This window comes from Pseudovibrio sp. Ad46 (genome assembly GCF_001623065.1).
Taxonomy (GTDB): domain Bacteria; phylum Pseudomonadota; class Alphaproteobacteria; order Rhizobiales; family Stappiaceae; genus Pseudovibrio.
The window spans coordinates 287,239-343,681 of the sequence record NZ_LMCG01000046.1 but is presented as its reverse complement, the minus strand read 5'-3'; the positions used below and the strand labels follow the sequence as shown (position 1 = coordinate 343,681).

Here is a 56,443-nt window from a genome sequence, read left to right as displayed (position 1 = left end):
CTCTCAAAGCTTTCAGGCAGTGGCAGTACACTTTGCCAAGGTAAATTGCCGTGGCTCATGTGAAAATAGCGATGTTTCAGGCCTGTCTATATTCAATCTTCTTTTCATCATTACTGAGCTGATCGTCAGCCCAAAAGGCTGTAATTGGAGCATCTTATTTTAGGTGCGGATGGTGTTTTTTCAGCAAAATAAAAGTTGAAACCTTTCTAATTAGAGCTGATTTAAGTTGCTAATATCATCAAGAATACGAGTCAGATTCTGCGGCTGATTAGTCGAAAAGTACATTTATCCAAAATTTATGTATGAGAAATTTTGATCATCACAAATGGCAATAACGCCTTATAAAAATTGCTAATTCGACGTAGCAAGCATTAACCTCTCATCAAAAATACGTAAATTTTTCTAGACAACTCTCATGAAATCTAACTAAGTTGACAACGTTTCATATTTGGGAGCTTGTTATGAAAATATTGAATTCGGCATCCGCCCTTGCGATTGCCGCCATGACATTTGCGGGGGGGACCGCATTTGCAGCTGAAAAAGAGCTAGTGATCTTCAACTGGTTGGGTGGTTCAGAGCGTGATCTGATCATCGCACTCGAAGAGGGTTTCACAGCTAAATATCCGGATTATGAGATCAAGGACATCAACCCGGCAGCAGGTGGGGATGATCCGCGGTCTGGCATTCGTTCAGCGATGTTGTCTGGAGAAGAGTTTGATCTGCTGCTCAACACATGGCCTTCCTTTGAGAAGGAACTGGTTGCCGCCGACCTGATCAGCCCAATTGATGCTGCATGGGAGCAGTATGGCTGGTCTCAAGCGCTGAATGACAGCTGGCGTAATCTGGCGAAGCATGACGGAAAAACCTATGGCGCTTACTTCATCGCGGGCAACCGTTCCGGCGTCTGGTACCGTCCAGATACGCTGGCAAAGGCGGGCATCGCTGGTGAGCCTACTCAGTGGAAAGACTTCCTGAGTTCCTTCAGTGCCCTGAAAGAAATCGGCATGTTGCCTGTTTCCATCGGTGCGAGAAGCTGGGCGCAGACTGAATGGTTTGAAAACGCACTTTTGCGCACGGCTGGCCCTGCATTTGCGAAAGAGCTGTCTGAACACAAGGTGGCCTGGACCGATGACCGGGTGAAGGAAACCTTCCGCAATCTGCGTGACATGCTGGAAGCTGACTGCTGTGCTGAGCCCGGCGCGATGCTTAGCTCTCATTGGACAGATGCTGCGGATGCCGTGTTGAAAAACAAAAAAGCAGGCTTCATGCTGATTGGCTCCTGGGCAAACCAGCGCGCCAAGAATGAGTATGGGCTGACGCCAATCAAAGACTACTCATACATGCAGTTTCCGGTGATCAAGCCGGAATACGGCAATGCGATGAGTGTTGATGGCAAGAACTTCCTTGTGATGAAGCAAGCGAAGAACCCGGAAGGGGCAGAACTGTTTATCGACTTCGTTCTGAGCAAGGAAGGCTCTGCAATTATCGCGGCGCAGAACCTTGCAACCCCGAGTGCAAATGTGGATCCCTCGTCCTATGATCCGATTGTGCGCAAATACGCTCAGATTTTGCCGCTCGTCGATGTTTTCTTTGTTCTTGATGACCTTTTGCCAGCTGAGTTGAGTGGTGAATTCCGTATTAGCTTGCAAAAGTTCCTTCGCGACCCAAGCGATGCGAGCATTGATAGTGTCACAGCAGCACTCGAAGCAAAAGCGAGTGAGCTTTATCAATGAGTGTTCAACATGGGTCTATCTTAACCTCCCAGACCCAGGCGGGGCCCTTTGCGGGCCTCGCCACCCGGCTCTTCGGAGGTAACCTGCGCCGCGCTGACTGGATTGCATTTGCTCTGTTAGCGCCAACATTGATCTTCTTCAGCATCGGCGTGCTCTATCCGCTTTTTGAGACGATCCGTGTGAGTTTTCTGGACTGGACCGGATTGAGCCAGCCCAAGCCTGCGGGTTTTTCTAACTATACCAAGCTGTTCAGTGATGCGAATTTTTGGAATGCCTTGCGTGTGACACTCACCTGGACGTTGGCGTGTACGGGCATCTCCGTTGCTATTGGCTGGAGTGTCGCGTTGATTTCCGGTCTGGCTCCCAAGCAGACCGCGCCGTTCCGTGTGGCAATCTTTGCAGCCTATGGCATTTCAGAGACGGCTAGTGGATTGATGTGGCTGGGTATTTTGCAACCGGACTTTGGTCTCCTCAACGGCATTCTGCGCCTTGTTGGGCTGGAAGGCTGGGCCTCGCCATGGTTGGGTGAACCATCTACCGCAATCTGGGGCGTTGTTGCTGCCTATGTCTGGACGCAAGCTGGTCTGCCATTGCTCACCTGCTACGCGGCTATTCAGGCGATCCCTAAAAGCCAGCTTGAAGCCGCTCATATGGATGGTGCCTCTCACTTCCAGATCCTGCGGTACATCATGGCGCCTCTTAGCCTTCCCGGTGTGCGTATTGCGATTTTCATCAACCTGCTCAACAGCCTCAAAGCATTTGATATGATCCATATTCTAACAGCTGGAGGTCCGATTAGAGCAACGGAAACAGTGGGTTACTTTATGTATCAGGAGTCCGTTATCTACTTTAAGCAGGGCTATGGCGCTGCAAGTACGGTGGTGCTTCTGCTCGCGGTTATCGTCTGTTCCATCCCACTCATTCTGGACAAGGCATCGGAGAGCAAATGATCACTCAAACTCCAAAATGGCCTGTATATGTGCTGGGGTCCGTGGCGCTTGTCTGGATTATTCCGCTGGTTGGCATCATCGCCATGTCCATTCGCCCAGAAGGGGAAATCACCAGCGGGTGGTGGACGATCGAGCCGTTTACGTTCACGCTGGATGCCTGGCGTGAAGTTTGGGTCAACTACCCGATTGGCCGTGCGTTTCTCAACTCTCTGGCTGTTGCCAGCTTTGCAACCGTCCTTCCAGTTCTGTTTGCACCAGCTGCGGCCTATGCGTTTCACTACCTCAAGTTCCCGTTTCGCCGGATCTTGCTGCTCATCCTTGTGAACGCATTTGTTGTTCCAAATCAGGTGGTTATCATCCCACTCTTCAAGCTGTGGCGAGAGACTGGGCTCATTGATACCTACTGGTCTGTGGTCATTCCGTTCGTTGGGCTGTCGTTTGCCTGGGCTGTTTTGCTGGTCAAAAACTTCCTCTCCAACTTCCCGCGGTCGCTGATTGATGCGGCGCAGGTGGATGGGTGCGGGCATTTGCGGACCTACTTTTTTATCGTGTTACCAAACACGATTACGGCGATGGCAGCAGTTGGCATTCTGCAGTTTATGTGGACGTGGAACTCGCTTCTGCTACCGATGTTGTTCCTGCGGGAAAATGCAACGCTGCCGGTGATGCTCTCCACGATCTCTGGCGCCTATGAACCCAACTGGGATCAGCGCGCTGTTGCGACCATTATTACCTCCATCCTTCCACTCGCTATCTTCTTGTTCTTCCAGAAGTATTTCTCCGCTGACGGCAAAAATAACAGTGGTTCCAAGGGCTAAATCATGTGCCATAAAAAAGAAGTAAAAGACTTCCGATACCGCCAGATTCATCTGGATTTTCATAGTTCCGAACATATTCCGGGGATTGGGTCCAAGTTTGATCCGGCGCAGTTTGTTGAAACACTGAAGCATGGCGAGGTGGACTCCGTCACGCTGTTCGCCCGCTGTCATCACGGCTGGAGTTATTACCCCACCAATGTGGGCAAGCCGCATCCGGAACTGCAAAACCCGGACCTGTTGGGGGATATGATCACAGCCTGTCATGCTGCCGACATTGCGACCCCGATTTACCTGACAGTTCAATGGGATGAGCTGACAGCGCGTGAGCACCCGGAATGGCGTGTGATGCAGTCGCAAAACACAGCTGCCAATTATCCGGGCACAGAGCCGTCCGCGATGAACCAACTTACGCCCACCTGGCACACCATCTGTCTGAACCATGAAGGTGCAATCCAGCGACAGATCGACATCGCTCTGGAAGTTTGCGCTCGTTATAATCCGCCTGCGTTGTTTATGGACATCCTCGCCTCCTGGGAATGTACCTGTAACGCCTGCCTTTCCTCAATGAAATCAGAGGGTTTGGACCCGCTGAAGGCGGATGATCGCAAGAGCAACGATAAACGCGTTCTTTTGCGGTTTTTTGAAAGGTTTTCGCAAGCGGTCAACGGCGAGTTCCCGGATACACGAATTTTCTTCAACTCTGGCCACATCTACAAAGGGCAGGATGAGCGCTACCAATATTACGGTCATCTGGAGCTGGAGAGCCTGCCGACCGGTGGCTGGGGTTATGACCATTTTCCCGTCTCAGCACGGTACGCTGATACATTGAACCTGCCGTTCCTTGGTATGACGGGACGGTTTCATACGCACTGGGGTGAGTTCGGCGGTTTCAAGCGCGCTGATGCATTGTCCTATGAGTGCTGTCTGATGGTGTCTCTGGGTGCGCGCTGTTCTATCGGCGACCAGTTACACCCGAACGGGCATATGGACTTTGCCACCTACGATCTGATCCGCCCGGCTTATTCCCGCGTCAAAGCGCTGGAACCGTATGCCAGCAACGCGACCTATCAGCGCGAAGTGGCGATCCTTTCTGTCGAGGCGCAGGTCTCCCAGCTTGGCAGCCATCTTGGGCACCGCAGCGAGCCGAGCGATTCCGCCTCTGCCCGTATGTTGCTGGAAATGCAGATCCCGTTTGATCTCATCTCCTCGTCCAGCAGCTTTGATGAGTACAAGCTGATTATTTTACCGGACAGCATTCGCCTGAGTGATGATCTTGCGGCTCGCCTGAAAGCGTTTGCGGACGCGGGTGGTGCCATTCTGGCGACTGGCGAGTCCGGCCTTGATGTTGAGGGCAAGCGATACCTCCTCGACATCGGAGCAGAACTGTCTGACACACCAATGGAGTACGACCCGAGCTATCTGTCCTGTCGGGGAAAGCTGGACGAGGATCTGGTCGATGCTTCTGTTGTTATGTACGAGAAGGGGGCACTCTTACGCGCAACAGATGGTGATGTGCTGGCTGATGTTCGTCCATCCTATTTCAACCGCACATGGGACAAGTTCTGCTCACACCTTCACACGCCGGAAGATCCGGACGCAGAGCCAATCGGTCCGGCGATCATGCAAAAGGGCAATGTGGCATATGTGGCATACCCGCTGTTCCGCCTTTATGGCGCAACGGGTCAGACGCTTTACAAGTATCTGGTGCGCGGGCTCATCAACCGTCTTATGCCAAGTCAACTGATTGGCACCGAGTTGCCATCGGCGACCCGCATGTCTTTGATGAAACAGGCAGATGAGCAACGGCAGGTGCTGCACGTGCTTTATGCGCCAACCCAACTGCGTGGCAGTGGTGTGCCGTATAATGATGGTCAGACCCGTGCGGTTGAGATCATCGAGGATGCGCCGGAGTTGAAAGAAGCCAAGGCGTGGGTGCGAATGGACGAGGAGCCTGCCGATGTAACCTGCGCTTATTCGGGTAAAACACTGCCATGGCAGTATGACAGCCTCGACAAAAAGCTGCACATCGTCTTTCCTAGCCTTCATATCCATGGGGCCGCCGTCATCTCACAGGCAGATGACGCAGTGGCTGCGGAATAAAGGGCAGTGCAGTGAAAAAACCAACCATCCTCGATGTAGCAGATTCCGCAGGCGTCGCTGTCGGCACAGTCTCGCGTTATCTGAACGATCAACGCATCAGGAAGGACAACCGGACCCGGATCGAACAAGCGATTGCCGATCTGGGATACCGGGCCAATACACTTGCCCGCGCCATGAAAACAGAGCGCACCAACACAGTCGGGTATCTGGTTCCCAAGTTTGACGAGTTCAACTCGGGGATTTTGACCCAACTGGTGCGTTCTCTGCGTGCTCGTGGGTATTCCATTGTAACCTTTCACCATTCCGATGAAGCGGATGCCATCAACGAGGCGCTGGAATCAGCGTCCTCGCGGCGCATCGATGCCATCATCTTGTCCGGCACCCACGAGGTGACGGAGAAGGTGCAGGAGCTGTTGAGCGGAGAACAACCGGTCATCATCTTCAACAACGATGTGCCGGGCGTGGAAACGGATAAGGTGCTGGTGAATGATGAGGCAGCTGCGCAAGACGCAGTGAGCCGCATGATTGACTTTGGCCACACCCGCATTGGTGTGGTGACAGGGGACCTGAATGGAAGCACAGGGCAAAACCGGTTGCAGGGCTACAGAAAAGCCCATGAGCAAGCTGGCCTGAGTGTTGATGAGGAGTTGGTTTACGTTGGCAATTGGGGCCAGCTGGATGGATACACTGCCATGGACAGGTTCCTTGGTATGGAAAATCCACCAAGTGCTGTGTTCTTCTCCAATTACCTGATGACCATTGGTGGTTTGGATTGCTTGTCCAGCAACGGCAAACAGGTGGGCAAAGATATTGATCTTGTCACCTTTGATGACCCGGACATGTTCCGATTGATCCCTCCGGGCATCACTGCCATTGAACAGCCCATTGAGCAGATTGCCCGTCATCTGACGGAAATCGTGTTGAGCCGGCTGGATGGAACAGCACCTGACCACCCCCGCAATATTCGCGTCAATTGCGCGCTCAAGCTGCGCGGCTCCTTAGGAGTTGCTCGGAAAGCCTCCGGAAAAACCCATGAAGATAGTTAGCTACAACATTCAATACGGTACCGGTATCGACGGTAAAGTCGATCTGGCAAGAATTGCAGGAGAACTTGAAGGGGCCGACATTATCGGCCTGCAGGAAGTTGACCGCTTCTGGAAACGAAATGGCAATGTGGATCAGGCTGCTGAACTGGCAGATCTGCTGGGTGGATATCGCTGGGTCTACGGTCCGGGGCTTGATATGGACGCCTCGTTTCACGATGAAAACGGCAAGCTGGTCAACCGTCGCCGTCAGCATGGGGAAATGATCCTTTCTAAATACCCGATCATTTCTACCCGCACCTATCCTCTGCCCAAGATGGGCTCCATCACCCGTCACGCCATTCAGGCCGCTCTTCTGGAGGCCGTCATCGACGCACCGGGTGGGCCACTGCGTGTTTACAACACCCACCTGTTTTACTGGTCGCCGGACTTTGCACTGGTACAGGCGAAGTTTGTGAGAGATCGCATCAGGATAGCTCCATCAGAGGGCGGGGCATGGTGTGGTGGGCCGGGTATCGACGCCCATTGGCTCAATGACGAACCTCAGCCAACCATGCCAACCGACTGCATTTTGCTGGGTGACATGAACAACGGGCCGGGCACGCCTGTCTATGAGGTGTTCACTGGTCCGCCATCAGAAGAAGGTGGCCGTGTGCAAACGCTCGATGGTTTTGTCGACCCGTGGGTATGGCTGGGCAATGAAGAGACAAGCGGCAAGACCGCTCACTTTGATACCCGCCGCATTGACCACCTGTTTGTGAGCGCCTCTCTGCGGCATCGCATTACGGGCATGCGGGTTGATGAAGAGGCGAAGGGCTCTGACCATCTGCCGGTCTGGCTGGAACTGAAAGACGCCTGAGGGGGAAAGTATGGCACAAGTTACTCTGAAGAATCTCGAGAAGTCTTATGGTCCAACCAAGGTCATTCATGGCATTGATCTGGAGATCAAAGACAAGGAATTTGTTGTTTTCGTTGGCCCGTCCGGCTGCGGAAAATCCACGACACTGCGGATGATCGCGGGCCTTGAAACGATTTCTGGCGGGGAGTTGGTGATTGGTGATCGTGTGGTAAATGACATGCCACCGCGCCAGCGCAACATCTCCATGGTGTTTCAGGACTATGCGCTTTACCCGCATATGACTGTTGCCAAAAACCTTGGGTTCTCGCTCAAGATTGCAGGCGTATCACCAAGTGAGATCGAAACGCGTGTGGCAGATGCGGCGGCTATTTTGGGGCTGGAACCCTACCTGAAGCGCAAACCGGGGCAGCTTTCTGGTGGTCAGCGCCAGCGTGTTGCCATGGGCCGTGCGATTGTTCGCCATCCGGATGTGTATCTCTTTGATGAGCCGCTCTCCAATCTGGATGCCAAGCTGCGCACCCAGATGCGCATTGAGATCAAGAAACTGCACCAGCGCGTGGGCAACACCATCATCTACGTCACCCACGATCAGGTGGAAGCCATGACATTGGCGGACCGCATCGTGATCATGCGTGATGGCATCATTGAACAAGTGGGCAGCCCGCGCGAGGTCTTTGAAAAGCCGAACAACACCTTTGTGGCGACCTTCATTGGTTCTCCGCCGATGAACCTGATCGACGCGCATGTCGCCAGCAGCAATGGTAACCCTGTGCTGAAACTGGGCGATGGCAGCGAGCTGAGCGCTCCGGCGCGCCTGCGTAACACATTGGAAGCAGGCAAAGCAGTGAAGCTGGGTGTGCGGCCAGAGGATATATCGCCAGAAGGCAATGCGTTGCCAACAGCGGGCGAAATCGCGCAATTGCAGCTGCCTGTGTTGCTTTCAGAAGATCTGGGCTCAGAGGCAACTTTGTTTACGGAGCTGGCAGGCTCTCCGGTTCAGTCCATCATGTATAATCCGCGCACAGTGCATGCTGGGGAAACGCTGAGCTTCAACATGGCGCTTGATAAATGCCATGTGTTTGATGGTGAAAGCCTGCGCAATCTGGCCGCTTAAGAACTTTTGGGGCGTCTCCCGAGGACTTGATACCTCCTCGAGAGACGCGCTTGATCGATCAGATTGACGTAAACAAAGAAAAGCCCTGAGCGGATGTGCTCAGGGCTTTTGCTGTTATCGCGTACTCCCGAAAAGTGGCTCCGGTTTTCAGGAGTACGTTTGCTTTTTTAGCCTATAGGGAGGCTGGCTTACGCCATTTCTTCCATTTCAAAACCCGGAACCAGCTCAAGCGGCATATCCTGATAACAAACTGGACGCAGGAAGCGGCGGATCGCCATGGTGCCGACTGACGTTGCGCCGAAGTTTGTGGAGGCTGGGTAAGGTCCGCCGTGAACCATGGCATCACACACTTCCACGCCAGTCGGGAACCCATTGGCCAGCACACGGCCTGCCTTGCGCTCCAGCAATGGCATCAGCTTGCGGGCTTCTGCATGATCTGCTGCATCAATGTGGATGGTGCAGGTCAGCTGACCTTCAATGGCGCGCGCCACATCCTGCATCTGCTCGATGTTCTTCAGCTTAACGATGATACCGAGCGGACCGAACACTTCTTCCTGCAACTCTTTGTTTGCAAGCCAGTTTTCAGCGTCTGTCACGAACATATACGGCTTGGCACCGCGCGTAGCACAGGCCGTGCCCACCAGCTCGTCAACACCCACTTCGCCAGCGATTTTCTCAGCGCCGGAACGGTAAGCCGCTGCAATGCCATCTGTCAGCATTGGTTGCTCTCCAGCAGCGGCCAAAGCTTCCTGAGCTTTGGCGATAAAAGCATCCGTCTCAGCGCCTTCCACCAACAAAACCACGCCCGGATTGGTGCAGAACTGGCCAGCGCCCATGCACAGGGAACCAGCCCAACCCGCCGCAATCGCGTCGCCGCGGTTGGCCAGCGCGTTCGGGTAGATGAAGTTTGGATTGATGGAGCCCAGCTCGCCGAAGAACGGGATCGGCTCAGGGCGGGAGGCGCACAGATCAAACAGTGCACGACCACCGCCAAGGGAACCAGTGAAGCCAACGGCTTTGATAAGTGGATGCTGCACCAGCGCCGTACCAACCTCACGACTGCCGCCCTGCACCAGTGAGAATACACCAGGATGCATGTCGCAGGATTTGATCGCCGCATCAATGGCTTGTGCCACGATCTCAGCAGTACCTGGGTGAGCTTCATGCCCCTTCACAACCACCGGACACCCAGCTGCCAGCGCAGAGGCGGTGTCGCCGCCTGCGGTGGAGAACGCCAGCGGGAAGTTGGAGGCGCCGAACACGGCAATCGGACCAACCGGACGCTGGCTCAAACGCAGGTCAGAACGCGGTAGAGGAGCACGGTCTGGCAGAGCTTCATCGTGGGTGAGGTCCAGATACTCGCCTTTCTCAATATGATCGGCAAACAGACGCAGCTGGCCAACAGTCCGGCCACGCTCACCGTTGAGGCGCATTTCCGGCAGGCCGGTTTCTGCGCAGCCGATTTCTGTGATTTCTGCACCGCGTGCATCGATCTCGTCGGCGACCGAGCGCAGGAATTTGGCGCGTTCTGCGCGGGTGGTCCAGCCGAAGGTCATGAAGGCGTCTTCGGCGGCCTTTACGGCGCGATCAACCAGTTCGCTAGTGCCGCATGCATAGCTTTTAGCAGGGCCCGAGAACGGGGATGACTGGAATTTCTGGGCGTTATCGACCCATTCTCCGGCAATGAGATGGCAACCTGTTAGCATCGTTTCCTCGGCACATGAAGTTATCTGGCAGGCTCTGCAATCCTGTTGTGTAGCCCACAGCTTAAATTTGACAGTGATATATCACTATCCACTATCAGGTTCAAGCCAATAACTTCATATTGTGCAAAGGTCTTTTCTATCGCAACTCCGTAAGGGCCTCATCTTCCACGCGAATTCGCAGGGCAAGAAGAGCGCCATTGAAACCTGAGAACAGGAAGGCGATTGGAAACAGGCCGAGGACCATAGGGGCGGTGAAAATCTCCAGAGCCACCAACAAGTAGTTGGGATGACGCACAAACGCAAACGGTCCCTTCGTCACCAGCGGGGTTTTGGCCACAATAATGCGGGTGGTCCAGCGGCGCCCCATGCTCAGCAATATCCAGAGGCGGAACACCTGCAGCACCACAAAGACGAGTAACCAAGGCATGGAGACTGGTTTGTCGTAGCCCAGCACAATGAGTGCGATGATCCATGCCACATGCACGCTGACGATCAGTGGATAATGCGAGGCGCCAACCTCATAGGCCCCATCAGCCAGCAATCGCCTTGTGTTGCTGCGGGCAATGACAAGCTCAGACAGGCGCTGAATGACAATGAACGTCAGAAAGAGTACGGCAGGAAGGGACGCCTCAGGCATTGATCACCCCCTCTGGTCTTTGGAAGCCGGTGGTCTCCCAGCGCCCACTTGCCTCATTGGCAACAACGGACACTGGCTGGAAAGAAGCTGTGAAGCCAGGGCCAAGCGCGCACAGGACCATGTTGCCTTGTGGGGAGCGCTCCAGAACCCGCTCCAGTACAAACAGGGCGGTTGGGGCGGACATGTTGCCGAATTCCTGCAGGATTTCACGCTCCACATCCAATGTATTGGCAGGCAGATCCAGCGCACCTTCCAGCGCCTGAACCACTTTCGCGCCGCCCGGATGGCAAACGAAACGATCAACACCATCCATGTCCATAGTGAGTGCATTCAAACTGCGCTCGGTGACATCACGAAAATGCTCGGTTGCGAAATCGGGAATAGAACGGTCAAACACCACGCCAAGGCCGTGCTCTTCCACGTTCCAACCCATAATGTTGAGTGTGTCCGGCCACATCTCCTGATGACCTGTACCCAGTACAAACAACTGTTTTGAACTCTCGGGCTTGCTGGTGGACAGGCAGGCTGCTGCTGCACCGTCGCCAAACAGAACCGTGGCGATGATATCCGCTTTCGTGAGCCGGTCACTGCGGAAGGAAAGCGTGCAGCCCTCCAACGCGACAACGAGCACGTTGCTGCCTGGTTTCGCCTGCGCCATCTGCTGCGCGATGGAAAGGCCGGAGACACCGCCTGCACAACCAAGACCAAACACGGGTACGCGCAGTATGTCAGTGCGAAAGCCCATCTGTTTCCAGGCCTGAGCTTCCAGCGTTGGTGTTGCAATGCCGGTTGAGGACACTGTCACCACGCAGTCGATTTCATCTGCGCGCAGACCTGCTTTAATCAGCGCTTTGCGGGCGGCAACAATAAACAGATCCGTTGCACCGCGCAGATAGGTTTCATTTCGGGATTTCCAGTCTTGCGGCTCTAAAAACCACTCCAACGGGGCGAAGGAATAACGTCTCTTCACGCCAGCAGACAGGAAGGTGCCAGCCATGCGCTCAAACTGTGAGAACTTTGGCCCGAGGATCCGGCGGGCGTAATCCAACACCAGCGTCTGAGGCAATTCATAGGGCGGCACCGCTGTCGCAAGGCCGGTCAGGTAAACGGGCATCGGCTCTCCAACCCTGCTTTCATTGTTGCCAGATAATGTATCATCAACTTTATAGGCCTTGACCAAGCCGCTGAAAATCCGGCGTTTTTTGGGGTTGTTTTGGTGGGGTGAGATTGAGTGCTATGGAATGTCAGAGTGAAGCGGTTTGGGCCTCCCGTTCATTTGCGGTTTTCATACGATAAATCGTGAAAGCAAGCAGGGTGGCGTTGGTGATATCGTTCAGAGATCCGCCCCAGGAGCCCACGATCAGGGCGTTGACCATCCATGTAAGAGCGCAAATGAGCATGGCGAAGCGCATCTGGATTCCACTCAGGCAAAACAGCGCAAAGCCGCTCATGAGAGAGGCGGACCATGGTAATAGGTCGATGAGCCCTTCATACACCATCACACTCATTATGGTTTGGATGACGGCAAAGAGGCTAAACCATGTGTAGCCCTTAAAACGCAGAGAAACGAAGGATCGCACACCATTGATGCCAAGGTTTGCCCCTGCAACATAAGCGCCCATCAGCACATAATGGATACAGAACAGGGAGCAGCTGACAAAAAGCAGGCTGCGAAACAGCTGATCATGTCTGGTGGAAAAGCCAACTATGTTGACAGCATAGGCCGCCAGCCCAAAACCCTGTATGACGAGTGGATCCATCTTCCGTTTTCTTTCTTATTGGAAGAGGAGTGTAGGCGTGATTGGCGCTCAGATCGTCTGTAATTGCGCGGGTCAGAGATACTACGGGCTGGATAAGTCCAATCTCAGAGCGTCAGAGCAAAGCGGTGCAACGTCAATGGGTTGCCGTTAAGTTGCACGGTTTTGGTGCCTGTTTTGTCCCAGCGGAAGCCACAGGCCAATAGTACGTTGGAGGAGGCTGGGTTGTTGTCTGCTGCAAAGGCCTCCAGATGCTTCATCGCGCCATCAGCTCGCATTTGCTCCACAACGGCAAGAACAGCGGCTTTGGCATAGCCTTTGCCCAGATGATTTTCGCCAACTCTGTAGCCCAGCTCAACAGTGTCCAGAGGCTCTTTGTCCAACTTGCGCAGGTTGATGCGGCCCACCAGCTCGCCATTGCCAGAGCGGACCAGATAAAACCGGTCAGGATCAGCCATCAGGTCTTTGATAACCTGTCGGAGCGATATCTCCTCAAAGTGCTCGGGCCCGCGGGCGGGTACCCACTTTTCAAAGAAAGTGCTGTTGCTGCTTTCAAACTCCAGGACTTCGAGCGCATCGGCCTCACTGATTTCGTGAAGGGAAACGGACGGTATGGCAAGTTGTGTGGGTGTATTCATAAAACATGCACTTTTGAAAATGACCCCTGAACATTAACGGGTAATCTCAAAAGAGAAAACCCCTCACGCGGGCAGGCGCAAGGGGTTCTCATTTGTAAGCTTCAGCAGAGTCTACAGATCTTCGCGAGAAAGTGCGTGGTCCGGAATGCTGGCGCAATCCATTTTCACCATGCCCTGACCATCCAGATACACCCAGTTGCGGTTGACGCTGGTTGCCAGATACTTCTCATCATCTGCATGCACCAGTTCATCCTGCTTGAACTTTGGCAGGATCCACGCCTTCATCAGCACCCAGTAGAGCGCAAAGGCGGAGAAGAAGCCGACGAAGTAGGAGAGGTCGATCACGTAGATCGCCAGCGCACCACCGACAGCCCAGGCAATCAGACCAGCGGGGTTGCAGCCTGCGATGTACTTGAACTGGCCGTCTTCCTCATAAAGCTCTGGGACATTGAGGCGGCGTTTGCGGATCACAAAGTAATCGCAGATCATGATGCCACCCAGCGCTGCCAGCATGGCGCCGTAAAGGCCAAGGTATGTGAAGAGGTGATCAAGGATCAGCCAAGGCATCGCCAGCGTACCCACAATGGCCGCCAGAACCAGACCCATGGCGTAAGTGATCCATGGAGCGCCTGCATTCACGAAGGTCAGTGCTGCCGGGATGAGGTTGGCGCTTGTGTTGGTGGACCATTGGGCCAGCACCACCATGACCAGCAGAACCACCAGCGTGATGCCAGTGCCCTGACCTTGAATAACGGTGATCGGGTTCCAGTCACCAGCTGCGATGAAGGACACTGCACCGATCAGTGCGATCCAGCTCTGTACGACTGGCAGGGCAACGAACTGCGCCAGAAACACATTCTTGTTGCGCTTGAAGAAACTCTTGGTGCCCGCTTCAACATGCAGGAAGCGGGTGATGTTTGGAATGTCCACCGCCAGTGAGGACCAAAAGGCCATGTTGGCAACGAAGAGGGCAACGATGGAGATTTCTGCATCGCCAGCAAAGGACCAGATGTCTTTTCCGCTTGCTGTGGCAAGGTTATCAAGCGTGAAGTACATCCAAACAGAGATTGCCATGATGGCTGGAGCGGCGATTTTCGCAAGACGCTCAACAGCGCGAATGCCCATGGCGGTGTTGGCCACCTGCAGCACGGCAAACCCGATGTACCAGACCACCCAGTTATCGAACCCGGTGAGGTAAGAGAAGATGCCGTTTAGCGCCAGCGCACCGAGGTAGGTTTGAATACCGAACCAGATGGCCGCGACTACACCACGTGTGATGGAGGGAATGTGCGTGCCCACAGTGCCAAACGGGGCGCGGAGGTAAACTGCAAAGGAAATGCCGTGCTCGGTGCCGATGTCGGCGGTCATCGCCATGACGATGCCAAGCAGCAGGTTGGCAAAGAAGATTGTTGCAATAACGATTGGGAGAGGGAGACCTGCTACACCGCCAGCACCCAGCTGGAAGGTTGCGATGATCACCGCCATCGAGATCCAAAGTCCAATGTAACCACGGTTGGAGATGGCACGTTGATTAAGCCAGACGGGAAGGATGGCTGGCTCCATGAGGCGGGATTGGCCGCGTGAAGTCTCATCCATAACTTGGGTTTGTGCCATGTTCTAGATCCTGATGTATATTAACTTTTTTGAGACAGTAAATCTTAGCAGGGCGCAAGTATGCGCGTGCAAAAGCAGCGCTCACAGCAAGAAGTAGAAATAACACTACCGTTTGCCGGTAGTTGCACTACATGCACTGCGAGGCTGAATACAGCCTGATGAGATTGTTCTGCTAAAGTCGGCTAACTAACCTGAAAATATGTATTGCGCAAGTAGGTCAGAGCAAATTTTACTAGATTTTCGCAAAAGTATTAGCGTGAAAATATTTATCAGGTGCGAATAAAACTTCAAAATTAAGTTTTTTGATCAATTGGTAAAAGTATTGATTGATGTAATTCTTGTGGGACGTGCCCCTAAACCTCAGCAGGAATAGAGACACGCTGTCAGATGGATAACTTACTTTGGTTTTACGCAACTGGCCTGATACGGACCATCCAGTTTAGTTTGAAAAGAGTAGGCATGGCAGGTTTTGACATACTCATTATTTTTGTAGACTTGGACCGTGACGTGCTCAAACGTACTGTCGAATGGCAAATTGCCGCCTTTGTGCCAGCCCTTGGTGATCTCCAGGTCTGTGTTGCCGATGGAGTTGTAGCCGTTCGTGATAGACTCTTGAACGGAATTGGAAAGCGTTTCTGCGATCGTGGTTTTATCGCTGTCGGAAGATTTAGAAGCCAGTTGCTCCGCTGTCGCTAGTTTGTCTCCAATGTAGACCGCCGCTTGCGCGCCAGAAACTACCATTGTTGAGGCGAGAAACGCGCTCAGAATCATTCGTGAAAGCTTCATTTGGTTCTCCTGTTCTTATTGGCCCAACCTTGGGCATTCAGGAGACGCAGACAGAATGGTTTTGTGAAGCGGACGAGATAGCGGGGTAAACCTTAACTCTCCCCTGAAGGGCAGGCTCCACAAGAACCGTCAATCATAGACTTCTGCTTCAGTACGTCGAAGATCTTTTCAAAATCTTCCTGCTCAAGACCGGATTGCTCTTCAATGACCTTGGAAATGTGTTTGATGGTCTGAGTGCGGAGCGTCTGACCTTTGCTCGTCAGTGCGACCTCAATGGCGCGGCGGTCTTCTGCGGAACGTTGACGCTGCAGCAAACCGAGTTTCTCGAACTTATCAACCAGCACAGTCACGTTGGATGGCAGGCAGAACAACAGGTCTGCGAGCTTGCCCATGCGCACGGGTTCGCCCAGATGCAGCAGCATATTGGTTTCTGTCGGTGTGAGCTTATCAGCGTATTCCGAGTAGGATTTATGGATACGTCCCAAAATTTCCTGAAACTGGAAAAGCACAAGCATGCTTGCCGGTAAGTCTTTCATTTCATTCACGTCCTCAAATCTGCAGGTGGCGTCATATCAGGTTTGCTTTAAAAAAGTAATATTTATAATATTGAATTATTAAATCATTGTAGTATATAAAGCGCAACAGAACGGAGTAAAGACATGTCCAAGTCAGTTGTGATTTATGGCGGTGGAATCGCCGGAGCGACCCTTGCAACCCAGCTTTCAAAGCATGCCAATGTGAAGCTTGTCAGCTCGCTTGATTATTTTGAGGTGCCAATGGCCATGCCCCGTGTGGCGGTGCAGCCAGACTATGCGCATCAGGCGGTTATGCCATTTCATTCGTTTTTGAAGGGCGTGGACTTCATTCACGGCAAGCTGGAGCGGTTTACCGGAGAAGTCGGGCACGTCATCGGTGTTGATGGCGCTGAGCATACGTTGGAGGCTGATATCTCCATTCTGGCAACTGGTAGCCGGTTTCCCTCAGAGCTGATCCGCCCGACCTCTGGCTCAACGAAGGAGCGACACGCCGCGTTCAAGTCGACCCATAGTGCGATTGAGGCTGCGCAGAAAATCTTGCTTGTTGGCGGTGGCCCGGTTGGCGTTGAGATGGCAGGTGAGATTACCGAGCGGTTCCCGCAAAAATCTGTTGTCTTGGTGGAATCCAGCGGTGAAGTCCTCAAAGGCACCTCCCGCAAGACGGCAAACCATGCCGTGAAAGTGCTGCAGCAGCGCGGGGTGACGTTTATGCTGGGCGAACGCGTGCTTTCACCTGCGCCATCCAGCTCACTGAAGGCTGAGGCCGGGCAAGCCAAGCTCTCTAGCGGCGAGGTGGTAGATTACGACCTGATTATATGGTGTGTAGGCGGCAAGCCGAACACGGATTACATGCAGCAGGATCTTGCTCATCTGCTTGATACACGCGGCTATATTGCGGTTGAAGACACGTTCCAGATGAAGGGCAAAAGCAGCGTCTTTGTGCTGGGTGACATCGCTGGGATTGATGAAGTGAAGAAGGCGCTGTATGTGCGCGGTCATGTGAAAACTGTGGCCCATAACGTGTTGCAAATTCTGAAGAACCCGCAGGCCAAGCTGAAGAGCTACAAGCCGAAAACCAACGATAACATGATGGTTGTGACCCTTGGCAGTCAAACCGGTGTTTCTGATGTGCCACCAATAGGTACAGTAAAAGCCAGCTGGTTCACACGCATGGCAAAGGCAAAAACCATGCTGGTGCCCATGTACCGCAAAGCGCTCGGTGCTGCTGCCAAGGCGTAGACGCTCAGCTTGTGGTGTGCTGCTTGAGCAGAGCTGCTTCCTGATCAGCTGTCAAACCGCATTTGAGAGCTGTATCGCGCCGGGTACGGTCCCAGGCCAGCAGCGGGCTGAGTGTTTCGTTCAGTGGGCGACAGGTTAAACCGGCTGCCTCTGCACGGGTGGTGTCCACGTTCATGAAGTGTGCATAGCCTGGAAGGGAGGGCATCATGACGGGCAGATCGGTCCACGGCTGAATGCCTGCATCAATGATATGCTCTTCCTCTACCCAATGCAGGCGAGCAGAGGAGTTCGCTTCTGATATAATTGCCTGTAGAAGATCACCGAGTTGAAACGGAGGGCTGGTGACATTCCAGATGCCTCCGCGTTTGGTCTGCGCACAGACCAGCGCGAAGTCAGCCACATCCCGCACATCAATCATCTGCACTTGTCTTGAGACCGGAGCAGGGGCTGGGACCGCAGGGGCTTGCGGTGTGGCCTGGTCAATACGGCGGACCCACCAGGTCAGCCGATCTGTATAGTCGCCAGCGCCAACCAGCAGACCCACGCGCAAGGAGGTTGTTCGCTCGCCAAGAACATCTTCCGCAGCAAGCTCACATGCTCGTTTGAGGGCACCATAAGACGCGCCGTAAGAAGCCGCTGAACTTCGCTCTGCAGGTGAAAGGCCTTGAGCAATAGCCAGATCATCCTCAGTCGCAGTGGGCACAGGGTCTTGTTCATTCAGGTGCGGTTTTGCAAATGTGCCATAGGCTGAAATTGAGGAGATGAACACATAGCGCTGCAGTTGGTCTCCAAGCGCACCAAGCAAGCTGCGCACGGCATCAGGTGAGAAGGCGCAGGTGTCAAAGACCCAGTCAAACGTGTGGTGTTTCAAAACGCTAAGATCACCGTACCGATCAGCTGTGATTGCTTCAACGCCCTCTGGTAACGATCGTTTGGTACTACCGCGCACCAGCACAGCAACCTGATGGCCTGCACTGACAAGCGCATCCGTTATCGCGCCGCCTAGAAAACCGGTGCCTCCAACGACCAAAACCCGCATGACTGTCCCCCTTGTTTGCAAAGTACCCTAGACGTCCTGATGTGGTTGTCCAGCCACGGTGCTCGGATTGACGAGGATAGCCACATTGACGTTGCGGCTTCCCTCTGCTATTTCCCCAGCCCTCAGCTGCAGCAATTGGTGCGCAGCACAGTTTGGAGCGAACCATGTCTTTCCGCGTTTCGCCCTTCAAAGGGCGCTGATCCTACTCAGAGCCAGCGCTAGCGGCCTTTAGGATCTTCTTTCGAGCCATTGCTCGGAAATACTTTCAAGAACTATAGGCCATTCTTATGGGCAATTTACGCTTGGATTGCGCGACCCGCGCTGACAGTGCGCCTGCGCCAATCCATAAATTCTATGGGACTTCCGCCTGGATCCTTGGGGATGCAGAAGTCCAACTTAACAAACTCGCTGAGCTTGAAGCCGTTAAACAGATCGCCGCGTTTCCTGACCTTCACCCCGGTCCGGTCGGTGTCGCTATCCTGTCTGACCGCGTGCATCCGCATATGATCGGCAATGACATTGGCTGCGGCATGACCGTGTTTCGCACCTCCCTCAGTGCTCACAAACTAAAACCGCAAAAACTGGCGGATCGTTTGCGTATGCTTCAGGATTATTCTGATCTGGAAGAGGGGCAAGCACATCTGCGGTCTGCTGGTTTGCCAGAGGATCTGGCTCCCCATGCCATCGGTACAATCGGTGGCGGCAATCATTTCTGCGAGGTGCAGGTTCTGGCTGAGACGCCGGATCCGGATCTTGCCTCGAGAGCAGGTATTGCAAAAGGCGACGTTCTGCTCTTCGTGCATTCCGGTTCCCGCTCCTTGGGAGCCAGTATCTTTGAAGAATATGCAGCGCTTGGCCCGGAAGGGATGCCAACTGGGGACGAGCGCACTCACGCTTATCTCCAGTGGCATGACCTTGCTGTGCGATGGGCAAGCCTGAACCGCAAAGTGATTGCGGAGAGGGCAGCGGCTGCTCTGCGCTGCGATGTGGAGCTGGTGGTGGACAGCAGCCATAACCTCATAGAGCGTTATGGTGATGCATTCCTTCACCGCAAAGGAGCAGCCAAAGCCGATGTGGATCTGGTCCCGCTGGCAGGCTCTCGCGATGCAAAGAGCTTTTTGCTGAAACCAACCGGCAACATTCCGGAGGCACTGTCCTCACTGGCACATGGAGCAGGGCGCAAATATGACCGCGCGTCCATGCATGGGCGTATCGCAAAGCAGAAGTCTGTTCGCAATGCTTTAGCGCGCACGTCTTATGGCGGGCGCGTTGTCTGTGAGGATAAACAGCTCCTCGTGGAAGAAGCTCCGCAGGCCTACAAAAACTCTGAGGATGTTCTGAGCCAACTGGTTGAAGCACAGCTTGCCACGTGTGTTGGAGTGATGACACCTGTCGTCACGTTCAAGACGGCACGTGGTACGGATGAGCGAAGGGGCAAACGATGACAAGGAATGCATCTTTGCGCTTGCTGGTAACATCCGGTGACGGACCTGCGGAATGCAGGCTCGCCATTCGGTACACACTTGATGCCATGGAAAAAGCGGCGAAAAAGCTTGGGCTTTCCATGGTGTGTGATCCTGAGATTTCCGGTTTGTCTGCTGATGTAGCGTCTGTTGAAGTCACGCTCTCAGGCAGCGGCAACGAGGCCTTCGCCAAGTCATGGCATGGCACAATCAAGTGGACATGCCAGAGCCCGTTTCGCCCCAACCACAAACGGCAGAACTGGTTCATCGGTGTGTTTGAATTGCCGCCCCTCTCAGAGGAACGCGGTGAGCTGAAACCAGATGAGCTTCGGTTTGAGACGTTGCGCGTTGGTGGGCCGGGTGGCCAACATCAAAACAAGACCGAAAGCGCGGTGCGTGCGACCCACGTGCCGACTGGTCTCACTGTCGTGGCTCGGGATGAACGCTCGCAACACCGCAACAAGCAACTCGCTGTGCAGCGCTTGCAGGAAAAACTTGCGGGTCTTTCTGTGACAGAGGAGGACCGCCTGCGGAAAACACAGCGACAACTCCATCACGAACTGGAACGCGGAAATCCTGTGCGTTGCTTTAAAGGGGCACGCTTTAAAGAAATCTGATTTGAACAACCACGGAGTGCCTCTTTAAACTGGCACTTCGTGGCTCAGATTCGCCTTGGGGGTAAGTCCGGTAATGACTGACATTGTGAATGGGCTGCTGCTGCAGAACAAATGTGTTCTTATGGGGTTCCGGTCGTCAACACGGCAGAATTTCCCGAATGTCTGGAGTTTCCCCGGCGGTCATGTTGAAGCCGGGGAGAAACTGGAGGCGGCTCTTTTACGTGAACTGAAAGAGGAAACTGGCATTCAGGCAGAAGCCTTTGCAAAAATCACCGAATTCAGAACACAAGCTGACGATCCGCAAGACACAATTGTCTTTCACCTGTTCACTGTGACCCAATGGTAGGGTGAGACAGAGAACCTTGGTGATGAGCATACCGAACTGCGGTGGGTGGGTTTTGAGGAAGCTGTCAGCCTGCCTGACCTTGCATTTCCTGAGTATCGGGAAGTCTTTGACGTGCTGAGAGAAAGAGGAGAGCTGTGAGGACAGCCCAGTGAAGTCAGTTCTGGGTATCCTGCTGTGCGTTTGTCTCGGTGATTTTGCGGCCCCACTGGATGTTGGACCAAACCATCTCATGCAGGAAGTAGAAGATGAAGCCGAGGATGGAGCTGACGATAGCAATGCCGCCGCCGAGCGTGACGGAGCCCGTAAAAACAAATCCGATCAACGTCATAGAGAAAAGCCCCATGACTTGCCAGGTAACTGATTTTGTAAAAATGCGTGATGCAGTGTCCATATAAGATGTCCAGGTAAGAATGTAATTCCTACTCTCGTTGCTACCGGAGAAAATGCAGATTGGACATTTGGTAAATTAGCTGCAATAAATTCATTTTGTTGATTATAATCTGCAATGGTGATTTTGATGGACAAACGCGACAGAGCGACTTTGTTTCGAAACAGGTTGTTTGAAGCGATGGCAGAGGCCGATGTGACGCGCAGCCAACTGGCTCGCAATGCAGGTGTTGACCGCTCTACCGTTGGTCAGTTACTGAACAATGAAAATCCGCGGTTGCCCAACAGCCAGTTGCTGGCCGATCTGGCAGCCTCGCTCAGGGTGAGTGCGGATTGGTTGTTGGGGCTCACCAACAGGCCAGAACGTCCGGGTGATATCATTGCAGCTGCAATGGCCTTGAGCCCGGCGGAGCGATCCTCCGTTGATGAGCAAATCCTCAACTGGCACAAGGAAGCAACCGGACTGAAAGTGCGCCATGTGCCAGCCACACTGCCTGACATTTTAAAGACAGACCGTATGCTGGCGTGGGAGTATGCCTCATTTCGCGGGTTGGACCCCGAAGAGGTGGTTGGGTCTATCAGCGGACAGCTGGACTGGCTGCGCTCGCGCCAGTCTGATTATGAAATCGCCATCCCGCTTCATGAGATACAAGCCTGCGCGCAAGGCATTGGCTATTATGCGCATCTGAATAAAGAAACGCGGGTTGAGCAGCTGAAATTTGTGGCAGATACCTGCCGCCAAATGTTCCCCCGCTTGCGCCTGTTTCTCTTTGATGCGCACAAAGTCTTCAGCGCGCCGATTACCATCTTCGGACCAAATTTGGCGGTGGTCTATGTGGGGCAGTGCTATCTGGCATTTCGTGAAGCGGAAAGGGTCAGCTCGCTCACTGATCATTTCGACTGGCTTGTCCGCGAGGCCTCTGTGGATGCCAGAGACGTCGCAGATTATGTGGAGACCCTGATCGCGTAGATCTGCGGTTCAAGTCACTTCGGTTCTCTCAATTTCGGTCTCCCATGCAGACTCGGGCAGGTTGTGCTCTTTCAAGCAAGAAAAGATCTTGACTATGAACAGCAGGCCGAGCCCCAGCTCGAATGTGCTTAGGGAGATCCAGATGAGTTGAAGCGCACCCTCCTCAATACTCCAGTTGTAAGCAATCAGATAGGAGGCCGGGACGCTGCCAAACCACATGGTGAGGATGCGGGTTTTGAAAACATATGTGTTTTGGTGAAAGCTCTGCAACATACCGCTGGCGATGAAGGAAACAGCAAAAGCCACCGCATAATACCAGATGTGTGAGGTGACGGAGACTGACAGCTCGAAAATGTCCTGCCCATAATTGCCAAGCGAGAACAGAGAGGTGATTTCCCGATCAAAGCTCTGCAACAGCACCGTCACGACTGCCACATAGGAAAACGCCACGAACAGGGAGGCGCTGGCAATTTTGGGAATTCGCTCAAACTGATTGTGGCCAATGGCTTGGGAGGACAGGATCGTCGCGCCATTGGCAATGCCGATCACCGGAATGATGCCGACATAATTGAGAATGACGTTGAAGTTGTTGGCCGCCAGTGCGGTGGCCCCCACCATGGACACAGCCCAGATAATGGCGGTGTTGCCAATCTCATCTGTACTGTCGTGTGCGCCCAAAGGGACTCCGCGTTTGAAGAGCGCAATCACCTCAAAAGCCCGCCGTGATTTACTGATCAACGCCTTCGCCTCATTCAACGCTGCAACCCGCAGGGCGCGAGGTGTTTGAGTGAGATAGACAACCAACACAGCGAGGGACCCAAGCACCGTGCCGATGGCGGAACCCGCCATGCCAAGCTCGGGAAAACCATAGAGCCCGAACACCAGAACATAGGTCATGGGCATGGACACCAACTGGCCTGCAATGCTGGCCTTAAAAATGAGGCGTGTGTTTCCAACAGCGCCAAAATAGCAACTCGCTGCGCCGTCAAGGATCATGATGGACCCGAACAACATGGCCCAACTGAGATAAATATTCTCCAGTGCAATGATTTCACCCGGTCGGGAGCTGAACTGCGACAGGTTCATCAGTAAAGGCAGTGTGAGGATGAGGCCCAATACGCACAGGATTGCGACGGCAAACAGCCTGCCACCCATCTTGTGTGCCGCTTCTATTCCGCTGCGGGCATAAGCTTCTGCAATGACTGATCGGCCAATCTGGGTGACGCCGGAGAAGAAGGAGATTGCAGACATGCCCATGAAGACCGCCGGGCCAGAGGCCGTGAGGGTCTGTTCGGAATAGGCGGCGAGACACAGTCGGTCTACGATCATCATCAGAGTTCTGCCGGACATGGCCAGCATCAAAGGACCTGAAATGCGCAGAACCCGCGTCAGTTCATGATGGAACAGCGGAAATCTAAGCAACTAAGAAATGTACCTTACGGAAATAAAACTAAAAATCGTAGCCAGTATATATAGCTCTTTCTAGTTGTAGATACACTTTTACGCAATGCACATGGCTATACACATGAATGAGAGTATGTGTTGCTGCTCCGCCACAAACGGTGTGTGCCGCTACGTTTTCAGGCCTCGCCGACTAATGAGGCGAGGCCTGTTTTTTATGGCTTTATAAGCACTTGCTCAGCATCAGAGTGCGTTTGAGGCCTTAAGCCTTTGCCGTCTGTTCTTTTTCATTTACTGGTTGGCCAAAGTAAGCGCGATACATGAACATGACGATTGAAAAGATACCCCAGCTAAAGACAATGTCTCCGGGCACGCGGGCCCAGACCAATGCAGTCATAACCGGGCCATGGATCGTTTCTGGTGCACGGGCGAGCCAGTAACTCTCAGTAAAGCTGATGTAGGCCTGGTAAATCCCTTGCGGGATCAGCGAGAGCCCAAGCATCATGGCAAGGCCGATATTGAGCCCCCAGAACGCTTGCTGCAGCCACTTGTCACTCCAGCGATTGTCTGGAATGAGGGAGCGCAGGCAGAACAACATGAGGCCAATACCCAGCAGGCCATACACGCCAAACATGGCGGCGTGGCCGTGGGCTGGAGTGGAATTGAGCCCTTGCATGTAATAAAGCGCCAGCGGTGGATTGATGAAGAAGCCGAGCAAACCGGCACCAACCAGATTCCAGAACAGAACCGAGGCGAAGAAGTTAAGCGGCCACTTGTAGTGGTTGATCCATTGAGTGTTCTGTTCCAGCTTGTGGGTCTGATAGGCCTCAAAGCCGATAACCAATAGCGGAACAACCTCCAGCGCCGAGAACACTGCCCCAAGAGCGAGCACGCCTATTGGAGTACCGCTCCAGTACAGGTGGTGGAATGTGCCCAGCACACCGCCGGCCATAAAGATGATGGTGGCGAAAATGACGGCGACAGCTGCGGTTGAGGCGCGAAGCAGTTTCAGATTCACAAAAATGAGTGCAATGATGGCTGTCGCGAACACCTCAAAGACGCCTTCAACCCACAAATGAACCACCCACCAGCGCCAGTATTCCATGACGCTGATATGAGTGTTCTGGCCCCAAAGCAGGCCTGCGCCGTAAAGCAAACCAATGGCAACAGCGGACAGTAGTGTGAGAGCAATGAGACTGCGATTATGACCGCCCTTCAACGCGGGATAGAGAGCACGCAGGACCAGACCGGTCCAGAGCAGCAGGCCGATGAAGAGGAAGATCTGCCAGAAGCGCCCCAGATCAACATATTCGTAGCCCTGATGACCGAACCAGAAGTTCATCGTGCGGGAGAAGAACTGATTGACCCCGAGCCATTCGCCAGCAAATGAACCTACGACAATAATGATGAGACAGAGCCAAAGGAAATTGACGCCAAGCGTCTGATAGGCTGGGTCTTTGCCGGAAAGCAACGGTGCCATGAAAAGGCCTGTGCCCAGCCAGGCCGTTGCGATCCAGAACACTGCCAGCTGAGTATGCCAGGTGCGTGAGATGGAATAAGGGATGAACTCCGCCAGCGGGATGCCATAGAGATCCTGCCCTTCAACGGCGTAGTGAGCGGTGAGAATTCCCAGAGCCACCTGAACAACCATCAAGGCTACAACCACCCAGAAGTATTTGGCTGTCGCGCGCATGGATGGTGTCAGTTTGGCATTCGCCAGCGGGTTCTTTGTTGCTGCACCGCCTTCCGGCACAATGCGCTCGCGCCATAAGTCATACTGGCGCACGTAATAGAAGCACAGCGCACCTGCACAGCCGAGCAGCAGAAGGATGCTGACAATGGTCCAGATGAAGGCAGCCCCGGTGGGCTGATTGCCGACCAGTGGTTCATGAGGCCAGTTGCTGGTGTAGGAGATTGTATCATCTGGCCGGTTGGTGACGGAGCTCCAGGAGGTCCAGAAGAAGAAGGCGGAGAGTTTTTGAGCTTGGTCGGGTGTGATCAGGATGTTGGGAGGGAAGGCGTAATCGTCTCGAAGGTTTTGCCCGTCGATGTTGTCATAGGACGAAAACAGCCTTGTGAAGTGATCTTCCACCTGTCTGACGGCAATTGCCCTGTCGTCTGAAATTGTGATGGTTTCGTTGGCAGGGTTGTAGCGGTTGCGCCGCATTTCGTCTTCTATGAGGACCTGAAGGAAGGCCCGTTGCTCATCGCTTGGTGGGGTGTAACCGGAACCAACCCGATCGCGGTGGTAAACATCCAGAAGAGCCAGTGCTTCACGGTGCAGCCAGTCGGTGGACCAATCCGGCGCTACATAGCTGCCATGCCCCCAGACGCTGCCCTGCTGCATGCCACCTAAAGACTGCCAAACATTCTGGCCTTCTTCGATGTCATCCTTTGTGTAGATGATATCGCCATTGTCCGAGACCACCATGTCCGGGATCGGCGGTTTCAAGCGGTAAATTTCAGCGCCAAAAAAAAGCAGAACACCAAATGAGAGGACCATGCCAACGGCGAGGAATATCCAAAGCCGTTTGAGTGAAAAGGTTACATCATAGTCCTCGTCAAACATGCTTGTAGCTCCTGACCTCGGGGGAAACACTGGCTTGCGTTTCAAATCAGAGTATCAATCTGACTTCGGCCGTGCCTCCCTCAAAGTTAGGAGAGGCGCTTATGTGCCCACTGGTACGGCGCTAACCGGGTTTTTCTGTGGCTCGTTGGTGAGCCTGCTACGCAGTAGTTCGCCTTCCCCCTCAACAATCGGGTAGGCGACAGTGGTCAAAAGCGCATTCAGATACTTCAGATCACTGATGGTTTCCAGATGAATGGAGCTTGTTGTCCGGCTGGATTGACGGTTCTGGCTCAGGCGGCGCAGGTGTGCATCGCGGCTCTTGTACTCCAGTTCACGCACAAGAACCTTGCGAGCAACCAGATCCCTCGCAAGCTCAGCATCGCGAGTGATGAGCACTCGCAGAGAGAGTTGCAGGTTTTGCAGCACTGCGGCGTGGAGGTCTTTGATTTCCTTCCAGCCTTCCTGTGAAAACTCCTTGTTGAGGCCGGATTTTTTCTCTGCAAGTACCAACAGGTTGCGCTGGACGACATCCCCCATCTGTTCCAGACAAACGCAATAATTCATCAGCTCTGTATACTTCTGATAGTCCTCGTCGCTCATGGATTTGGTCGTCACATCAGTCAGATACTCTTTGATGGAGCGGTGCAGATCGTCGATCTCGTCATCCATCTTCATCAACCGTCTGGCTGTGTTTGCATCATCGCCGCGGAACACCACCATCACACCACGCAGCATGGCTTCCACCTTTTCGCTCATATGCAGCATTTCACGGGTAGCAGCGTTAAAGGCGAGGTCGGGGGTTTCCAGCAACTTGCGGTCAAGCAGGCTGAGACGCTCCATAACAGCATCTTCGTCAGACTGGCCTGCGCTATCAGAGATAATGAGTTTGGTCAGGCGAGCGACAATGCCAATGGTTGGAATGCCCAGCAGAACAACAGCAAGGTTGAACCCACTGTGGAAGTTAGCGATTGCACGTGCCGGATCATCGCCCAGCATGTCGATGGTGAACACATCAAAGCGCATCAGCAGCAATGTGATCAACACACCGGCCACGCGGAAGATCATATTGCCAAGCGGTACACGGCGTACATCTGCACTATCGCTCATGGTAAGGACCAGAGGGATAATACTGGAACCGATGTTTGCGCCTAAAATGAAGAGCAGAGCACCTTCCATCGGCAGCACGCCGGTGCTTGCCAGTGTCATGATCATGAGCACCACTGCAACAGATGAATGCAGCAGCCAGCTCAAAGCAGCTGCTGTGATGATCGCAACGAATGGGTCACCGATCAGCAGGTTCAGGATGACTGGCAGAGCCCCACTTTCACGCAGAGGCTCGGAGGCCATGCCGATGAAAGACAATGCGATCAGCATCTGCCCCACGCCAATGATGATGCGGCCCGTCTGGCGCATGGTGCGTGTGCTGCCGCGCGAGAACAGGGCGCCACCAACAACAAGACAAACCGGTAGCAACCAGCTGAGGTCCAATGAGAGCACCTGAACGACCATGGTGGAACCAAGGTCTGCGCCAAGCATGATGGCAAGACCAGCTGCCAGCGTAATGGAGCCTTTGCTGATGAACCCGCGCGCAAGAATGGCTGTAGCCGTTGCACTCTGCAAGATGATGGAGACTAAAAAGCCGGTTGTGAAGCTGGTGTAGCGGTTTTTAGAAGCTTGCTGCATCCAACCTTGGAATTTTTGACCAACTGCCCGCTCAACGCCTGTCCGGATCATTCTGGTGGCCCAAAATAATAGGGAAATGCCGGCAGCAAGGTGTAGAAGTATTTCAAAACTGCCCATCACAGCCTCCGGATTCAGCTCTCGCGGTTATTAATAGGAGGCTCACTTAAACGCAGTTGTCGTGATGCACGGCAAAGGTCTTTAAGCAGGAGTTGTCGGACTATCAGAATATGCGAGATCTCTCGCTTCCCCGTTTGGACGAGAAGGGAAGCAAGGGATCGCTCGCGTGCCTTGGGAGCTTTAGCGGATTCTTGAAATCGATCCGGCAACCAAATTAGCCACCTCAATGATTTAATAAATAACTTAAGACACTTATGCCAATAACTCAATATGCTTAGCTCAATTATGACGAGAAATTTGCGCAATAATTGCGTTTTTTGAGATGTTGCGTGATCACAGCAAACTTATGAGGTTGAATTTTATGAACTCTCGCAAGGCTCTGAAATAATTGAATATTTATTAGTTGGCAAACCAATGGGAAGCAGTGCTCGCAAAATGCGCACAACGTGCGTTTTCCCCAGCCCCTCACAAAAACGTAATATGGCGCCTTTCGATCAGCACTTCCTGTAATTGGCTTGGTTTCGCCCAGATTTGAGGCCCGACTGCAAAGGTGCATCAAGTTGAATGACCCGCTTCGATCTTGTGTGATGTTTCAAACCAAACGCGTTTGTCATGTAACTATGATGGGAAATCTGCGAGGTATTGCGGAGAATGGCTAGGCTATTCTCAGAGAGTTGGTTTAGTAATTTCTCATAGTAGATCACCTATCACTTTTTATAGAGAAAATTACTTTGAGGTTTCTATGAGTTTTATGTGCACGTTTCTGTTCTCGCTCTCGTTGGTTCTTTCACTCTGTTCTCTCGCTCAGGCTGCTGATGAGCCAACGGAGGAACAGGCCGCGACTATCGCAAAGTGTGTAGAAGAGAAGGGCGGTGGCTATCCGGCTATGGCTTGCTTTGGAGAGGTGATGGAGCAGTGTATCGGCAGTCAGTACCAAAACAGCCACATGATTTTCTGCGCAGTGCAGGAATACATGGTTTGGGACCAGCGCCTCAACACTGCGTATGCTGAGATTATGAAGGTGGCCAGCACCAATGTGAAAGCCAGCCTGAAGAATGCGCAACGCAACTGGATCAAGTTTCGTGATGACACGTGTTCCGCGAATGCGCTGATTTATGAGGGTGGCAGCAACGCATCGCTCGCCATGTCTGTTTGCATGGGAGACCAGACTGCGGTGCGTAGCCTGCAGCTCCAGCAATTTCTCGTCGAAGCAGGTCCGCACTAATCAGGATTGAGAGGGCTCACTGATGAACATGGCCTCTCTCTTTAAAGGGGCCAATATTCGGGAATAGCAGTACAGGCCAATGTGGTTAGGCTGAACGGATGCTCGTTTCAAAATCTGTCGCGTAATCCATTTTGAAATCCGACCCCGCGTTTCATGGATACGCCTTAAGGTCTGTGCTGATGAAGAAGGTTCTGATCCATATCGGTGCGCATAAAACCGGTACAACTGCCCTGCAAAAGCAGCTCTACTCTAAACACCCTGATTTGTTTGATGATTGTACAAGCTTTAAAACAAGCTCATTTATGCGACTCTATGAAAACCGTATGATCAAGCCCAAAGCAGAGGAACTGGCAGACCTTTTTCAGGAAGCAATTATTAAGCCAGAGACAGACACCTATCGAATTTCTCACGAAAGGCTCATGGGAAAGGCGTTCGTCCATAAACAGTTCTATCCCAACGTCAAACGTTATTCTCAGCTCGTGAAAGAACTGCAGCGACGAGGTGTGCAAGTTAAAACGCTGGTCACCGTGCGAAACCGTACCGATTTCCTGGTCTCGTTCTTTCTCCATTGCCTGTCGTGGCATGGCACTCCCAAAACCTTTCATGAATTTGCAAATAAGGCAGTCACCCCCTCGTTTGCATGGCAAAGCGTTGCACAGCAACTAGAGCGGATTTCTGTCACGTATCTGCCTCAGGAGGCGATGGAGAAGCATCCGGTTGAGTATGTTGATCTCATAAACAAGTTTTACGAGAAGAAACTGCTGGAGCCGGATGATCTCAGTCACCGGGCCAACTCAGGTCTGAATGAACTTGGACTATCTGTTATTCCGCAGCTTTCCGTTATTGAGGACACTGGGCTGCGCAATGTACTGCTCAAAAGCGCGCTTGATTATTGCAAGCAGGGCAAACGAGCAGCGGTCCTTTCCAAAGATGTTGAGGGGATATATCGCAAGCATTTTCTGGAAGGAGACATTGCTTTTGCCAAAGCAAACTTTCCTGCGCCTTTCCGAAAAATCTATTCACAGACGAAACCGGTGGCAGAACAGTTCTGGTTTGCCTTCGCAAAGGCTGATGCCTGAGCAAGTTCTCTGTGTCGCTTGCAAACCGTCAGTCTTTCAAATTCCCTTGTCTCTATAAGGGGTTGAATAGGAGCATCGGTGGAGATCAGTGTGCTTGCTGACGGCATATCTGTGCGAACTGAGCGGCTTTGGGTGAGGGCAAGTCGCTGATATCCTGTATGGTAGCCCTCATAACGTTAAACTCACGCCGGTTTTACTGTACCGTTAGTAACGCACTGGCTTAGGGTGCAAATCACTCAACTGGCAGGAGAAACCTGACCTCCTCCGATTTATGGGGTAGGCTTGTGCTATTGCGCAGGTTTCGCTGCAGCTTGAAAGCAACAATAATAACAGATGGACGCAAACGTCCCGATCAAGATGAGTGAAGAGGCGCCGTGTGACGCAGGTTCAGCTGAAAAACCTCTCAAAAGTGTTCTCAGGAACGCCTGCGGTTGATGCCATTGATCTTGATGTGGCGTGCGGCGAGTTTCTGGTGCTGCTGGGCCCGTCTGGTTGCGGTAAAACCACGAGCCTGCGTATGGTCTGTGGTTTGGAGCAGCCGACCTCCGGTTCCATCTGGTTCAATGGGCGGGATGTGACCACTCTGCCTGTCCAGAAGCGAAAAGTTGGCCTTGTTTCTCAGCGCTTCGGCCTGTTCCCACATATGACGGTTGAACAGAACGTAGCCTTTGGTCTGTCTGTGCGCGGCCTTTCAGCAGATGAGCAGATGCGGCAGGTGGGCGAGATGCTGGAGATCGTCCGTCTCTCGGCGTTTGCTAAGCGCTTTCCTGCTCAGTTGTCCGGTGGACAAATGCAGCGCGTTGCGATTGCACGTACGTTGGTGACCAGGCCTGAAGTGCTGTTGCTGGATGAGCCAATGGCGAGCCTTGATACGCTGCTGCGTACTGAGATGCGCCAGTTTATCCGCGATCTGCATGATGAGTACGGCATGACGACGCTGCTGGTGACCCATGACCAGATTGAGGCGATGGATCTGGCGGACCGGATTGCGGTGATGTTTGACGGTAGAATAGCGCATCTTGCAGCACCCGATGAGATTTACCAGCGTCCAGCCAATGAACAGACTGCCCATTTTATGGGGCATTCCAATATTTTTGCATGCACACCAACATCTGATGGGCATATCGAGAGCCCTTATGGACAGCTCATGCTGGGAGCTGGATCAAGCCTTGGTACTAAACAGCCAACAAAGGCTATGCTGCGGTTTGAAAGCATACAGATTGAAGAGTGCCTCGAAGCACCGCAGAAAAATGCGTTCTCCGGCACAATCACACGAGCAGAGTTTCTTGGAGCGATGATGCGCTACACGCTTCAGGTGGGAGAGGGATCTCTGACCGTTGAGGAAGCATCTACAATCAAAAGAAAAACAGGCGATGCGGTCACTGTGACCTTACCGCCAGAGCAAATTTGGCTGCTGCAGTAAAAGCGGCTGAAGAACCGGTTGGGGGCAATTTATGAAGAACACAAAATCACGCATTAAACAGATGCTACTTGCAAGCACGCTCGCTGTTGTCAGCTGGAGTAGCGCTGTGCAGGCAGAAGACGCTCCGGGCATGTTCCGCAGTGAGTTTTTGAAGGGCAATCTGGGGTGGGAAGATGTCACCGCAAAAGCGCGTGATGAAGGCACCGTCAACTTTTATTACTGGGGCGGGTCTGACATCATCAACCTGTGGGTTGATCAGGTGGCAACACCAGCATTGGCCGCCGAAGGGGTGAAGCTGAACCCTGTGCGCATCACAGCAACTAAAGACACGGTAGATGTGGTGATTGCCGAACTGGCAGCAGGTCGCGGTGAAGAACAGGGCAGTGTGGATCTGGTCTGGGTCAACGGCGAAAACTTCTACTCTCTCAAGCAACAGAATGCGCTGTGGGGTGCTTTTGCCAACCGCCTGCCTAACTCTGTGAATTTTGAGTGGGATGAGAGCGATCCGCGCTCACTTCTCAACCTGCGTGATTTTGGTGTTGAAACCGGTTTTCAGGAAATGCCCTGGTCTGGTGAACAGTATGTGTGCTCCGTCAACCGCGCCCACGTCTCTGCAGAAAACACACCGGCGACCTTTGCTCAGCTGAAGACCTATCTGGAAGCCAATCCGGGCAAGTTCACTTATGTGAAGCCTCCGCATTATCTGGGCAACACCTTTGTGCAGTCTGTCCTTTATGCGCACAATCCGGACGGCACCGGGGCTGCGCCTTACCAGCAGAGTTTTGAAGAGATGGGCGGCGAAGAGCTGGCACGCCTGATGGAGCCAGGTATTGAGTACCTCAAGAGCATCGAACCATTGCTATTAGGCGGAGCTTCCGGCAAGCCACGTTATGCTGAAAATTCTGGTGAACTCGATAATCTCTTCCTCAATTCTGAAGTGCACTTCAATTGCAAGTTTGGTGTGTTTGGCAATCACAACGGTCTGATCACGGGTGCCTATCCGGAACAAGCGGAAGAGATGATCTTCCCGGCTGGCAACATGATCAAGAACAAGAACTACCTCGCCGTTCCACTTAACAGCCCACATCCGGCAGCAGCTCTTGTGGCCATCAACTACTTCTCTTCGGCAGAAGCGCAGGCCTCCAAGCTGAAAACCGCAGGCATGCCTGTTGGTCTGGATATGTGGCGCCTGAGTGAAGAAGAAACGGCAGAAGTTGCAGCCTCCGCGCCTCCACATTACGGCGTGACTCAACAACAGCTGGATGACAACATCGCGCCAGACACCAACGCCAGTCTTGTTGATGTGATCGAAGCTACCTGGTTGGCGGTTATTGAGCGCAAAGACGATAAGCCTCTGGCAGATATCGTTGCGCAGGTCTCCGGCGAACTGAACAACTAACATCTTTGCGGGTGGCGGCTTTCTGCCATCCGCTTTTTATGAAACGAAAACTGATGCCCAAGGCACTTCCAGCAAACTCCAAAACGGTCGCATCTCCCGCGCTCATGCAGAACCTGCGTGATGTTGTTGAGGTGATGCCTTTGCTTGTGATTTTGCTGGGGTTGTTTGGCGGAGCAGTTGTGCTGGGCATTCTGCAAAGCTTTGGCTATGCGCCGTGGTTTGGTATCAATGAGTTTCCAACAACCCGATATTTTGAACGCCTCTGGCTCTCCGTTGATTTTTGGGCGTCATTGGGCCTGACGCTCTATTACGGCTTTGCAGCAACACTGATTGGCCTCGTCATTTCGATCCCTCTCAGCATAGCCCTGTCTAAGAAGTTCAGAGCCTCGCGGGTTTTTGGGGCACTCATCCGTTTGCCACTTATGGTGCCGTACACCGTTGGCATTGCACTGGCGCTGGTGATGCTGGGCAATGGCGGGCTGCTCTCGCGCATCTCTGCAGGTCTTGGGTTGATTGATGATCCGGCTCAGTTTGTACAGATCCTCAAAACCCATGGAGGCTGCGGGATTATCGCTGTTTATGTTTGGAAGCAGGTGCCGTTTATGACGCTCACCCTTTCCGCCGTTCTGGCTCGAAAAGGTGAAGATACGATGGAAGCAGCCATGGTGCTGGGTGCAAACTCCAGACAGATTTTCTGGCGTGTCACGCTGCCACAAATTATGCCAGGCATTGTCTCTGCTTCCCTGATTTGCTTTGCGTTCAACATCGGTGCATTTGAAGCACCGCTCATTCTGGGTGGCGGTTATCCGGATACCCTGCCTGTGTTGGCTTGGCGGTATTTTCAGGATGCCAACTATGCGTTCCAGTTGCAGGGCATGGCCGTGGTCGTTTCACTGGCATTGGTTTCCGGCATCTTCCTCGCAGTTTACCTGTTGGGTTACCGTAGATATGAGCGGGCAAGGGGGCGCGTCTGATGATCGGTTCGAGCTCCAGCCTCCGGGACATTAAGTCCATCAGTCCATGGCAGCGCCTGCTGGTGTTGGCCATGGCATCTTTTACCATCGCACCGTTTGCCCCGCTGATCATCCAGTCTTTGGCCTTCCGTTGGGCGTGGCCGAACATTTTGCCAACTGTCTGGTGGCATGAGCAACGGGAGCGCTCTCCGTTTCCACTGGCATGGGACTATGTGTTCTCGCCAAGTTCTCGCGTTGCAGAAGCGACCATCAACACGCTTGGTATCGGCATTGCAGTGACGCTGTTGTGCCTGCTCATCTGTCTGCCCGCTGCTCGCGTGCTGGCACAGCGGAACTTTCGCGGTAAAAACCAACTTGAGTTTTTGATCGCTTTGCCGCTTCTTATTCCTGAAGCTGCTATTGGTATTGCTTTGCTGATGATCTTTATCGCGCTCGGCTTTGCTGGCACCTATGCAGGCGTCATTGTGGTGCATCTGATCCCAACCATTCCGTACATGGTGCGTATGCTGACGGCGGTTTATCAGGGGCATGGAACGGACGCAGAAGACCACGCACGTGTTCTTGGTGCCAATCGCCGACAGATTTTCTTCCGCGTGACCTTGCCTATGATCCTTCCCGGAGTGATTGCAGGTTGCCTGTTCACCTTCTTGGTCTCAACTAACCTGTTTTTGCTTACGTTTTTCATCGGGCAGGGGCAAATCATTACTCTGCCGACCCTGCTGTTCGCAAAAATATCCGGTGGTGCACTGGATGCAACAGGAGCAGGCATTGCCCTCATCGCGTCTGTGCCCGGCATCATCCTGCTGATTTTCACAGATCGCTTTATTCGCAGCTATCCGTTAGCTGAGTAATCCCTAAAATAATTAGAGATCTGTCTCGTTCAACACACCTGAAGTGTGAGCCTTTGGGTACGTTGAAGCCATGGGAAGAACTTTAGGCATTAGATTATGACGGGTATTTCAGTTGGCGGAGCGTCCTCGTACCATGCCCCGCTGGAAGTGAATGCACCGGCAGCTCTTCAGGCGGCAGAGCTGGGTGGTCACACTGTTTCCAAATCCAACGAAACGCGTATTAGCGAAGGCTCGAACAGCGCCACGAGCAAGATTTCAGAATTTTTTGAAGGCATGGCAACCAAGCAGATTGTGTGGAGCCAAACCGACGCAGATGCAGCGGCAGACCGCCGGCAAGAAGCTGCAAGTTCAGCTGTTTCCGCCGTTTTCTCCAATTTAAAAGACGGCAGGTTAGCTGAAGCTTATCAGAGTTTCACGAAGTTGCACCACGCCGCAGAAAAATTGGAACCCAATAACCCACGTGGGTTTGTTTCAAAGCAGCTGCAAAATGCGGCCTCTCAATTTTCGGTGCAAGAGCGTGATGCAATTCGCCTGCATGATTTCAAAGGTGATGGTGATCGGCTGGTGCGCGGCCATTCTGCCCATGCAGAGCGTGCGCTTCATGTCTTTGAAGGACTTGTGAAAGGCGGTCTCATGTCCGTTGGAGACCTGAGTTCAGAAATCCACTTTATTGATGACATCATGAGTGAAATTCCATCAGCGCTAAGGGGCGTCAAGACAGAACTCACTCTGTAATCTGATCACGCATGAGAGGAAAGGCAACGCAGATTGCCAGGGCATCCTCTCACATTTTAAAGCACTTGGTGTTTGCGGCGTCTTTTCGTGAAGGCTCTGGAAATACCGGGTTTCGCGCGGTCTGCGGGTAGGAAAAGCAGATCACTTACAAATTAAGGGGCGACAAATGGAAATGGTTGAAAACACACTCAGGCAATTCGGCGAGACGATAGGGTTGCCGGACCTGAAACTGGACGCAGAGAATATTTGCTCATTGACGGTTGATGGTGAGATCGAGGTGTTTTTCCAAGTCTTGGATTTCAACGCAAACGTGGTCCGTCTCAATAGCCGTTTGGCAAGCCTGAACAACGTCCCCAAGTCCCTCTACCAGCACCTTCTGGAAGCCAACTATAACGGTATGGGCACGGGACACGCTGCGCTTTCAATCAACCAGCGCAGCTCTGAGGTGCTTTTGACCCAGGCCATTCAGGTCGACAATTTGTCAGTTGAAGAGTTTGCAGAAACCGTCAAACTGTTCGTGAAGTACACCAGTTTCTGGGTGCATGAACTGGTGGAGCTGGCAAAGTTCCCCTCTGATGAGCCTGTTCCTGTGCAAGATATGCCAGTCGATAGCTTAAACTCTCAAATGCAGTATCTGATGCCTTAAGTGATGAAGGCGAGATCTCAAAGATCTGGAACCTCGCAAATCGGGTGGGTTTTGTCCGCGCAGACGCCAATAGTGCCTCCAGTCAACCACTGGAGGAAAACATGGAGTTACACGGACAAACGATCATCATCACGGGTGCAAGCAGCGGAATTGGCGCAGCTGCAGCCGAATTGTTCGTTGATGAAGGCGCTAACGTGGTGCTTGGGGCCAGACGTGAAGCAGAGCTCGCTGCGCTGGCAGACAAGATCACGAAACAAGGCGGTTCAGCCACCTACCTTGCAGGGGATGTGACTGATGAGGCCTATGCTTCCGCATTGGTAGAACATGCGCTCAACACCTACGGTGTGCTGCATGGAGCCTTCAACAATGCTGGCACTGTGGGGAACATGGAGCCGATCCCAGAGATGGACAGCGCGAACTGGGAAAATGTTCTGCAAACCAACCTCACCAGCGCATTTTATGCGGCCAAAACACAGATTCCGGCTTTGAAGAAACGCACAAAGGGGGCGATTGTGTTCACATCCTCCTTTGTGGGGCACTGCAACAGCGGCATGCCGGGTATGGGAGCTTATGCTGCCAGCAAGGCTGGGCTGGTTGGGCTGGTGAAATCGCTGGCTGCAGACCATGGACCAGATGGCATCCGCATCAACGCGCTGCTCCCCGGCGGAACCAAAACAGCAATGGCAGGGGATGATCCGGAGGGACATGCCTTCATTTCTGGCCTGCATCCACTCAAACGCATGGCAAGCCCGAAAGAGATTGCCCAAGCCGCGCTGTTTCTGCTTTCGGACCGGTCCAGTTTTGTGACAGGAAGCGCGATGACCGCTGACGGTGGTGTTTCAATCCGGCTGGTTTAAATCCATGTGAAATCCAGAGGGAGGCACAGCCTCCCTTCTTACCTGCTTGTCAGCAGCTGATGACCTTCCAACTTCAATCCGGCATCAGCAATGCGTTTTTCCCACGCCTTGCGTGTTCCAATGCCTGCGGGCTTTTCGAACAAACCTGCCTCTTCGGCGGCCTTCGTTAAAGCGGCATACATTGGGATGTTGGGGGCGTCATCCGGCAGGAGCAGTTCTTTGCGATGGAGGATTGGCGGGTTCTCACGCTTGGAATAGTCGATGGCCTTGCTTGTCTGGGTTGCAAGATCAAACGTGATGGAGTGGAGCAAAGCCGGGAAGCCGGAGATCTCAAAGTCCTCGTAATGCAGCAGCGAGACTTTGTCCTTGCTGATCTTGCATAGGTTCCATGGGGTGTCCGGATGCTGTGCCACGACCTGAGCCAGTCGTTCAGCCTCCTCCGCAGGGAGCAATTCAACGCCAGAGCGATGCAGGTAGAGCCAACCACTCACACGGCGGCCAATTTTCGTCTTTTGAGCCATAGCTCTTCTCTAACCGAAACTTATTGCGCATGCAGTTCAAATTGAGGTGTTAGCGAAACGGAGAGATAAAAAACGCACCACCTTAAGGAATAAGGCGGTGCGCTAGGTGGTTAAGCCTGAAGCAGCTTAACAGCTTCGTCTGTTGTCCAGACCGCGTTTGCGATGAAGCGGAAGTTGGTCAGAGCAGCAAGATAACCATCACCATCCGGAATAATAGCAGCAGCGGTGCCATCACTCACCACAGCAACCTCAAAGCCTTGCTCGATCAACTCGCGCATATGGCTCTCGGTGCAAAGGTTAGCAGACATACCTGCCAGAATAACCTGATCGACACCCTGCTTGCGCAGCTGAAGAGACAGATCATTGGTGTCGTTGCCGTAGACCTTGTGCGGAGACGTGACGATGGTTTTGCCGTCGTTGATGTATGGCTTGTAAACGTCCAGCCAGTCCGCACCTGATCCTTCAAAGCCATCCACGTTGAGTGCGCCTTTGCGGTCAAACATACCGATGTTGTGCATCAGCTTTTCCAGCGCACCTTCAAACTTCCAGCCGTGGTCGGTTGGGTAGTAGTAGTGAGGAGAAACGGCCACGGTGATGTCCGCTGCTTTTGCAGCTTTGAACAGGCGCTCGATGTTGCTGACTGTGTTGTTGCGGGTTACGCTCTCGCCTACAACGCCCCAGGTCACACCATCAGGAGACAGGAAGTCATTCTGAGGGTCGGTCACCACAAGCGCAGCGCGGCTCAGGTCCAGCTTCATGTTGCTTGGAGGCAGAACGGACTTTGCTGGTGGGGCATATGGATCTTTCACTTTGTCCTGCGCTTTGGCGTGCGCTGAACCTGCAATTGCCGCACCGCCAACAGCTGCTGCAGCTGTCAGACCACCGCGCAGAGCATCGCGGCGGCTGAGTGTTTTCTTGTGATCATGATCATTACACATCGTCTGTTCCTTCTCTTGTTCGGTGAAGAGAAGATGGAATAGGCGATGTGCCTTGTGGTCCAAAATTGGTACCTTTTCGTCCTGATATGTATCATTCCATCGATTGGCGGCGTATAGAGATCAGCATGGATATTCATTTTATTCTCGATGAAATGGAGATACAGGCGCATCCGTTTGCTTTGTGTGAGCTGAATGGCGCCTGCGATCTTGATCTGGACAAAGACCCTTTGGCAACGCTGCACTATGTGCTTGCCGGAGAAGGTGAGCTTGTGCTGCCGGGACGCCCTGCCATTCCGGTGAGCAAAGGGTCGTTGATCCTTGTACCTGCACTCAAAAAGCACGTTCTGCGTAGCTTCGGGCAGGTTCACGATCCAATCCCCAGCTGCAATCCTGACAAGCTGAAAATGGCACACCTGATCCATAACAGTGACACACAGGACAAAGGCCAGCTCATCGCGATCTGCTCTCGTATCTCGCTCAGCTTGCGGCAGATGGAGAATCTGATTGATCTGGTGCAGGAACCGATTGTCGAAAATCAGGCTGGCGAAGATGCCTGTGAAGCGCCAATCCGACGATTGCTGTTGGAGCTTGCCAATCCTGCGCCCGGAAGCCTCGCCATGGTGCGTGCACTCCTGATGCAATGCATGATCGAACTGATGCGCCGCCGCTTCAACGATCAGCGCGGCGGGTTGGAATGGATGGCCGCGCTGCGAGATCCACGCATGTGGCCGGTGCTTCGGCATATCCTTGACACTCCGGGCGAACCGCACTCCGTCGAGAGCCTTGCCTCCCTCGCGGGCATGAGCCGCAGTGGCTTCGCCAAACGTTTTCAGGAAGCATACGGCAGTGGCCCGATGGAACTTCTGCGAGATGTGCGCATGCGCCGTGCTGCCACTATGCTGCTAGAAACAGACCACCCAATTGAGCGCGTCTCCCACCTCATCGGCTTCCGCAGCCGCAGCGCCTTCTCCCGCGCCTTCGAAGCCGCCATCGGCGTTTCACCGCAGAAGTTTCGAATGGAGCGGAAGGGCTAAATATAAACCGCTGGCACCACCACATTCGTTAGCCCTGCTGATCGCAGCTCCGCTGCAATACGTTCCACGTCTGGTTCTTTCATGGTGGGCCAAGTGAGGGCTTCGCCTTTGACGCCGTGGTGTTGGAAGGCATTGAGGCGTAAGGGCGTATCTGTATCCAGTGCACGAACGAAGTTAGCGAGGTCTTCGATTTCCTCATCGCTGTCTGTGCGGCCCGGGATGAGCAGATAGCGCAGTTCGTGCAGCTTGCCGGAGTCAAAGAGCAGCTTAGCGGTGGCCAGAACGCGTTCATTACTGCGGGTGGTGAGTAGGCGATGTAGGGTGTTGTTGAAGGCTTTGATGTCAAGCATCACGCCATCGGTTACGGGCAGAACGGTCTTCCACGCAGCTTCGGGCAGGTAGCCGTTGCTATCGATGAAGCAGGTGAGATCCTTCAGCTTTTCATCCGTTTTGATCGCTGTGAACAAAGAAATGATGAACTTCAGCTGCGTGGTTGCCTCTCCGCCTGAAATCGTAATGCCATTCAGGAACGGTTTGTTCTGGTACAAAAGCGCCAGAACATCATCAACGCTGTATTGCGTGACCTTGGGGTTGGCGTTGATGGGGCAGACGTCCAGACACTTATCGCATTGGTCGCAAATGCTCGCGTCGTGCACCACTTTGCCTTGCACAATGGTCAGAGCGCCAGTCGGGCACTCTGACACGCAGTCACCGCAATCGTTGCACAGCTTCATGGTGTGCGGGTTGTGGCAGGTCGGGCAAGCGAAGTTGCAGCCTTGCAGAAACAGGACAAGCCGGTTGCCCGGCCCATCCACACAAGAGAACTTTAAAACCTTACTGACTGTAGCGAGGGGCAAGTTCATGGCTCATCACCCGTGGTGCACGCTCCAGTATTTTACCAGTCTCAGCAGCTTCCGCACCCAGCACAGTTGTGTTGATGCGAGACCCGCCGCATTCCTTGAACTTCGCAATGTCTGACAAGCGCACCATGTAACCGGTGATGCGCACCAGATCATTGTTGGAGACGTTGGCGGAAAACTCCCGGAAGCCCAGTTGGAAAGCACCTTTCACGAGCTGCTCCAGCGCGGCTGGATTGTTCTCGATGGTTTCATCCAGTGTCAGAATCTCCGAGACACCGGATGGATAGAACGCATGGTGCTCTGCCAATGCCTGAACGTGCGTGACCGGATCGGGCTCACTGCCATAAGGGATGCGAACACCCGGCGTACAGCCATCATCATCGCTGAGGCCTGCTTGTGAATGCAGCATAGCCTTACCTCGCCAACAGTGTTCCATGGGACGCGCTTCAACAGCCTCATACAGCACTTTGGAGATGCGGTGACCAAGCTGGTTGGCGGTCTCATCATGTCCGTACTTGCCGGAGCGGCCATCCTTGGCCTGCAACTCATCCACGCACTGCGCCATGGCAAAGATGCCATACATGGCCGTGAAGCGGTCTCGGCTGATCCAGTCTTCCTTCACAAGGAAGCTTTCAAAGAAGCCGGACTTGTTGAAGAGATGGTCAATCCGCGCTTCAGTCAGGCGGAAGTTGAGGTCAATGTATTTCGGCAGAACGTTCTCGAAGAAGTCTGCAGTATCTTTGGAGCGACGCGCTACTTCTCGCAGATTGATGCGGGTCAGGGTAGACGCGCCACCGCATAGAGGCAGCACGTTGTAACAACTGGCGACACCATAGCCGTAGTCATCAAACAGAGGCTGATGCAGTGGGTTGTTCGCGATGTGGGGTTTGGAACATTCAATGATGCTTTCGCAAGCCTGTGAGAAGATCGCATCAGAGCTGATATCAGGATCCCAGATGAACGTCAGGTTCGGAGCAATCTGCTTCAGCTCCGCGTCAATGCGCATGATGGTACGGGCTACGCGATTGTCGGTTGGCCCCACATTGGCGTGCATGAAGGCATCCGGCAGCACACGGTCCAGATAGCGCCAGAACAGCTTCAGCTTCTTGTAAAGATCTTCATCGCTGACCTCATCGCAATACGGTAGCAGCAGATTGTCGAGGCGACCAATGAACACTGGCATGTTGGTGACAGACGGCACGTGATGATAAGCAATCATGAGGGAGTTGATAGCTTCATCCAAGGTGGTTGCCGGTTCCAACTCAAGGAAGGTACTCCCCTTTTCCAGAACCACGGAGTAGTCGGGCATCACATAGCGCGGTTTGAAGGGGGCATGCCCCTCATACATGTCGCAGATAACACGCTCTTCCAATGCCTTGGCGGTTTCCTCATCAAGCTCAGGATAAGGCAGAGAGTTTTCTGCCTCCAGCGAGAGATAACGCGCCTTTTGCGTAAAGGAGAGGCCTGGGTCTTCCGTAATGCCCTTAAACCGTTTGAGAAGCTCCGACATGGTTTCGTTCCTTTTTGCTCTTTGGAACAAATCTTAAACCCGGGAGACAGGCGAGGAATTGAACTACCGCAATTTCCGATTGGAAAAGAAGGGTGGTGCACAGGGCTATTGTTTCTGCAAAGTGTTTATTGCAGAAGTTCGGTTTGAGGTCTCCTTTGCATTAGGTGCGGTTCTGCTGCAAACTGGCTGAGTTCGTTGGTAAATAAGGCGGGGAATATGTCAAAGGATATTAGTTTGTGAATTTTAAGAGCTGCAAAACTGCGTTGTTTAAGGAGTATCTAGCGGGAGCCCAACTCCGCAGCATTGGACGTTTGAGAGATATCGTAAACGAAGAAGAGATCGATAACTTTCTAAGGATTGAAACTGATAAGGGAGTGATCAACCTTTATGCTCTGGGTGTTAATCCAATAACGAATAGCGATGAGGATTATTTGAAGTTCGATCACTTCAACTTATTCTCTCTCTATGATGGCCTCGCTGTTATCGACACAATTACTCTCACAGGCGAATACATGAATGATATCGAAGCCTGTTTTGAAACTGATGGGGAAGTACTTGTAGGCTTAGGCTTTTCGGCTGCAAATACACTTTATCAAGCTGTGTTCGCCTATGACGAAATACTAATGATCACAGACCCGAGAGCTTCACTCATTGAAAATGTCGCCGCACAGCTACAGCACTTGCCTTTGTCGAAACTGGACCTGATTTTTGTTGCTTAGATTGGCCAAGGCAGTTGACTTGATGCGAGAAAAACCCAGCCTCATCGAAGCCGGGTTTTGTATACTTGCGTGCTGATAGCGCGTATTATGCGGTTTCAGAGGCTGGCTTTGGGTCCAGGTCGCTGGCATCGTGGCGTTCTGGGACTTGCTGGTCCTCATCACCCCATGTGCGGTTTACGCGTTTGCCGCGTTTCACGGCAGGGCGCTCTGCGATTTCTTCTGCCCAACGCTTGACGTTTTTGTAATCGTCAACGGAGAGGAATTCGGCTGCGCTGTAGAGCGAACCAAGCACCAGCGCGCCGTACCATGGGAAGATTGCGATGTCTGCGATGGAGTACTCATCACCAGCCATAAAGCGGCGCTCGGCCAGATTGCGGTCCAGAACGTCGAGCTGGCGTTTTGCTTCCATGGCGAAACGGTTGATCGGGTATTCAAACTTCTCTGGCGCATAAGCGTAGAAATGACCGAAACCACCACCCAGATATGGGGCAGACCCCATTTGCCAGAACAGCCAGTTCATGGCTTCTGTGCGTGCTGCCGGATCTTTCGGAAGGAAGGCGCCGAACTTTTCTGCCAGATATAGCAGGATAGAGCCAGATTCGAATACACGGGTTGGTGTCTCGGTGCTGTGATCAACCAGTGCCGGGATTTTGGAGTTAGGGTTTGCGCCAACAAAACCGCTGGAGAACTGGTCGCCTTCACCAATCTTGATCAGCCATGCATCATACTCAGCTTCGCTGAAACCTGCTGCCAGAAGCTCTTCCAGCATGATGGTGACTTTCACACCATTTGGCGTTGCCAGCGAGTAAAGCTGCAGCGGGTGTTTGCCAACCTGCAGATCTTTGTCATGGGTTGGACCAGCGATAGGGCGGTTGATGTTTGCGAACTGGCCGCCGTTTTCCTGTTCCCACACCCAAACCTTTGGTGGGGTATATTCTTGGTTATCACTCATAAAATTGTGGCTCCGTATTGATTATGTGCAAGTGGGAACGAGCAGTTTTTCGGGCTGCCTTTTTCATCTCAACAGATGGGTGAATCCTTAGTGAAATCAAGTGTGCAATCAAAAACAAGATCTTGGACATCACTCCTGAGCGCTTAGTCCACCTCGAAAGTTCCCTGTGTGCCAGATTAAAATTTGCTTTTTACAAAGCAGCTCCCGGAATATTGTTCGTCAATGACACTACGCTCAGAGATTCCTTTTTTCATTGCTGGACTGATCAAATGACTGTGATACCAACACTCGAAACAGAAAGATTGCGCTTAAGGCCGATGACAATTGAAGACTGGCCTGCCTATGAGCAGTTGATGCAATCCGAGCGTTCGCAGTTTATGGGCGGCCCAACACCCAAGCATGTGACCTGGGGTATCTTTAGTCATGATATTGCGCATTGGGTCTTGTTTGGTCACGGTGCTTTGATGATTGACGATAAGACCACGGGCAAAACCGTTGGTCAGGTGGGCCTTAATCACGGGCCGCTTTTTCCAGAGCACGAGTTGGGCTGGTTCCTCTATGAGGGCTTTGAAGGACACGGATATGCTTTGGAAGCGGCTCAAACCATACGTAAATGGGCCTTTGATAAGTTGAGTTTGAAAACGCTCGTCAGTTACATCGACCCTAAAAATGATCGCTCGCGGAAGTTGGCTGAACGGATGGGAGCTGTAATTGATCCTGATGCGCAACGTCACGATCCGGTCGATCTTGTCTACCGTCATCCGTCCTCCTGAACTTTTTGAGGTGTAGAGTTTGTTTTTTTCTCATCACCACGTCACATCTGAGAGAGCTGTCTCGTCGACCCAGTGAACGCAACAAAACAATCACTGGAGATAACGATGAACGTTCACACCACCATCAATCACTACGAGAGCGGTGCGCAGATCATGGCAGCCCTTCAGGGCGTGGAAGCAACCATCGCTGCGACTGGGTTTGATGAAAAACTGCATCACCTCATTCTGCTGCGGGCTTCCCAGATCAATGGCTGCGGGTTTTGTGTAAAGATGCACACCCGCGATGCCCGCAAAGCTGGTGAAACCAACGAACGTCTGGATCACCTCATCATCTGGCGCCATTGCGATGACTTTTCTGAAAAAGAAAAACTGGCCTTTGAATGGACCGAGGCACTGACCGAACTCAATAGGGAAGATCAGTTGTCACGTCTTCGCCAGGAGTTGAAAAAGCACTACAGCGATCAGGAAATTTCCACCCTGACGGCGATGATTGGTATGATCAACCTTTGGAACCGGATTGCGATATCGAACCATTGATGATGAACTCAGACAAATCACTTCGTGTATTTGAACAGGCCAGACCCATGTTGATGGGGCTGGCTTATCGTTTGTTGGGCACAACAGCGGAAGCTGAAGATGTGGTGCAGGAAACCTATCTCAGCTGGTCAACTGCCGCGCAAGACGACATCACCAACCCTGATGCCTGGCTGACGACGGTTTGTACCCGCAAAGCACTCGATCAGCTCAAATCAGCACGCAAAAAACGCGAAAATTACGTTGGTATGTGGCTGCCTGAGCCGCTTCACACCACCACACAGGACACACCGGAAGACAGAGTGGAGCTTTCCGAAAGTCTCACAATGGCATTCCTTTTGGTGATGGAGCGCCTTGCTCCAAAAGAGCGGGCTGCGTTTTTGCTGCACGAGGTGTTTTCCTCCAGTTATGAAGACGTTGCAGATATATTGGAGGTTACTCCGGCCAGTTGCCGCAAGCTGGTCTCAAGGGCAAAGGCCAATATTCAGCAGAAATCTCAACGCTTTGTCGCTCCGCCAGAAAAACAGCAGGCGATGGTGAGTGTATTCCAAAGCGCGCTGGAAACCGGAGAAACAGCCGAACTTTCTAAACTTTTGGCGGCTGATGTTGCGCTTATTTCCGACGGCGGCGGCAAGGTCAATGCCGTTCCAAAACCACTTGTTGGTCTGGAGCAAGTGCTTGGCTTTATCGAAAAGGCGATCTCCCCAGCCGCGAACAGTGGCAAAGCTTGGGTTGAAGAACTCAACTCCTGCCTGTCTCTCGTCACGGTCGACGGTAGCGGGATCACGACGACTTTCACCTTTGGCTATGATGATAACATGAAAGTCGACGCGATTTATGCGCAGCGAAACCCGGACAAGCTCGCTGCCTTCCATTAAGCAATTGCAGTCCAATCAAAGGCATAGCTTGCAATGTGACAAAGAACCTCCCAAACTATCCTCTGATGTTTGGGAGGGGAACTCATGTCCGTTGAGATGATATTAGCGCTTGTGATTGCGACGACTGCTCTGGTGGCCATCCCAGGCCCCAACGTTGCGCTCATCGCAGCCAATACCATCAGCCATGGCTTCCGCTTTGGAGCCGCTACGGTACTGGGAACAACACTCGGCGTTGCCATCCAGCTCAGCATTGTGGTGCTTGGGTTTTCTGCCCTGCTGGCACTCGTTGCAGATGCCTTTTTATGGGTGAAATGGGTTGGCGCCGCCTATCTGATCTATCTCGGCATCAAATCCTGGCGAGAGCGGACGGATATGTTGGAAAACGCTGAAGCCAGTAACACCCCTTTGCGCAAGCTGTTCTGGCAGGGCATGTTGCTTGCTATGATCAACCCGAAAACGCTCGTGTTCAGTGCGGCTTTCCTCCCTCAGTTCGTTGGGGATCAAAGTACGAGTTACGCTCTTGCCCAGCCAGCGTTGATCTACCTTCTCGTTATTCTAGGTGGAGATCTGTGTTGGGCGGCTCTTGCTCGTTCTGCAACACCGTTCTTCAAGAGCATAGGTCATTTGCGACATAAACTCACTGGCACGCTCTTCATTGGTTCTGGCATTGGTCTCGCTCTGGCGCGTATTGAGCGATAGCTTCAAGCTTTTCTGCCTATGGGAATGATCTCGCGTGAGGTAGCGTGGTAAGGTTCACCTGTCCATTCACCGAGCCATGTTTGAGCACATAAGCCAGCTTCTTCAAGGAGCTGGTCGACTTTGTCTTGTGCCGTATATTTAATCTCAGAAGGTGCGCTGAAAATCTCACCAGTCTCAAGCTGCCTGTAAGCATTGATGAAACTGAGCGTTTGAGTGGTCTCGTCATATTCTGAAATGTTCCAGCTCTCAATTGCACCGAGGGCAGGGTGTTGCGTCCGGCTCAGTGTTTCTTCTTTGCGGCGCGTCTTCTTGCCCGGAAAATTTGGGTTGCGGGTATCAAAGATAAACTGACCTTTGGGGCTTAGATGGGCTGCGATCATTTTCAGAGCTGCAAGCTGGTCCTCTTCCGTCAGGAAAAACTGAAAGGAATGTCCTGTCAGGCAGACCAGGTCAAATGTCTCTCCCAGATCAAATGAACGGGCATCTGCCTGTACCCAGCGGACTTGTTCTCCATTGGGGCGCTTGCGTGCAATCTCCAGCATCGCTTCAGCCGGGTCGAGACCAACCACACAGCGACCCTCAGCCAATTGAACGGTAAGCTCTCCCGTACCGCACCCCAGGTCGAGGACAGAGCGTGCCTCGCGTGCAAGCACTTTGCAATATGTGTGATCCGCGCGATCTCGTGGTGTCAGCTCATAAAATTGTGCCAGATCGGGATCAGTGAAAATTGTGCGATGAGTCATTTGAAAATTGCATCCTTGGTCAATTCTTGCAGCATAGAACGTCAAAGCCTTTTGGACAATTCTGCGCTTTGCTTGCTAAAACCGAGGAAGACGTGGCTGTTCAGAGCCTCGGGTTCGCACTAGTCTTATCTCGATGAATCAATACCAGTGTCTCACATTGAGATGCGGGTGAACGTCTGTTGCAATAGTGAAAGGCAGTCTCATGGCAAACCCGCTTTATGATCGTTTGTTTGGGATCCATGCGTCCAAAACAGAGCCGTTTCTGTTCCTTCAAGATGGCACTACTCTTACTTATGCCCAGTTCTTGGCAACAACCGCACAGATGGCGCACACGCTGGTCGCAAATGGCTTGAACCCGGGCGATCGTGTTGCTGCACAGGTTGAAAAATCATCAGAATCTCTGGCTCTTTATGCCGCTTGCGTTCAGGCTGGTCTCATATTCCTGCCCTTAAACATCGCTTATACCGGTGATGAAATCTCCTATTTTCTCGAGAACAGTGGAGCATCTCTTCTTGCCTGTGATGGCGCAAAGGCAGAGACATTGCAGCCCCTAGCTGATCAGCTAGGTGTCCTCCTCAAAACCTTGAATGGAGACGGTTCCGGGTCTTTGATGGCAGAAGCCAAAACTCACCCAACTGCTTTTGAGACTGTAGAACGAGATCTGCAGGATCTGGCAGCGTTTCTTTACACATCAGGCACAACAGGCCGCTCCAAAGGCGCGATGCTGACACAGGACAATTTGCTGTCCAACGCAGATGTTCTGGTTGATTACTGGCGCTTCACAAAAAATGATGTTCTGCTACATGCGCTGCCGATCTTTCATACGCATGGCCTGTTTGTAGCAACCAATGTTATCCTTGCTGTTGGTGGCTCTATGATCTTCCTGCCAAAGTTCAATCAGGATGCCATCGTGCAGTTTCTGCCGCAGGCCACTTCCATGATGGGGGTGCCAACGTTCTATACCCGTTTGTTGGGTGATGAGCGTTTTACCAAGGAGCTGACAGAGCATATGCGCCTGTTCACCTCCGGCAGTGCACCATTACTGGCTGAAACTCATCGCCAGTTTGAAGAACGTACGGGACACCGCATTTTGGAACGTTACGGCATGACTGAGACCAACATGAGCACGTCGAACCCGTACGATGGAGAGCGACGCGCAGGCACTGTTGGCTTTCCGCTTCCCGGCGTTGAACTCAAGATCACCAATCCTGAAACGGGTGCTGAACTGCCCCAGGACAGCATCGGCGTCATTGAAGTTCGTGGCCGTAACGTGTTCAAAGGCTATTGGCAGATGCCTGAGAAGACAGCTGCGGAACTGCGAGAAGATGGCTTCTTTATCACCGGTGATATGGGAAAGGTGGATATGGATGGTTATGTTCACATTGTTGGACGCAACAAAGATCTCATCATTTCAGGCGGCTACAACATTTACCCAAAAGAGATCGAGCTTTTACTGGACGAACAACCGGGTGTTCATGAAAGTGCGGTGATCGGCATCCCCCACGCTGACTTCGGAGAAGCCCCGCTTGGATTAATTGTTGCCGAAAAGGGTGAGACCCCTGACCTCGAGCAGATCATGACCACCGTCAAAAAACACCTCGCCCGCTTCAAACACCCCCAAAAACTCTTAATCATCAACGAACTCCCCCGCAACACCATGGGCAAAGTCCAAAAAAACATCCTGCGTGATAAGTATGGTGAAGCTGTGTAGGTAGAGCTGTTTTAAGTCTACCGCCGTAACAACCTGAAAGGCTTACAACGCTTTAAGAGAGTTTATGAGTTTCTTGAGATATTTGGCGGGAGAGAGATAGCGTGTTTCTCCAAATACGCTTTAGTCTTTTTTTCTCGCTCTCCTGGTCCCGTTGCCGAAGTTATGAAGCAGTCTAATTTTTTGCAAAATAAATGAGCCAGTATTGCATACATTCTGCCCCTTGCAGGTGCGATGTGGTAAAAGCGTTATGAGTCCTGGGGACTACATTATGCGCACAAGGCCATGACTATGACCCATCAATATTCTGGTAAATCTGCCCCAAGTTCATATTTACACCTCGTAAGAGACCAATTGCAGAAGCGATTTTCTTGGAAGAAGACAGCATCATCTTACGCCCTTTTTCAGCGTGAAAAATAAAAATAATGCATGATGTTATGTTACCAGCAATACCTCCGAGTATCCGGCCTATAGCTTTTGGGGCTGCTTTTTTAAAAGCTTTTTGTGGGCCCAGTCTTTTACGTGAAATGTAGGCTTGTGCGCTTGCTACGGAATATGCTCTGCGCACTTGATAGGAGAAGGAAAGCCGAGCCAGCGGTGTTACTTCTCGTGTGATAGCTGTAGGTACCCAGATGATTGTCGCGCCACGATCTGTTGCCCGGTAGAAAAAATCAATGTCTGTTCCTCCGCTAAAACGCATTGTCTCGTCAAAGTTTAAGCCTTTAACGGCATTTACAGAAAACAGAACATTGTCCGTGCCAGCGGTCTCCATCCGGGTGCCTAGCGTTCTTTTGTTACGAGGGCGGTGGAATGCCCACGGTGCGTTAAGATCTTCTGGGGTGGATTGTGTCCAACCATGATAAACGTCTGCGGGCCATAGTTTCATGGCCTGTGCCATTTCAATCAACCATTGAGCGTCAATGACTTCGTCATCATCTACAAATGCGATCCAATCAGGTTCCAAGTTGCGTGCGGTTTGTATGGCAGTGTTGCGCGCAAACGGGATCCCCGGTTCAGGCTCGTGAACATAAGTTAGAGGATATTCTGAGGCCCTTTGTACATCTTCCTGACCTAGAACAGGCATGGGTTTACTATTGTTATCACACACAACAAGGGAGATCTCAAAACTCGGATGCTTAACGAGCTGATTTATAGATGATAAACAATTGATCAGCATGTTTTTACGTGCGCGCGTACATACTGCAATCACAAGTTTCTGGGAGTTTGACACGAAAAATTCCGACTAAATTAAAGGAGTAACATTCTTAATGTTGAACGTTCTGCTTTTTTTCGAGCATTTTCAGGATGCGGGAGAAACGGGAGAATGACTGGGTTGCTGCGAAGGCAAAGCCCTTCCAGCCAGCGAAAATAAAGCGTCGCACGAACAGGTACTTGAACATTTCAACCGGCAGCTCGGTCACCAACCGAAGGCGTAACAACCAAACAGGCTTTTGCTTCTGTGTTTCTGCCGCAAGCTCAGAGGTGTAGTTCAACTTGCTCAACGCATGAGCCCAGGTGCGGAACGAGTAATGGTACTGGCGATTATGCAGAGTTCCCATCTTGTAGCCGTCATCAAGCTGCATCCGATCGTAGGATGGGTCAAGTTTTATACGAGCATGTTTAAGGTTATAAAGGCGGGGAACTTTTCTGAAATCAGCAAAGAGGCGCGGTTTGCTGTCGCCAGGAAGAACCATAGTGTTGCGGACCAGATAACAGGCACACTCCGGTTCTCCAGCCGCAAACATCTGTGTCAATTCTTGTCGCAGCTCAGGTGTTACAACTTCATCTGCGTCAATATAAAACACCCAGTCAAAGCTGCACTGCGTCTCTCCAAAGCTTCGCTGTGGTCCGAACCCTTTCCAAGGGTTGTAAACCACCTTTGCGCCATGAGATTTTGCAATGGCCACAGTGTCATCAGTGGAACCTGAATCGATTACGATAATTTCTTGCCCAAGTTCTTTGACGCTTTCCAGTGTTCTTCCAATTCGGTCAGCTTCATTAAAGCAACGAATTAGGATAGAAATCGGTGGCAATACCTGTGACATCTGCGGGGCCATATTTACTAGTTACGCTTCAGCTGTAATTAAGGGTTCACGTGGATTTAATCAAGCCTGCTGCATAAGGTATGAGTGCGGCAAAAAAAGGAAACGAGACTTGAAACAAGTAAATACAGCGCTCGGAGCCGACAAAGATGTCACTTCTTGTATCACCAGTTGTGGGCGGCTTGATTTGTTATCGCGCACACTGGACAGTTTCATGCCAGCCCATCAAGGGGATTTTGCCAAGTCTATAATTATTGATGATGCAAACACACAGGAAGTCCAAGAGTGGGTGGCTTCCAATTATCCTGAAACGGAAGTTCTACTTAACCAACCTCAACTTGGGCAAATGAAGTCTATTGATAAAATGTATGCCCACGTCAATACACCATTCATATTTCACGGTGAAGACGATTGGTTGTTTGAGAGGGGGAGTACTGTTCAGACTTGTAAGAAAATTATGGATGCAGAGCCAAAAGTCAGCGTTGTTTGTGTTCGCAAACTTAGTGACTTACAGCAACGGTTTCAGGACAACTGCATTAAGAAAGAAATTGACGGCGTACAATACGCTCTCATGCCGACTGATATTCATCCTGAGTGGTTGAGTTTCTCATTTAATCCGGGGCTTGTAAGAAAGAGCTTGTGGGATAAATACGGACCTTATGACCAGTATGGAACGGAAGAGCGCATTTCTATGGTCATGAAGAAAGATGGCTGGATGGTTGCTTTCCTTAATCCTGGTGCATGCCATCATATTGGCGGTGAAGCTCATGTTGATGATCCTTTCCAACCAAAACGCGCGAACACCATTGCCTCACGCTTAAAACGGTCAATTCGCAAACGTTGGTATCGGTTTCTGCGCAAATTTGGGTATGACGTATAAAAAAGCGTTTTAAGAAGTAACAGGTGAAGTTCACGGTTTCTGACTTTCTGGGTCGAGTGACACAACCTGTGCAAATGGCTTCCTCATTTATACTCGCTGCATCAAATCAATCTTCTCTAAGCTTGTTCTCAAAACGTGATTGTATCATGCTTCCTTGCGGATCGCTTCGTTGCCTAAATGGGTGTAAAGTTGATGAGCTCTAGTGTTTTGGGCAATGACTGTGATGAGGGCAGTAGTATAGCCAGCGTTGTGGGTTTTTCTTCGAGGGTCTGGAGCAGCATTGTGGCGGTGCCTTTGCCTTCGAAGGGAGGAGCGATCCAGAAGTCGGTGATACGATTATCGTTGAACTCTCTTGCATAAAAATTTGCAATATTATCACCGAGTTGGACAACCAAGATGTGTTTAATACTGGTATGAACGAAAAACAAAAAGGGGTATTGGCTTCCACGTCCCGTGCTATACGAGTAGGGAGGAGCGGCTTTATACTTTGTCGCCAGGCGTCCAATCCGATTGCAGCCAGCTGATCAACCTCAACGGTTATGGCTCGACGTATGGTGATAGCTATGGAAGGCTTCTGAGTAAGTACCATGGGAACCGTAAAAAGGTTCTGGAACTTGCTTATTTTGCGCGTTCGAAGCTTTGGAAGCCTTTGCAGGCTGGTGGGCTTGGGGCGTTGGGTTGGCTGAGTTCGCTACAGGTCTTTTTTGTGACTGAGGATACGCAGGCAATCGCTTTTCTTTTCTGGGTGTTCGTTGTCGCCGCACTGGTGAAATCTGCTTTGATCAGCGCACAGGCCTGATTGACGCTGTTGTTGATGGCGGTTGCTGTCGGGGTTTGTTTTGAAGACGCGTTGATACCCATTTGCTGGAATGCGCAGGTTTTTAGTTTCTCGCACATATTAGCAATGGCGGAGTTAAGATTGGCGTTCATCCCGGCGGAAGTGAGGCTGGATGAGGCAATGAGAAATAAAACTGCCAGGCTGAGGCTTTTCATGGGACACTCAGATTTGTATTGGTCACATAAGCATTGTGAGTTGCTGCCATGACCAATACAAGCACCAAGATCTGTGGGCTTTACCTTCAGCGTTCGAACATCTTTGCGCTTCTATTGTTCCGAAATTCTGCCCTGCTTGCCCGTCCTTGCAAGTCAGGTCGATCGACTTATTTCAGGATAGAAACCTTACCGCGCAGAATATCGAAGAACATCACAAAGTCACCAAGCAGGCTATACAATGGAAACTTGAACGTGGCTGGCTTGTTCTTTTCAAAGAAAAAATGCCCAATCCACGCAAAGCCGTAGCCAACGACTGGAACTGCGAGCAGTAAAGCCCAAAGACCGAACGTGATGATGTAAGTGAGAAGTGTAAGCACCAGCGCTGTTCCAATAAAATGCAATCGGCGACTGACGACATTCCCATGTTCTGCCAGATAAAATGGATAGAACTCTTTGAAACTGCCAAATTGCTGGTTATGGCTATTATTGGCTTCACTCATTGCATTATCCCCCCTTGATTTGCCGGTAGTACGTTAGCATTACTCCGGCTTGACGCGTGATGAACAGTCTTGCGCGTTCTCCCAATCCTGCCCCTTTTTCCGGAAGAAGCATAGACCTGACCAAATTGCGCATGGCGCGGGCGTGTTCGCGATAGCGCTGTGTTGGGTTCAAGTCCTTCGCGCGCTTCTCCATGCTGATGCTCGTATGGTTTTGCCCGCGCACCAGGAGCGCGGATTGGTTATCAGCACTCACATTGCTCTTTGCAGCCACATACCGGGTTGCAAAGCCAATGCGGCGATCATTGGTGGTGTTTGCATCAGACCCATGCACCAGTTTGAAATGATGTAGCGACATTTCACCGGGCTTCAGTTCCATATAGATCTGGTTTTCCGGTTCCAGCTCTTCCTCCGGGATTTCCTGTCCGCGGGTGAGGAGGTTGTCTTTAGCGTAGGTGTTGACTTGCGTGCGGATGGTTTTGTGACTACCCGGCTCCACCTTCATCACGCCTGATTGGGCGGTGGCCGGACTTAATGCGACCCATGCGGTGACCACATCATCAGCATCCACCCCCCAGTAAGCAGCGTCCTGATGCATGGAAACGTAGGATTTGCTGCCTGCTTCTTTGGTGAACAGGTTGGTCATCAGACATAGGATATCCGGGCCGATCAGTTGCTCGACTGCATCAAGAATAACGGGATGATGGACGAGTTCATCTGCCCAGTCATACAGAAGGTACGACTTGTTGCACTGTGCTTTGTCCATGGGATGTCCCTGAAGCTTCTCAATAGCCTCAAGTTCTGCGCGCATACGGATGGCATCGTCTTTTTCGAGCACTTTGATTGGACACAGGAAGCCATCCTTCTGGTAGGTTCCTGTATCTATTGAGTTGGCGGTATCTATCAGTGTCATGCTGAAACCATCCTTGAAATGAGCGTTGCGAAGGTTGCAACGAGACCGATTGAGACTGCGCCAAGTAAAATTGAAAGAGCAGGTATGCGTTCGCGTGTTCCCGTTTGTGGGTCGAGCCGTGTAAACAGCATTGCGTAAAGATTGCCAGACATGAATGCCCAGGCACAAAGCATAAGAGCGACACCCACTGCGCTTTCAAAAATCAAAGCAGAAAAGATAAGTAAGCTGCATGCAAGATAGTCATCGATAGATAACGGCCAATATTTATCGGTTCTTATCAAAATGAGTGTTTCGCCGACACTGAGTATAACGGCGAGAACCACTGCATAAATTGGCAGATAAGTTTGAAACTCCCCCAAAGTTCTCCCTCCTGAATATATGGAAACAGCGTTACCGAGTCTTGTTGATGTGTCAAGTTAATTGATCTTGATCAAATCTGGAGTGTTTTTCGGTACATGTTCAAACAAGGCGGCTAGGAGACACTAAAAAAACGGATACAATGGTGGAAATTGGGGGAGCCAATCGGAATGACCGTGGATGTAGACCGCAGAACAATAAAGCCGGAAGCACTTGAAACACTTCGCAGAACCATTCTGGAGATCTTCTCCTCCGGGATGTATCAGGATGTGGGGATACGGCAGATCTGCCAGGAGGCGCGGGTGAGTCCGCAAACAGTCTACAAGTACTTTGGCAATAAAGAAGAGATGCTCTACGCCTGCATCAAAGGGGATCTTGAAAACCTCTATGCAGAAGCGATGCAAGCAGCGCGTGCTGCTGATAACACGGTCGATAAATGCCTCGTTTTCCTGGATATCTGGTGCGAGTTTTATTTCGCAAATCCAAGCATAGCGCGCATTGTATTTCTGAACATCCCGCAAGCTTATTGGTTAGGGCAAACCCAGTTCACGCACGTCGCATTGCATGATGAAACCACCCGTACAATAGCACATGGCCAGAGCGAAGGTTTAGTCTGGGATGAGGCATCTGCCGAATTGTTGGGGCAGGTGATTATGGGTATGGCGCATAGGCTGCTGACCCGCTGGCTGATGACAGAAAATGCGGACAGCGCGGAAACGAAACACGCGCTGGCGAAGAGCATCAGAAAGCTGTTGCAGCCTTAAAATGCGGAGCAGGGGGCTAGTCCAGTTCAATATCTGAAGCATGGGCAATCAGCCGTTTAAGGCTGTGCATGCCTTCATCGACTGATTTTTGAGCCTGAATCGCTTTGCCGTTTTCAATATGGTTTGCTGCGCTGTCGAAGTGGCTTTTCACGTTCTCCGCTTCTTTTTCATAGGCGTCAAAGCTTTGTTTGGCGTCTTCGTCTGACTGGCTTATGAGCTTAAGGTCTTTGTGGCGATCAAGCCAGGATTTGGCATCGCCTTGCAGCTGAACAAGTTGTCTTTCAACCCACTCAACCTGTTCTTTTGCCTTATGGGTCAGGCTGTAAAGCTGGAAGCGGATTTTCCGGAGTGGCAGAACTTTTTCTTCGGCATCTTCAACCTTGCCAGAAATCAGATCTGATTGGGCTGAAGTAAGCAATGTCTTCAGTGATTTGCATTCGGCTTCATACTGGTGAGCATTCGGCAAGCTGGCTTTGATAAAGGGAAGCCGTTCATAGGCTTGTTCCAATGCACGGCGCAGGTTTTGTATCTTTTTGTGCGTTGGGATTGGTTTGCCTTTTTCGATGGGCTCATCTGTTTGGTCATCTGCCGCAGTCGCATTGCTAAACCATAGCTGTTGCATCTGAAACAGGGCGCTTTCGTTGTCGTGCAAAATGGCTGTCGCACCCTGATAATCACCACGGCCTAAAGCCTGCTGTCCTTTTGGCGTCGCAGCAGCGACCTTCTCAAAAGAAGCTGTAAACTGTGTAAGCACATCGGGAGTGTGTTCCAGTTCTGATGAGCGTTTGTTTAAGGCGGTGGCATCGGCAAGGGTTTT

Annotated in this window: 56 protein-coding genes (1 of these 56 cut by a window edge); 31 read left to right on the top strand and 25 right to left on the bottom strand. The window is 52.2% G+C overall.

Annotated features, from left to right (window positions below):
• Positions 1–461 precede the first annotated feature (461 nt).
• Genes PsAD46_RS12730 through ugpC form a run of 7 tightly spaced genes read left to right on the top strand, consistent with a single transcriptional unit; the run spans position 462 to position 8,617 of the window.
• Positions 462–1,733, top strand: a complete 1,272-nt coding sequence (locus PsAD46_RS12730; protein WP_063307040.1) for an ABC transporter substrate-binding protein — start codon at positions 462–464, stop codon at positions 1,731–1,733.
• Positions 1,730–2,683, top strand: coding sequence for a sugar ABC transporter permease (locus PsAD46_RS12725; protein WP_063293524.1), 954 nt, complete (start codon positions 1,730–1,732; stop codon positions 2,681–2,683). The genes PsAD46_RS12730 and PsAD46_RS12725 overlap by 4 nt, the downstream gene beginning before the upstream one ends.
• On the top strand, positions 2,680–3,501 hold the full coding sequence (locus PsAD46_RS12720) for a carbohydrate ABC transporter permease (protein WP_063293525.1): 822 nt from the start codon (positions 2,680–2,682) through the stop codon (positions 3,499–3,501). Before PsAD46_RS12725 ends, PsAD46_RS12720 begins: the two co-directional genes overlap by 4 nt.
• 3 nt (positions 3,502–3,504) lie before the next feature.
• Positions 3,505–5,601, top strand: a complete 2,097-nt coding sequence (locus PsAD46_RS12715; protein WP_063293526.1) for an alpha-amylase family protein — start codon at positions 3,505–3,507, stop codon at positions 5,599–5,601.
• Between the two features lie 11 nt (positions 5,602–5,612).
• Complete coding sequence (locus tag PsAD46_RS12710) at positions 5,613–6,647, top strand: LacI family DNA-binding transcriptional regulator (protein WP_063293527.1); 1,035 nt, start codon at positions 5,613–5,615, stop codon at positions 6,645–6,647.
• Positions 6,634–7,503 carry an endonuclease/exonuclease/phosphatase family protein gene (locus tag PsAD46_RS12705; protein WP_063293528.1) on the top strand — a complete coding sequence of 290 codons (870 nt, stop codon included), beginning with the start codon at positions 6,634–6,636 and terminating at the stop codon, positions 7,501–7,503. Before PsAD46_RS12710 ends, PsAD46_RS12705 begins: the two co-directional genes overlap by 14 nt.
• Before the next feature lie 10 nt (positions 7,504–7,513).
• A complete protein-coding gene (ugpC, locus tag PsAD46_RS12700) occupies positions 7,514–8,617 on the top strand; it encodes a sn-glycerol-3-phosphate ABC transporter ATP-binding protein UgpC (protein WP_063293529.1) in 1,104 nt (367 codons plus the stop codon).
• A 188-nt stretch (positions 8,618–8,805) separates the two neighbouring features.
• On the opposite strand, the gene PsAD46_RS12695 is transcribed toward ugpC, so the two are convergent.
• From PsAD46_RS12695 to PsAD46_RS12660, 8 genes are all read right to left on the bottom strand, one after another.
• Entirely contained in the window at positions 8,806–10,323 is a 1,518-nt protein-coding gene (locus PsAD46_RS12695; protein WP_063307039.1) for an aldehyde dehydrogenase (NADP(+)), read from the bottom strand.
• A 136-nt stretch (positions 10,324–10,459) separates the two neighbouring features.
• Positions 10,460–10,960: an isoprenylcysteine carboxylmethyltransferase family protein gene (locus PsAD46_RS12690; protein WP_063307038.1), complete on the bottom strand. Its 501-nt coding sequence runs from the start codon at positions 10,958–10,960 to the stop codon at positions 10,460–10,462.
• Positions 10,953–12,074 carry a type III polyketide synthase gene (locus tag PsAD46_RS12685; RefSeq protein WP_084404399.1) on the bottom strand — a complete coding sequence of 374 codons (1,122 nt, stop codon included), beginning with the start codon at positions 12,072–12,074 and terminating at the stop codon, positions 10,953–10,955. Before PsAD46_RS12685 ends, PsAD46_RS12690 begins: the two co-directional genes overlap by 8 nt.
• Positions 12,075–12,204: 130 nt before the next feature.
• Positions 12,205–12,720, bottom strand: coding sequence for a YgjV family protein (locus PsAD46_RS12680; RefSeq protein ID WP_063287700.1), 516 nt, complete (start codon positions 12,718–12,720; stop codon positions 12,205–12,207).
• Positions 12,721–12,824: 104 nt separating this feature from the next.
• Positions 12,825–13,355: a GNAT family protein gene (locus tag PsAD46_RS12675; protein ID WP_063287701.1), complete on the bottom strand. Its 531-nt coding sequence runs from the start codon at positions 13,353–13,355 to the stop codon at positions 12,825–12,827.
• Positions 13,356–13,466: 111 nt separating this feature from the next.
• Entirely contained in the window at positions 13,467–14,969 is a 1,503-nt protein-coding gene (locus tag PsAD46_RS12670; protein WP_082831028.1) for an NCS1 family transporter, read from the bottom strand.
• 396 nt (positions 14,970–15,365) lie between these two features.
• Entirely contained in the window at positions 15,366–15,755 is a 390-nt protein-coding gene (locus PsAD46_RS12665; RefSeq protein ID WP_153039884.1) for a hypothetical protein, read from the bottom strand.
• A gap of 92 nt (positions 15,756–15,847) precedes the next feature.
• Positions 15,848–16,291, bottom strand: coding sequence for a MarR family winged helix-turn-helix transcriptional regulator (locus PsAD46_RS12660; RefSeq protein WP_063307036.1), 444 nt, complete (start codon positions 16,289–16,291; stop codon positions 15,848–15,850).
• A 123-nt stretch (positions 16,292–16,414) separates the two neighbouring features.
• Here PsAD46_RS12660 and PsAD46_RS12655 point away from each other — a divergent pair, with 123 nt between their 5' ends.
• Positions 16,415–17,530: an FAD-dependent oxidoreductase gene (locus PsAD46_RS12655; protein WP_063307035.1), complete on the top strand. Its 1,116-nt coding sequence runs from the start codon at positions 16,415–16,417 to the stop codon at positions 17,528–17,530.
• Between the two features lie 4 nt (positions 17,531–17,534).
• Here PsAD46_RS12655 and PsAD46_RS12650 read toward each other — a convergent pair whose 3' ends face one another.
• A complete protein-coding gene (locus PsAD46_RS12650; protein WP_063307034.1) occupies positions 17,535–18,569 on the bottom strand; it encodes an NAD-dependent epimerase/dehydratase family protein in 1,035 nt (344 codons plus the stop codon).
• 287 nt (positions 18,570–18,856) lie between these two features.
• Here PsAD46_RS12650 and PsAD46_RS12645 point away from each other — a divergent pair, with 287 nt between their 5' ends.
• The 3 genes from PsAD46_RS12645 (at position 18,857) to PsAD46_RS12635 (ending at position 20,995) form a co-directional block, all read left to right on the top strand.
• Complete coding sequence (locus PsAD46_RS12645; RefSeq protein ID WP_193776941.1) at positions 18,857–20,014, top strand: RNA ligase RtcB family protein; 1,158 nt, start codon at positions 18,857–18,859, stop codon at positions 20,012–20,014.
• Positions 20,011–20,649 (top strand): peptide chain release factor H, encoded by a 639-nt coding sequence (prfH, locus tag PsAD46_RS12640; RefSeq protein ID WP_063307033.1) that lies wholly within the window; start codon positions 20,011–20,013, stop codon positions 20,647–20,649. Before PsAD46_RS12645 ends, prfH begins: the two co-directional genes overlap by 4 nt.
• A 73-nt stretch (positions 20,650–20,722) precedes the next feature.
• Positions 20,723–20,995, top strand: coding sequence for an NUDIX domain-containing protein (locus PsAD46_RS12635; protein ID WP_206599621.1), 273 nt, complete (start codon positions 20,723–20,725; stop codon positions 20,993–20,995).
• 154 nt (positions 20,996–21,149) lie between these two features.
• On the opposite strand, the gene PsAD46_RS12630 is transcribed toward PsAD46_RS12635, so the two are convergent.
• Complete coding sequence (locus PsAD46_RS12630; RefSeq protein WP_063287708.1) at positions 21,150–21,386, bottom strand: DUF2061 domain-containing protein; 237 nt, start codon at positions 21,384–21,386, stop codon at positions 21,150–21,152.
• Between the two features lie 126 nt (positions 21,387–21,512).
• On the opposite strand from PsAD46_RS12630, the gene PsAD46_RS12625 reads away from it, so the two are divergent.
• Positions 21,513–22,352, top strand: a complete 840-nt coding sequence (locus PsAD46_RS12625) for a helix-turn-helix transcriptional regulator (protein WP_063287741.1) — start codon at positions 21,513–21,515, stop codon at positions 22,350–22,352.
• Positions 22,353–22,361: 9 nt separating this feature from the next.
• Here PsAD46_RS12625 and PsAD46_RS12620 read toward each other — a convergent pair whose 3' ends face one another.
• The 3 genes from PsAD46_RS12620 to PsAD46_RS12610 form a co-directional block, all read right to left on the bottom strand.
• Entirely contained in the window at positions 22,362–23,774 is a 1,413-nt protein-coding gene (locus PsAD46_RS12620) for an MATE family efflux transporter (RefSeq protein ID WP_063307032.1), read from the bottom strand.
• A gap of 241 nt (positions 23,775–24,015) precedes the next feature.
• Positions 24,016–26,322, bottom strand: coding sequence for a nitric-oxide reductase large subunit (locus tag PsAD46_RS12615; protein WP_063307031.1), 2,307 nt, complete (start codon positions 26,320–26,322; stop codon positions 24,016–24,018).
• A 99-nt stretch (positions 26,323–26,421) separates the two neighbouring features.
• Positions 26,422–28,122 carry a Na/Pi cotransporter family protein gene (locus PsAD46_RS12610; RefSeq protein WP_063307030.1) on the bottom strand — a complete coding sequence of 567 codons (1,701 nt, stop codon included), beginning with the start codon at positions 28,120–28,122 and terminating at the stop codon, positions 26,422–26,424.
• A 742-nt stretch (positions 28,123–28,864) separates the two neighbouring features.
• Here PsAD46_RS12610 and PsAD46_RS12605 point away from each other — a divergent pair.
• From PsAD46_RS12605 to PsAD46_RS12565, 9 genes are all read left to right on the top strand, one after another.
• Complete coding sequence (locus tag PsAD46_RS12605) at positions 28,865–29,347, top strand: lysozyme inhibitor LprI family protein (protein ID WP_063307029.1); 483 nt, start codon at positions 28,865–28,867, stop codon at positions 29,345–29,347.
• Between the two features lie 179 nt (positions 29,348–29,526).
• A complete protein-coding gene (locus PsAD46_RS12600) occupies positions 29,527–30,426 on the top strand; it encodes a sulfotransferase domain-containing protein (RefSeq protein WP_063293541.1) in 900 nt (299 codons plus the stop codon).
• A gap of 376 nt (positions 30,427–30,802) precedes the next feature.
• Positions 30,803–31,849 carry an ABC transporter ATP-binding protein gene (locus PsAD46_RS12595; RefSeq protein ID WP_063307028.1) on the top strand — a complete coding sequence of 349 codons (1,047 nt, stop codon included), beginning with the start codon at positions 30,803–30,805 and terminating at the stop codon, positions 31,847–31,849.
• 31 nt (positions 31,850–31,880) lie between these two features.
• A complete protein-coding gene (locus PsAD46_RS12590) occupies positions 31,881–33,248 on the top strand; it encodes an ABC transporter substrate-binding protein (protein WP_063293543.1) in 1,368 nt (455 codons plus the stop codon).
• A gap of 53 nt (positions 33,249–33,301) precedes the next feature.
• Positions 33,302–34,222 carry an ABC transporter permease subunit gene (locus tag PsAD46_RS12585; RefSeq protein WP_063307027.1) on the top strand — a complete coding sequence of 307 codons (921 nt, stop codon included), beginning with the start codon at positions 33,302–33,304 and terminating at the stop codon, positions 34,220–34,222.
• Entirely contained in the window at positions 34,222–35,073 is an 852-nt protein-coding gene (locus PsAD46_RS12580) for an ABC transporter permease subunit (protein ID WP_208981814.1), read from the top strand. The genes PsAD46_RS12585 and PsAD46_RS12580 overlap by 1 nt, the downstream gene beginning before the upstream one ends.
• A gap of 96 nt (positions 35,074–35,169) precedes the next feature.
• Positions 35,170–35,808, top strand: a complete 639-nt coding sequence (locus PsAD46_RS12575) for a hypothetical protein (RefSeq protein ID WP_063307026.1) — start codon at positions 35,170–35,172, stop codon at positions 35,806–35,808.
• A gap of 166 nt (positions 35,809–35,974) precedes the next feature.
• On the top strand, positions 35,975–36,454 hold the full coding sequence (locus PsAD46_RS12570; RefSeq protein WP_063307025.1) for a type III secretion system chaperone: 480 nt from the start codon (positions 35,975–35,977) through the stop codon (positions 36,452–36,454).
• A 101-nt stretch (positions 36,455–36,555) separates the two neighbouring features.
• Positions 36,556–37,311, top strand: coding sequence for an SDR family oxidoreductase (locus PsAD46_RS12565; RefSeq protein ID WP_063287469.1), 756 nt, complete (start codon positions 36,556–36,558; stop codon positions 37,309–37,311).
• A gap of 38 nt (positions 37,312–37,349) precedes the next feature.
• Here PsAD46_RS12565 and PsAD46_RS12560 read toward each other — a convergent pair whose 3' ends face one another.
• Positions 37,350–37,832, bottom strand: coding sequence for a hypothetical protein (locus PsAD46_RS12560; RefSeq protein WP_063307024.1), 483 nt, complete (start codon positions 37,830–37,832; stop codon positions 37,350–37,352).
• Between the two features lie 110 nt (positions 37,833–37,942).
• Positions 37,943–38,770, bottom strand: a complete 828-nt coding sequence (locus PsAD46_RS12555; RefSeq protein WP_057460872.1) for a cysteine hydrolase — start codon at positions 38,768–38,770, stop codon at positions 37,943–37,945.
• 125 nt (positions 38,771–38,895) lie between these two features.
• Here PsAD46_RS12555 and PsAD46_RS12550 point away from each other — a divergent pair, with 125 nt between their 5' ends.
• Complete coding sequence (locus PsAD46_RS12550) at positions 38,896–39,804, top strand: AraC family transcriptional regulator (protein WP_108819721.1); 909 nt, start codon at positions 38,896–38,898, stop codon at positions 39,802–39,804.
• On the opposite strand, the gene PsAD46_RS12545 is transcribed toward PsAD46_RS12550, so the two are convergent.
• Complete coding sequence (locus PsAD46_RS12545) at positions 39,801–40,667, bottom strand: YjjW family glycine radical enzyme activase (RefSeq protein ID WP_063307023.1); 867 nt, start codon at positions 40,665–40,667, stop codon at positions 39,801–39,803. The genes PsAD46_RS12550 and PsAD46_RS12545 overlap by 4 nt on opposite strands.
• Positions 40,639–42,174: a YjjI family glycine radical enzyme gene (locus PsAD46_RS12540; protein WP_063307022.1), complete on the bottom strand. Its 1,536-nt coding sequence runs from the start codon at positions 42,172–42,174 to the stop codon at positions 40,639–40,641. The genes PsAD46_RS12545 and PsAD46_RS12540 overlap by 29 nt, the downstream gene beginning before the upstream one ends.
• Positions 42,175–42,410: 236 nt before the next feature.
• Here PsAD46_RS12540 and PsAD46_RS12535 point away from each other — a divergent pair, with 236 nt between their 5' ends.
• On the top strand, positions 42,411–42,893 hold the full coding sequence (locus PsAD46_RS12535) for a hypothetical protein (RefSeq protein WP_063307021.1): 483 nt from the start codon (positions 42,411–42,413) through the stop codon (positions 42,891–42,893).
• Positions 42,894–42,978: 85 nt separating this feature from the next.
• Here PsAD46_RS12535 and yghU read toward each other — a convergent pair whose 3' ends face one another.
• Positions 42,979–43,845: a glutathione-dependent disulfide-bond oxidoreductase gene (gene yghU / locus PsAD46_RS12530; protein ID WP_063307020.1), complete on the bottom strand. Its 867-nt coding sequence runs from the start codon at positions 43,843–43,845 to the stop codon at positions 42,979–42,981.
• Between the two features lie 269 nt (positions 43,846–44,114).
• Between yghU and PsAD46_RS12525 the strand changes: the two genes are divergently transcribed.
• The 4 genes from PsAD46_RS12525 (at position 44,115) to PsAD46_RS12510 (ending at position 46,729) form a co-directional block, all read left to right on the top strand.
• A complete protein-coding gene (locus PsAD46_RS12525) occupies positions 44,115–44,618 on the top strand; it encodes a GNAT family N-acetyltransferase (RefSeq protein ID WP_084404398.1) in 504 nt (167 codons plus the stop codon).
• Between the two features lie 105 nt (positions 44,619–44,723).
• Positions 44,724–45,155 (top strand): carboxymuconolactone decarboxylase family protein, encoded by a 432-nt coding sequence (locus PsAD46_RS12520; protein WP_063307018.1) that lies wholly within the window; start codon positions 44,724–44,726, stop codon positions 45,153–45,155.
• Positions 45,155–46,030, top strand: coding sequence for an RNA polymerase sigma factor SigJ (gene sigJ / locus PsAD46_RS12515; RefSeq protein ID WP_208981813.1), 876 nt, complete (start codon positions 45,155–45,157; stop codon positions 46,028–46,030). Before PsAD46_RS12520 ends, sigJ begins: the two co-directional genes overlap by 1 nt.
• Positions 46,031–46,114: 84 nt before the next feature.
• On the top strand, positions 46,115–46,729 hold the full coding sequence (locus PsAD46_RS12510; protein WP_063307017.1) for a LysE family translocator: 615 nt from the start codon (positions 46,115–46,117) through the stop codon (positions 46,727–46,729).
• 2 nt (positions 46,730–46,731) lie between these two features.
• On the opposite strand, the gene PsAD46_RS12505 is transcribed toward PsAD46_RS12510, so the two are convergent.
• The gene (locus PsAD46_RS12505) at positions 46,732–47,472 is read right to left on the bottom strand and encodes a class I SAM-dependent methyltransferase (protein WP_063293556.1); all 741 of its coding nucleotides are present in this window, start codon (positions 47,470–47,472) and stop codon (positions 46,732–46,734) included.
• A 202-nt stretch (positions 47,473–47,674) separates the two neighbouring features.
• On the opposite strand from PsAD46_RS12505, the gene PsAD46_RS12500 reads away from it, so the two are divergent.
• Entirely contained in the window at positions 47,675–49,183 is a 1,509-nt protein-coding gene (locus PsAD46_RS12500) for a malonyl-CoA synthase (RefSeq protein WP_063307016.1), read from the top strand.
• Between the two features lie 286 nt (positions 49,184–49,469).
• Here PsAD46_RS12500 and PsAD46_RS12495 read toward each other — a convergent pair whose 3' ends face one another.
• Positions 49,470–50,411, bottom strand: coding sequence for a glycosyltransferase family 2 protein (locus PsAD46_RS12495; protein WP_084404397.1), 942 nt, complete (start codon positions 50,409–50,411; stop codon positions 49,470–49,472).
• 34 nt (positions 50,412–50,445) lie between these two features.
• A complete protein-coding gene (locus PsAD46_RS12490; protein WP_063287714.1) occupies positions 50,446–51,225 on the bottom strand; it encodes a glycosyltransferase family 2 protein in 780 nt (259 codons plus the stop codon).
• Between the two features lie 109 nt (positions 51,226–51,334).
• On the opposite strand from PsAD46_RS12490, the gene PsAD46_RS12485 reads away from it, so the two are divergent.
• Positions 51,335–52,102: a hypothetical protein gene (locus PsAD46_RS12485; protein WP_063287480.1), complete on the top strand. Its 768-nt coding sequence runs from the start codon at positions 51,335–51,337 to the stop codon at positions 52,100–52,102.
• A 487-nt stretch (positions 52,103–52,589) separates the two neighbouring features.
• Entirely contained in the window at positions 52,590–52,901 is a 312-nt protein-coding gene (locus tag PsAD46_RS28135; RefSeq protein ID WP_193776940.1) for a hypothetical protein, read from the top strand.
• A gap of 361 nt (positions 52,902–53,262) precedes the next feature.
• Here PsAD46_RS28135 and PsAD46_RS12470 read toward each other — a convergent pair whose 3' ends face one another.
• From PsAD46_RS12470 to PsAD46_RS12460, 3 genes are read right to left on the bottom strand one after another with little or no spacing between them, the layout of a single operon-like run.
• Positions 53,263–53,595, bottom strand: coding sequence for a DUF962 domain-containing protein (locus PsAD46_RS12470; RefSeq protein ID WP_063293560.1), 333 nt, complete (start codon positions 53,593–53,595; stop codon positions 53,263–53,265).
• A gap of 4 nt (positions 53,596–53,599) precedes the next feature.
• Positions 53,600–54,505, bottom strand: a complete 906-nt coding sequence (locus tag PsAD46_RS12465) for a phytanoyl-CoA dioxygenase family protein (protein ID WP_063307015.1) — start codon at positions 54,503–54,505, stop codon at positions 53,600–53,602.
• Positions 54,502–54,864: a hypothetical protein gene (locus tag PsAD46_RS12460; RefSeq protein WP_063293562.1), complete on the bottom strand. Its 363-nt coding sequence runs from the start codon at positions 54,862–54,864 to the stop codon at positions 54,502–54,504. The genes PsAD46_RS12465 and PsAD46_RS12460 overlap by 4 nt, the downstream gene beginning before the upstream one ends.
• Before the next feature lie 168 nt (positions 54,865–55,032).
• Here PsAD46_RS12460 and PsAD46_RS12455 point away from each other — a divergent pair, with 168 nt between their 5' ends.
• The gene (locus PsAD46_RS12455) at positions 55,033–55,626 is read left to right on the top strand and encodes a TetR/AcrR family transcriptional regulator (protein WP_063307014.1); all 594 of its coding nucleotides are present in this window, start codon (positions 55,033–55,035) and stop codon (positions 55,624–55,626) included.
• Positions 55,627–55,642: 16 nt separating this feature from the next.
• Here PsAD46_RS12455 and PsAD46_RS12450 read toward each other — a convergent pair whose 3' ends face one another.
• Positions 55,643–56,443, bottom strand: the 3' portion of a protein-coding gene (locus PsAD46_RS12450; protein WP_063307013.1) for a hypothetical protein. Its footprint extends 831 nt past the window's final position; 801 of the gene's 1,632 nt are visible here — the last part of the coding sequence; its start codon lies off the right edge, out of view; it ends in the stop codon at positions 55,643–55,645.

Bases quoted from the DNA above. Each gene is read 5' to 3' on its own strand.
- PsAD46_RS12730 (WP_063307040.1), top strand. From the start codon at position 462: ATGAAAATATTGAATTCGGCATCCGCCCTTGCGATTGCCGCCATGACA.
- PsAD46_RS12725 (WP_063293524.1), top strand. From the start codon at position 1,730: ATGAGTGTTCAACATGGGTCTATCTTAACCTCCCAGACCCAGGCGGGG.
- PsAD46_RS12720 (WP_063293525.1), top strand. From the start codon at position 2,680: ATGATCACTCAAACTCCAAAATGGCCTGTATATGTGCTGGGGTCCGTG.
- PsAD46_RS12715 (WP_063293526.1), top strand. From the start codon at position 3,505: ATGTGCCATAAAAAAGAAGTAAAAGACTTCCGATACCGCCAGATTCAT.
- PsAD46_RS12705 (WP_063293528.1), top strand. From the start codon at position 6,634: ATGAAGATAGTTAGCTACAACATTCAATACGGTACCGGTATCGACGGT.
- ugpC (WP_063293529.1), top strand. From the start codon at position 7,514: ATGGCACAAGTTACTCTGAAGAATCTCGAGAAGTCTTATGGTCCAACC.
- PsAD46_RS12695 (WP_063307039.1), bottom strand. From the start codon at position 10,323: ATGCTAACAGGTTGCCATCTCATTGCCGGAGAATGGGTCGATAACGCC.
- PsAD46_RS12690 (WP_063307038.1), bottom strand. From the start codon at position 10,960: ATGCCTGAGGCGTCCCTTCCTGCCGTACTCTTTCTGACGTTCATTGTC.
- PsAD46_RS12685 (WP_084404399.1), bottom strand. From the start codon at position 12,074: ATGCCCGTTTACCTGACCGGCCTTGCGACAGCGGTGCCGCCCTATGAA.
- PsAD46_RS12680 (WP_063287700.1), bottom strand. From the start codon at position 12,720: ATGGATCCACTCGTCATACAGGGTTTTGGGCTGGCGGCCTATGCTGTC.
- PsAD46_RS12675 (WP_063287701.1), bottom strand. From the start codon at position 13,355: ATGAATACACCCACACAACTTGCCATACCGTCCGTTTCCCTTCACGAA.
- PsAD46_RS12670 (WP_082831028.1), bottom strand. From the start codon at position 14,969: ATGGCACAAACCCAAGTTATGGATGAGACTTCACGCGGCCAATCCCGC.
- PsAD46_RS12665 (WP_153039884.1), bottom strand. From the start codon at position 15,755: ATGAAGCTTTCACGAATGATTCTGAGCGCGTTTCTCGCCTCAACAATG.
- PsAD46_RS12660 (WP_063307036.1), bottom strand. From the start codon at position 16,291: ATGAAAGACTTACCGGCAAGCATGCTTGTGCTTTTCCAGTTTCAGGAA.
- PsAD46_RS12655 (WP_063307035.1), top strand. From the start codon at position 16,415: ATGTCCAAGTCAGTTGTGATTTATGGCGGTGGAATCGCCGGAGCGACC.
- PsAD46_RS12650 (WP_063307034.1), bottom strand. From the start codon at position 18,569: ATGCGGGTTTTGGTCGTTGGAGGCACCGGTTTTCTAGGCGGCGCGATA.
- PsAD46_RS12645 (WP_193776941.1), top strand. From the start codon at position 18,857: ATGGGCAATTTACGCTTGGATTGCGCGACCCGCGCTGACAGTGCGCCT.
- prfH (WP_063307033.1), top strand. From the start codon at position 20,011: ATGACAAGGAATGCATCTTTGCGCTTGCTGGTAACATCCGGTGACGGA.
- PsAD46_RS12635 (WP_206599621.1), top strand. From the start codon at position 20,723: ATGACTGACATTGTGAATGGGCTGCTGCTGCAGAACAAATGTGTTCTT.
- PsAD46_RS12630 (WP_063287708.1), bottom strand. From the start codon at position 21,386: ATGGACACTGCATCACGCATTTTTACAAAATCAGTTACCTGGCAAGTC.
- PsAD46_RS12625 (WP_063287741.1), top strand. From the start codon at position 21,513: ATGGACAAACGCGACAGAGCGACTTTGTTTCGAAACAGGTTGTTTGAA.
- PsAD46_RS12615 (WP_063307031.1), bottom strand. From the start codon at position 26,322: ATGTTTGACGAGGACTATGATGTAACCTTTTCACTCAAACGGCTTTGG.
- PsAD46_RS12610 (WP_063307030.1), bottom strand. From the start codon at position 28,122: ATGGGCAGTTTTGAAATACTTCTACACCTTGCTGCCGGCATTTCCCTA.
- PsAD46_RS12605 (WP_063307029.1), top strand. From the start codon at position 28,865: ATGAGTTTTATGTGCACGTTTCTGTTCTCGCTCTCGTTGGTTCTTTCA.
- PsAD46_RS12600 (WP_063293541.1), top strand. From the start codon at position 29,527: ATGAAGAAGGTTCTGATCCATATCGGTGCGCATAAAACCGGTACAACT.
- PsAD46_RS12590 (WP_063293543.1), top strand. From the start codon at position 31,881: ATGAAGAACACAAAATCACGCATTAAACAGATGCTACTTGCAAGCACG.
- PsAD46_RS12585 (WP_063307027.1), top strand. From the start codon at position 33,302: ATGCCCAAGGCACTTCCAGCAAACTCCAAAACGGTCGCATCTCCCGCG.
- PsAD46_RS12580 (WP_208981814.1), top strand. From the start codon at position 34,222: ATGATCGGTTCGAGCTCCAGCCTCCGGGACATTAAGTCCATCAGTCCA.
- PsAD46_RS12575 (WP_063307026.1), top strand. From the start codon at position 35,170: ATGACGGGTATTTCAGTTGGCGGAGCGTCCTCGTACCATGCCCCGCTG.
- PsAD46_RS12570 (WP_063307025.1), top strand. From the start codon at position 35,975: ATGGAAATGGTTGAAAACACACTCAGGCAATTCGGCGAGACGATAGGG.
- PsAD46_RS12565 (WP_063287469.1), top strand. From the start codon at position 36,556: ATGGAGTTACACGGACAAACGATCATCATCACGGGTGCAAGCAGCGGA.
- PsAD46_RS12560 (WP_063307024.1), bottom strand. From the start codon at position 37,832: ATGGCTCAAAAGACGAAAATTGGCCGCCGTGTGAGTGGTTGGCTCTAC.
- PsAD46_RS12555 (WP_057460872.1), bottom strand. From the start codon at position 38,770: ATGTGTAATGATCATGATCACAAGAAAACACTCAGCCGCCGCGATGCT.
- PsAD46_RS12550 (WP_108819721.1), top strand. From the start codon at position 38,896: ATGGATATTCATTTTATTCTCGATGAAATGGAGATACAGGCGCATCCG.
- PsAD46_RS12545 (WP_063307023.1), bottom strand. From the start codon at position 40,667: ATGAACTTGCCCCTCGCTACAGTCAGTAAGGTTTTAAAGTTCTCTTGT.
- PsAD46_RS12540 (WP_063307022.1), bottom strand. From the start codon at position 42,174: ATGTCGGAGCTTCTCAAACGGTTTAAGGGCATTACGGAAGACCCAGGC.
- yghU (WP_063307020.1), bottom strand. From the start codon at position 43,845: ATGAGTGATAACCAAGAATATACCCCACCAAAGGTTTGGGTGTGGGAA.
- PsAD46_RS12525 (WP_084404398.1), top strand. From the start codon at position 44,115: ATGACTGTGATACCAACACTCGAAACAGAAAGATTGCGCTTAAGGCCG.
- PsAD46_RS12520 (WP_063307018.1), top strand. From the start codon at position 44,724: ATGAACGTTCACACCACCATCAATCACTACGAGAGCGGTGCGCAGATC.
- sigJ (WP_208981813.1), top strand. From the start codon at position 45,155: ATGATGAACTCAGACAAATCACTTCGTGTATTTGAACAGGCCAGACCC.
- PsAD46_RS12510 (WP_063307017.1), top strand. From the start codon at position 46,115: ATGTCCGTTGAGATGATATTAGCGCTTGTGATTGCGACGACTGCTCTG.
- PsAD46_RS12505 (WP_063293556.1), bottom strand. From the start codon at position 47,472: ATGACTCATCGCACAATTTTCACTGATCCCGATCTGGCACAATTTTAT.
- PsAD46_RS12500 (WP_063307016.1), top strand. From the start codon at position 47,675: ATGGCAAACCCGCTTTATGATCGTTTGTTTGGGATCCATGCGTCCAAA.
- PsAD46_RS12490 (WP_063287714.1), bottom strand. From the start codon at position 51,225: ATGTCACAGGTATTGCCACCGATTTCTATCCTAATTCGTTGCTTTAAT.
- PsAD46_RS12470 (WP_063293560.1), bottom strand. From the start codon at position 53,595: ATGAGTGAAGCCAATAATAGCCATAACCAGCAATTTGGCAGTTTCAAA.
- PsAD46_RS12465 (WP_063307015.1), bottom strand. From the start codon at position 54,505: ATGACACTGATAGATACCGCCAACTCAATAGATACAGGAACCTACCAG.
- PsAD46_RS12455 (WP_063307014.1), top strand. From the start codon at position 55,033: ATGACCGTGGATGTAGACCGCAGAACAATAAAGCCGGAAGCACTTGAA.